The sequence below is a fragment of the Arthrobacter sp. 754 genome, from assembly GCF_040548695.1.
GTDB lineage: Bacteria > Actinomycetota > Actinomycetes > Actinomycetales > Micrococcaceae > Arthrobacter.
Genome location: NZ_JBEPSC010000001.1, coordinates 1,082,240 through 1,138,810, shown reverse-complemented (window position 1 = coordinate 1,138,810; position 56,571 = coordinate 1,082,240). Strand labels below are relative to the sequence as shown.

Genomic DNA, 56,571 nt, shown 5'->3' with positions numbered 1-56,571 from the left:
CGCGGGTCATGCCGAACGGGTCCACGGCAACGCCGTTGAACTCGGTCTCGAGCGAAACGGGACGGGTGACGCCCTTGATGGTGAGGTCGCCGGTCAGCTCGTAGCTGTTGCCCTTGGCTACGAGGCCGTTGGAGACGAAGGAGATTTCCGGGAACTTCTCGACGTCGAAGAAGTCTTCGCCGCGGACGTGGCCGTCACGGTTGACGTCGCCGGAGTCGAAGCTGGCGGTCTGGATGGTGGCGTTGATCTTGGAATCGGCCACGTTCTCGGCGAGGTCCAAGGTTGCTGCTGCATCCTTGAACTGGCCGCGGACCTTGCTGATGCCTGCGTGCCGGACGGTGAAGGCGATCTCACTGTGCGAGTTGTCGAGGGTCCAGGTGCCGGTGGTGACGTCTGCGGGAAGAGCCATGGTGTTTCTCCTTGATTTTGTCGGGTAGTACTTCCGGATAGGTTGATGCTTCATCAGTTGAAATATCAACTATCCGCTGCATCTACTATAAACATGCATTTGCATGTTTGTCACCCCCATCCGGAACATTTTTCAAAAACTTTCAGTTCTACTCGGTGTAGAAGATTTCGGATCGCACGCCATCTTTGAGAAACTGGTAAACATGCCCCAAGCCACTGTCCATCTGCTCCGCCACGGCGAAGTCCATAATCCCGACGGCGTTCTGTACGGCAGGCTGCCCGAATTCCACCTCTCCGAGCTGGGCCGGGAGATGGCGCAGACCCTCGCCGCGCACTTCAGCGAGCGTGCCGCCCGGGGTGCCCGGATCGTTTACCTTGCCGCGTCGCCGCTGGTCAGGGCACAGGAGACCGCCGCACCCACCGCCGAGGCGCTGCACCTTGAGGTCCACACCGATGAACGCATCATCGAGGCGGAGAACTACTTCCAGGGCATGAAGGTCACGAAGGCGGAACTCCGCAAGCCCAAGCACTGGCCGCACCTGGTGAACCCGCTCAGGCCGTCCTGGGGTGAGCCCTACAAGGCACAGGCAGCCCGTGTCCAGGCAGCTGTCCAGGATGCGCGGCTCCGTGCCATCGAGCTGGCTGAGGGTGACTTTGGAACCCACGGGCCCGAGGCCATCATGGTCAGCCATCAGCTGCCCATCTGGGCCACCCGGCTCAGTGCCGAGGGCCGCCCGCTGTGGCATGACCCGCGCAAGCGCGAGTGCACGCTGACCTCCATCACGTCCCTGGTGTTCGACGCCGACGGCTCCCTCCTGCGCGTTGAGTACAGTGAGCCCGCTGCCGCCCTTCTCCCCGGTGCCGCCACCACCCCCGGAGCCTGATCGTGACAACAGGACCCAACACGCCCCGCCAAACGGCCTCCCGCCGCAGCGTCCTCGCTGCAGGGGGAGCGGCGCTGACCGCCCTCACGTTGGGGCTGTCCGGCTGCGCGCAGGAGGATGCGCTGGCCCAGCAGGCCAAGGCCGGAGACAACAAAAACTATGTTGCCGGCGACGGCTCAGTGACGGAGTTTGCCGCGGCTGACCGCAAGGCCGCCATCGCAGTCAATGGCACCCTTTTCAACGGGACGGCCGTCACCCCCGCAGACTTCCAGGGCAAGGTCACGGTCCTGAACTTCTGGTTCGCCGCCTGTGCTCCGTGCCGCGTGGAGGCCCCCATCCTCGAAGAGCTGCACCAGGAATTCAAGGCCCAGGGCGTGCAGTTCTTCGGCGTCAACCTCCGCGACGAAAAAGCCACCGCCGAGGCCTTCGACAAGTCGTTCAACCTGACCTACCCCAGCTTCGATGACAAGGACGGCGGTGTGCTCCTGGCCGTCTCGGGCATCGTGCCGCCGGGTGCAGTCCCCACCACCCTGGTCCTGGACAAGCAGGGCCGCGTGGCCTCGCGTGTCCTGGGCGAAATCCAGAGGGGCACCCTCAAAGCCCTCATTACCGCCGCCGTGGCAGAGTAGCGGCGGCCCAAGACCGTGAACAGCCCCTTCGCCGAAGCCATCCTGAACGGCTCGCTGCTCCTCGCCATCCCCGTGGCGCTGCTGGCCGGACTGGTTTCCTTCCTGTCGCCCTGCGTGCTGCCCCTGGTTCCCGGGTACCTCGGCTACGTCACCGGCCTGTCCGGCGTGGACCTGCAGAAGCAGAAACGCGGCAGGATGCTGGCCGGAATCGGCCTGTTCGTGCTGGGGTTCTCGGCGATTTTTGTCCTGCTGGGCGGAGCGTTCGGCCAACTCGGCACCATGATCACCGGCTCCCAGAACGCCTGGATCACCCAGATCCTGGGCATCCTGGTGATCATCATGGGCGTGGTGTTCATGGGCGGCTTCGGCTGGCTGCAGCGTGACGCGAAGATCCACGCCAAACCGCCTGCCGGCCTCTGGGGTGCACCGCTGCTGGGCATCACCTTCGGCCTCGGCTGGGCGCCCTGCATCGGCCCCACCTACTCGGCCGTGCAGCTCCTGAGCCTCTCCGGCGGGTCCTCCGCCGCCAAGGGCGCTTTCCTTGCCTTTGTCTACAGCCTGGGCCTGGGCATTCCCTTCCTCCTGATTGCCCTGGCCGTGCGCCGGGGCATGGGGGTGATGTCCTTCTTCCGTAAACACCGCCTGGCCATCCAGAGGATCGGCGGGGGCATCCTGGTGGTGCTCGGCCTGCTGATGGCCAGCGGTGTGTGGGGCACCTGGGTCACCGGGCTGCAGTACTGGTTCCAAACCGATGTGAAGTTGCCGATCTGATGAGCGAGCGCGTGAAAGCAAACAAGAAGTCTCCGCCCCCCGTTGCCACCGCCAAGGCCGAGGCAGCCCTCCCCACGCTGGGGCCGGTTGAGATGCTTCGGTGGGCCTGGACGCAGCTGACCAGCATGCGCACAGCGCTCTTCCTGCTCCTGCTGCTGGCCGTCGCCGCGGTGCCGGGTTCGCTTTTCCCGCAGCGCCCGGCCAACCCGTCCATCGTGACCCAGTACATCCAGGACAACCAGGACTACGGGAAGCTGCTGGATACCCTGCAGCTCTACGACGTCTACTCCTCGGCCTGGTTCTCGGCCATCTACATCCTGCTCTTCATCTCGCTGATCGGCTGCGTGGTGCCGCGGGCCATCGCCCACTACAAAGCGATGCGTTCGCAGCCTCCGCGGACCCCCAAACGGCTCTCCCGCCTGCCCGAGTACGGCACACTGGTGGTTCCCGCCGGAGCCGGCCTGCCGGCGTCGGACGCCATCCGCAGCGCCGCCGGAGTGCTGAAGAAGCGCGGCTACCGCGTTGAGGTGAGGGACGACGACGGCGCGCGGCCGTCTTTGGGGGCAGAGCGCGGCTTCGCCAAGGAGGTGGGGAACCTGGTGTTCCACACCTCGCTGATCGGCGTGCTGGTCTCGGTGGCCGTCGGTGGGCTCTTCGGCTACAGCGGCCAGCGGATCCTGGTGGAGGGCGACACGTTCGTGAACACCCTGGTGGGCTATGACCAGTTCACCCCCGGCACCAACTTCCAGTCCAGCCAGCTCCAGCCGTACTCGATCCAGCTGGACAAGTTCGCCGTCACATTCGACAGGGAATCCAAGGGCAAGGTGGGCCAGCCCATCGACTTCACCGCCAACGTCACCACCAAGGAAACCCCCGACGCGCCCGCCAGGCAGGAAGTCCTCAAGGTCAACGACCCCGTGACCCTGGGCGGCACCAGCATCTATCTCACGGGCAACGGCTACGCCCCGGTGGTCACCATCCGCGACGGCGCCGGAAACGTTGCCATGCAGGGCCCCGTGGTGGCCAAGCTGCAGGGCGAGAACTACTACTCCTCCGTGGTGATCAAGGTCCCCGACGCCAAGCCGGAGCAGCTCGGCTTCGCCGGGTTCTTCCTGCCCACCGCCTTCATCACCGAGAAGGGCATCTCCTTCAGCGGCGATCCGGACCTGTTCAACCCGCAGCTGACCCTCAACTCCTACTTCGGCGACCTCGGCCTGGACAACGGTGCGCCGCAGAACGTCTTTGAGCTGGACGTCAAAGGCCTCACCCCGCTGAACGCCCGCAACCTGGCCGCCGGCGGCATCACCCTTGCCCCGGGCACCACGTACACGCTGCCGGACAATAAGGGAAGCATCAGTTTCGACGGCGTGAAGCGGTACGTGGGCGTGGACATCCACCACAACCCCGGCCAGCTCTACGCCCTGATCTTCGCGCTGCTGGCCGTTGCGGGCCTCATCGTTTCGCTGTACATCAACCGCCGCCGCGTCTGGGTACGGACCGGAACGCACGACGACGGCCGGACCATGGTGGAATACGGCCTCCTGGCCCGCGGCGAGGACCACAGGCTGGCCGCCGAAGCTGCCACCATACGCAAGCTTCTGACCGACGAATGGCAGTTGCCGGCGGATGCTGCCGGCGAATCCGCACCCACCCAGCAAACTCCCAGCCGCCAGGACGATAATGGCGCAGAGTCTGCCTCCACCCCCGCCGGCCCCGCCGGATCCACAAAGGACCAGTAATGCCTTTCGCCATCAACGAAACCATGGGCCAGTACAGCGAGCTTTTTATGCTGCTCGCCGCCGGTACCTACACCGTGGCCTTCATCGCCTTCGCCTGGGACCTCGCGAAAAGCAGCAGAGCCCTGCGCGCCGTTGACCTCAAGGCGGCGGCTGCGTCCGGCGCCAAGGTGCCGGCGATGGCCGGAGCTTCGGCGCCGGGCAATTCTGCCGGCGCTTCCGTGGACGCGGGCTCAGCAGCGGACAGGGCCGGATCATCGCACCTCGCCGGACCGGCGGGACGGGCCGAGCGGCCGTCGTCGTCCGTTTCCGGAAAGGGCGGCGGCGCCTCTTCCGGACCGGGACAGACCGCCAACGCCGACATGCGCTACGCAGCCGAACGCCGCGTACCCGCGCGGGTAGCGGTGGCACTGACCGTGCTCGGCGCGTTGATCCATGCCGCCGGCGTCATCACCAGGGCTCTGGGCTCAGGCCGGGTGCCGTGGGGCAACATGTACGAATTCCTGACCACAGGGGCCTTCGTCGCGGTGGCCGTGTTCCTGCTGGTGCTGATCCGCCGCGACCTCAGGTTCCTGGGCACCTTCGTGGTGGGGCTGGCCATCATCATGCTGGTGGCAGCCTCCGTGGCCTACTGGACGCCGGTAGGCCACCTGGTTCCGGCGCTGCAGAGCTACTGGCTGATCATCCACGTCTCCATCGCCGTGATGTCCTCAGCGCTCTTCACCCTCACGTTCGCCATGTCCGCCCTGCAGCTGGTCCAGTCCCACCGGCAGAAGACCATCGCGTCGGGCGGGGCGGACAAACTCGGCTTCATGCGTCTGGTTCCCTCGGCCCTGAGCCTGGAGAACCTGTCCTACCGGATCAACGCCATCGCGTTCATCGGCTGGACCTTCACATTGATGTTCGGCGCCATCTGGGCCGAGAAGGCCTGGGGACGCTTCTGGGGCTGGGACACGAAGGAAGTCTGGACCTTCGTGATCTGGGTGGTCTACGCGGGCTACCTGCACGCCCGCGCCACCCGGGGCTGGACCGGGACCCGGGCAGCCTGGCTCTCGATCGTCGGCTACCTTTGTGTCGTTTTTAACTTCACGATAGTCAACCAGTTCTTCAACGGGCTGCACTCCTATTCCGGCCTCTGAACTGGAGCTTCTCCTGACGGCCTAGAAGGCGCCGCGTAATAGCCCAATCGATGTATGAACAAGGGTGTCGCCGGGAAGACGGTGGTGCTACGGTGGTTGAAGTTGTCAGTGATGAAGCTTGCCGACAACTAGCAGCGTTCTTGCCGAGGTACCTATGAATTACGTTCTCGCCATAGATGTCGGGACCAGCTTCACAGCCGCCGCAATAGTACGAACCAACCAAAATGCACAGCCCGTTCCGGAAAGCCTGCCTTTAGGGCTCCGCGGAATGGCCGTGCCTTCCGTGGTGTACTACCCGGCTGAAGGTCCCATCCTTGTCGGAGAGCCGGCCGAGCGCCGGGGCCTGGACACCCCCGAACGGGTGGTTCGCGAGTTCAAACGCCGGATCGGGGACGAAGTCCCGATTTCGGTCGGTACCCTTTCACTTCCGGCCGAGGAAGTCTTCGCCACCATGGCACGCTGGGTGGTGGACCGCGCCCAGGAACGCGAGGGCGCACCGCCGTCGGACATTGTCCTTACCCACCCTGCCTCCTGGGGCGCCCACCGCACTGACCTCATCCTCAGCGCCCTCGCCGCAAAAGGCCTTGCCAACGTCACGTTGGTGAGCGAGCCCGAAGCGGCGGCGCTGCACTACGCCTCCCAGGTGCGGGTGGAGGATGGCAGCACCATCGCCGTCTACGATCTTGGCGGCGGAACTTTTGACACCGCCGTCCTGAGGAAGGCCGGCGCCGGCCACTTCGAGCTCCTGGGCCGTCCTGAGGGAATCGAAGGACTTGGCGGAGCAGACTTCGACGCAGCTGTCCTGCGGCATGTAATCGAGCACTCGGACCAGGCGCTGGCCGGCCTTGACACGTCGGCTCCCGCAACGCTGGCAGCCTTCGCGCGGCTGCGGCGGGAGTGTGTGGAGGCCAAAGAGGCGCTGTCCTCTGACAGTGAAGCCAGCATCGCGGTGCTGCTGCCGGGCCTCCAGCAGCAGGTCCGGCTGGTCCGTTCCGAGTTTGAGTCCATGATTGACGGGCCCATCCGGGAAACTGTTGATGCCCTGGAGAGTTCCCTGCAAGAGCTCGGACTCACCCCCGCAGACCTCTCAGCCGTCCTTCTCATTGGCGGATCGTCACGAATACCGCTGGTGGCCCAGCTGATTTCGGAACAGCTGGACCGGCCCATCGCCGTCGACGCAGACCCCAAATCTTCCATCTGCATGGGCGCAGCGGTGTCCATGCTGCGGCCCCACGCGGCCGCCGAACCGGTCAGCACCGCAACCGCTGGACCTGAGGCTGAGGTGCAGGCCGCCGACGCCGCCACCATTGGTGCGCACAGCCTTCCCAGCTGGTCACGGAAAACCCCAGCAGCTTCCCCTGCCGGCGGCGCGCACAGCAGCGGCCGGAAAGCCGGCACTGCCAGGGGCGCCCACGCCCCCCGCGCATCCGTTCGGCTCACTGCCGTGGCCGCGGCGGCAGCCCTCTTTACCGGACTCACGGCAACAGCAGCACAGAGCCCCGACGGATTCGGCAGCCTGTCCGCACTGCTTGTCCCCGGCGCGGAGGCCGATGCGGCGAAGCCGGACACCGGCACTATTCCTGGCGGCGGTTCTGCCCCGGGCGGGTCCGGGGGCGGCAGCGTCTCAGCCGGCGGCGGGGGCGCGCAGGTCCCGGAGGTGGGGATTGAAGCCAGTGCCAAGAAGGACGGCGGTGGCACGGACAGCGCGGTGGGACTCGATGTCGAGGCGTCACCCACCTCGAGGCCGTCAGCCTCCACAAACCCGCCGGCCGCCGGAGGGGCTGAGTCGGGCACAGACGCCACAGGCGGTGGTGCGGCGGCTTCCCTGCCTGGCGGAACGTCGGGCGGCGCAACGGGTGATACCACTCAGGGTTCCGGCGGGTCGGGAACGGGGGCGCTGCCGCCCGCGGATACTCCGGCTCCGCCTGAGACGCCGTCGCCGTTGCCGTCGGATACTCCGGTTCAGTCTGAGACGCCGACGCCGTCGGAGACACCGACTCCGACCGAGACGCCGGCGCCGACGGATACTCAGACTCCGACCGATACGCCGACGCCGGAGCCGACGGATACCCAGGCTCCGTCTGAGACGCCGACGCCGGTGCCAACGGATACTCCCGTTCCGACTGATACGCCGTCGCCCACTCCCTCGGAGACTGCGACGGCCACCGAGACGCCGTCTCCCTCGGAGACTCCGGTTCCGCTGACCGCCCCTGCGACCGAAACCCCCGCTCCAATCGTTCCCGAGAGTGGGGTCTGAGGCCATGTTCGACAATCATCAGCAGGAGTCCGAAGACCTCGTTCCTGACCACCGGCCTGAAGAAACCCGCGGCCGGAACGCCGTAGTCCGGGAACTCCTGCTTGCACTCTCTGTCGGCTTCACGATCCCGGGGCCGTTGCCGCGGGACCTGGAGCGCAAGATCACCGGCGGTGCCGTGGAAAGCCTCGATTCCCTGGTGGCAAGCGCGGAATCGACCGGGCTTCTGCAGCCGGACGGCACGGTGGTGGGCACCGTACAACAGGCCCTCCTGACATCCACGCCGACAGCCCGGATCCATGCGCTGCAGCGGGAACTCGTGGGATATTTCGCGGCAGATGACCGGCCGCTTGGTGACTTTGCCCGTGATCTGGCTCGGGGCGGCCTCGCGGACCACCGTGTTGCCGCCGAACTCGAAAAGGCCGGAGACAGGGCGCTGGAGCACCATCCCGGCCTGGCTGCCCAGCTCTATGGCGAAGCCCTGCTGGCAGGAGCGGATGAGATGGCCACGGCCGCCAGACGCGCCCAGGCCGCGTTCGCCACCGGAGACCTGGATTCCGCCGGTCGGATCATCGACGGGCTGCTTGTGTGCGCTGATCCGCCCGGTCTCCGCCTCGGAGTAGACGTTGCTGCCGCCGTCTGGGCCCAGCGGGGGATGATCTCCCGCGGTGCAGACGTGTACAACTGGCTCGGCCCGGAGCGGGTAGGACCTTCTGCTCCGTTGGCCGCGGTTGCCATGATCGGCTGCGGCAACCGGGCCGGAGCCGAGAGGATGTTTCCGGACAAAGCCGGGCCGGCATCGCCCACGCTCCTGGCCGTGGCGCTGGCGCAGATGGGCAAGGGCATTCTGGAATCATTGGCGGCGGACCCGCATCACGGTCTCCCTGTCATGATCCACGCGTCCGACATGTTCACAGCTGCAGGGGCTTCCCTGCCAATGCCGGAGACGCCTGGCGCCCTGGCAGGGCTGTTGGCCCTGCACAGCGGGGAGCCCCACCTCGCAGAGACCATCCTGCGCGCCGCCGTTACGGCAGGGCAGGGCGGGGATGCCGTCAAGCCCCGCCTGTTCCTGCTCCAGGCCTGGTCCGCCATGCAGCAGGACAATCCGGAAGAAGCACGGCTGGCCATCAACGAAGCCTCCAAGGCCAACCCCTGGCCTCTTGTTCCCCGTGACGAGTTCCTGTGCGCGGCCCTTGAAGTGGGCCTCGCCCGCAGAAGCGGCGAAGTCCACGACCTGGTCCTGGCCTGGGAACGCGCACGGGAAGCCATGCTGCACACGTCGGTGGACCTGTACAGCCTCCTCCCGTGGGGCGAGCTGATGATCACGGCGGCCCGGCTGCGGGAGACCAGAAGGGTCTCGCATTACCTGGACGAAGTATGGAAGCTGTTGCAGATGCTGGGGGAGCCGCCGCTGTGGGCCGTGCCCATGCACTGGGCTGCCGTCCAGGCCGCCCTGCTGAACGAGAGCCCGGCGGATCTGGCACCCCATGCTGCAGCACTGGCCCGCGCCGCGCATAACAGCCACCTTGCCTCGGTGCTGGCGTCTGCGGGCAAGGCCTGGGTGTCGGTGCTCGCCCAAAAGTTCCAGGCATCCGAGGTCGAAGCTGCTTCCCGCGCGCTGAATGCCGTCGGCATGCCCTGGGAAGGTGCGCGGCTGGCAGGGCACGCCGCGGCCCGCGCAGACGATCGACGAGACATGGTCCGCCTGCTGTCCTGCGCCAGGGATCTTCACCCGCAGGGGAACTCCGCCGGCCCGAAGTCCTCGGGACGCTCCGAGTTGCGGGCCGTTGCCGCGGCGGGCGATGGGATCGATGCCGCCCAACCGGATGGTTCAGTGCTCAGCGAGCGCGAAAAAGAAGTGGCCAGGCTGGTGCTGGAGGGAAAAACCTACCGGGAAATCGGGGAAGCAATCTATATTTCCCCCCGGACCGCAGAGCACCACATTGCCCGGATGCGCCGCCGCCTCGGCGCCGAAAACCGCTCGGACCTGCTGGTCCGGCTGCGTCTTGCACTGGGTCCTGAAAACCACAACGGAGCGAGCCCCTAGTGCCCCTAACGTTGGGGGCCGGCGAATCCCGGATACCGGGGCGGCCGGTAGGGTGCAGCGACCCGATGCCCGGCGGCCGACTGGGACCTTACGTTTGATTCAAGCCGGCAACGATGCTCGGCGATCGATAACTCAAAGAAGAATTGAGGACATCCAATGCCTACACTTGCCAATGACCTGGTCCAGTTCCTGATGAGCCTTTTCGGAAGCCAGCAAGCAGCCCAGGAGTTCCTGGACGATCCGGAGAAGGTCCTGCAGGAGCACGGACTGGGCCACGTGTGCTCGGCAGACGTTGATGCGGCTATGCCGGTTGTTCTGGACTACGCTCCGATCACCCTGAACCACTCGTCCTTCGACCGTGAATACAACACCGGCGGAAACACCTCGTGGACCGGCGGCGGCAGCGGCGGCACGGGCGGCACGGTCGGCCACACTCCTCCTCCGGCAGGCGGCGGGCATGGCGGCGGAAGCCATGGCGGCGATGACCACGCGCACGCTGTGCAGCAGCTCCACCACGTCGTCAACAACTACTCCTACACCACCACCACATCAACGGTGGATGACCGCGATACGATCACCGACCAGTCCGTCAACCAGAACATCTGGGCCGACGGCGACGTCCGGCAGTGGTTCGACAACGACTCCGTAGTTGCCTCCGGCGACCGCGCAGTTGCCGCCGGCGACGACGTCGACATGCGGAACTCGAACAACATCAGCGATTCCTACAACACGGACAACTCGACGGACAACTCCACCGACAACTCCATCTACGCCGGCCGCGACGCCAGCGTCGGAAACGTCGACACCGCCATCGACGACTCCTTCAACACCGACCTTGACGTGGACGTGGCCGACTCCTTCAACGACAACTCGGACAACTCGGATAACTCGGACAACTCGATCAACGATTCGTACAACGACAACTCCGATAACTCGGATAATTCCGACAATTCCGACAATTCCGACAACTCCGACAACTCGGATAACTCGGTCAACACCGAGGTTGAGATCGCCGACTCGTTCAACGACCAGAGCACCGATGTGGCTATCGAGGATTCGTTCCAGGACAACTCCGATAACTCGGACAACTCCGACAACTCGACCACTACAACCACCGAAACGACCACGGAAACCAACGTGGACGTGGCTGTTGAGGATTCGTTCCAGGACAACTCGGTTGAGAACGACGTAGCCGTGGCTGATTCCTTCAACCCGGTCGAGGTAGCGGTTGAGGATTCCTTCCAGGACAACTCGGACAACTCCACGAACGTTGATGTGGACGCCGAGCTCAACGCAGAACTCACCGCTGATGATGGTGGAGAGATCACCCTCTGACCGCTGGTCCCACGTAGCGGAAGTGCCCGGCAGGGAGCCGAAGAACCCCTGCCGGGCACTTCCCGCGGTAGCCCGCACGTCCCATACTGAGACTTGAAGCAAAGGACTGGCAGTGGTTGAAATGCAACGACCGGAGGCTCGGGCAACGACCGCGGGCTCCTCAGGACCGGCAAAGGCCTCGACGACTCCGACGGCGGCGCATTTGCTCAGGCTCGTGGAGCAGGCCATCGCGCTGGTCAGCGACGGTGAACGCGCCGACCTGCGAAGGCGACTGGACCAGACGCTCCGCAGGCTCCAGGACCCGAGCATCCGCGTCATTGTGGTGGGGGAGTTCAAGCAAGGCAAAAGCAAACTCATCAACGCCTTGGTGAACGCGCCTGTGTGCCCCGTCGACGACGACATCGCCACCTCGGTTCCCACGGTGGTCCGGCACGGTGATCCGGCGTCGGCGTCCATCCTGTTGCCGCGCGGGGACGCGGAACCCGGCGAAGAGGAGAAACTCGAACGCCAGCCCATCAACATCACCGAACTCGCCGCCTACGTCTCCGAACGCGGGAATCCCGGAAACGCCAAGAAACTGGTGGCCGCAGAAGTTTTCCTGCCCCGCAAACTGCTGGCCGGAGGCCTGACCCTCGTCGATTCGCCCGGCGTCGGCGGACTGGGATCCACCCACACACTGACCACCCTGACGGCGCTGCCGTCGGCCGATGCCATGCTCCTCGTTTCCGACGCCTCCCAGGAATACACCGAGCCGGAGATCAGGTTCCTGCGGCAGGCCATGCGCATCACCCCCAGCGTGGTGGGAGTCCTGTCCAAAACTGACCTGTACCCGGACTGGCGCAGGGTTGCCGAGCTGGACCGCGGCCACCTCGCACAGGTGTCCCTTGACATCCCGCTCTATCCGCTGTCCTCGGACCTGCGCCTGGAGGCCGCACGGCTGCAGGATGCGGAACTGAACTCGGAGTCGGGCTTCCCGGGGCTGATCGGCCACCTCCGGAATGAAATCGTGGGAAAGGCGGAACGGCTCCAACGGCGCTCCGTGAGCCAGGACCTGCTCTCCGTCACCGAAAACCTGCGGCTGTCGCTCCAATCAGAACTGGGCGCGCTAGAGAACCCTGCGGACACGCCCCGGATAATTGCGGACCTGGAAGAGGCGAAAGCGCAGGCCGACGAGTTGCGCAAACGGTCCGCACGCTGGCAGATCACCCTGAACGACGGCATCGGCGACCTGATCGCGGACATGGAGTACGATCTCCGTGACCGGCTGCGCCGCATCCAGCGCGAGGCCGAAGCCGCTATTGACCAGGGCGATCCCGGTCCCGCCTGGACCCAGTTTTCCAAGTGGCTCGAAGAGTGCGCCGCCGCCGCAATCTCGGACACCTTCGTGTGGACGAGCGAACGTGCGCAGTGGCTGGCTGCGCAGGTGGCAGAGCACTTCTCGGAGGATGAAGTCGCCCTGCCCGCGCTGCGCGTTTCCGACGCCGGTGACGCACTGGATCCGGTAGATGACATGCCCGGGCTGGATGACGGGCGCATCAACCCGATGCAGAAGGTGCTGATCGGGATGCGGGGATCATACGGGGGCGTGCTGATGTTTGGCCTCCTGACCGGCATTTTCGGGATGGCCCTGATCAACCCCCTGTCCGTTGGCGCCGGTCTGCTCCTGGGCCGCAAGGCGTACCGGGAGGACAAGGAAGCACGCCTGAAGCGCCGGCAGCTGGAGGCCAAGGCGCTGGTCCGCCGCCAGTTGGACGATGTCACCTTCCAGGTGGGCAAGCAGCTCAAGGACCGGCTCCGGCTGGTGCAGCGGTCCACCCGCGACCACTTCACCGAAATCGCGGACGAGCACCACCGTTCGTTGACGGACTCGGTGGCCGCAGCCCAGAAATCGGCCACCGTCTACAAGCTCGAAAAGGATGTCCGGGTCCGCGAGATCAAGGAAGAGCTCAAGAAGGTCGACGCCGTTCACCACGCAGCCGCGCTGGTGGCAGCCGAAGTGGCGCACGTTCCGACGTCGGGCGGTTCAACGCCCGATCGCCCGATCGCTCGGGGAACTGGCGGCGGCGGTTCGACGCCCGGAGGTTCGACGCCGGGCGGTTCGACGCCGGGCGGCATGCCGCCGGGCACGGCACGGGCGGTTGCGGCGGGCAGATGAGCACGTCCATCAGCGCTGGGGTGGCGGACCTGATCCAGGACGCCCTGGCCCTTTATGCGGACGACCCGGCGGCGGTGGCGTCTTTGCGGGGGTATGCCACCCGCTTGTCCGAGCCGTTGCGGATAGCTGTGGCCGGCATGGTCAAAGCGGGCAAGTCCACGCTCCTGAACGCCATCATCGGTGAGGAGATCGCGCCCACCGACACCGGCGAGTGCACCCGGATCGTGACCTGGTACCGCTACGGCCATACTTCGAAAATCACGCTGTTCCCCGTCAAAGGCGAACCGAGGATCCTGCCGTTCAAGCGCGTGGACGGCCGCTTGGTGTTCGTCCTGGGCGATTCCCGGGCCGAGGACGTGGAACGCCTGGTGGTCGAATGGCCGTCGCAGAGCCTGCAGCAGATCACCCTGATAGACACGCCGGGGATAGCCTCGCTGTCCGGGGACGTCTCTGCCCGGTCCACCGATTTCCTGACCCCGGCCGACGCACCTTCCGAAGCCGATGCCATCATCTACCTGATGCGCCACATGCACGCCTCGGACCTGCGGTTCCTGGAGTCGTTCCGGGACACGGAGGGGGGCCGGTCAGGCACGGTCAATGCCTTGGCCGTGCTGTCCAGGGCGGATGAGATCGGGGCCGGCCGCATCGATTCGTTGTTATCCGCCGGGGATATTGCCGAGCGCTATCGTCGGGACCACAGCCTGCGCAAGCTGGCATTGGGGGTGGTCCCGGTGGCTGGGCTGCTGGCGCAGAGCGCCCGCAGCATGCGCCAGGCGGACTTCGAGTCGTTGCGGCTCCTGTCAGGGATGGACCGGTCCGCCCGGGAAAGGCTTCTGCTTTCGGCGGACCGGTTCGTCAGGGCCACCGTCCCGGAAGGCCTGGACGCCAAAGCCCGGGCCTCGCTCCTGGAGCGGTACGGCCTGTTCGGGATCCGGCTGGGTGTGGTGCTTATCCGGAGCGGTTTTACCGAACCGACGCCGCTGGCACATGAGCTCGCCAGGCGCAGCGGGCTGGATCCACTGCTGCGCCTTGTGGACCGCCAGTTCCAGGCCCGGGCAGACGCCTTGAAGGCCCGCACGGCCCTGGTGGGCATGGAGACCCTGCTGCGGACTTCGCCGAGGGAAGGTGCTGGACAGCTCGCCGTCGGACTGGAACGCCTCCAGGCGAACGCCCATGAATTCCGTGAGCTTCGGCTGCTGGCCACCATTCGCACCACGGGGACCTCCCTCAGCAACGAGCTGGCCGAGGAAGCCGAAAGGCTGATCGGCGGTTGGGGAGCAGCGCCGGGCGTCAGGGTTGGGCTGGCTCCGGAGAGTCCGCCGGAGGAGATTCTGGCCGAGGCCCGACGCTACCTGACCAGGTGGCGGACCGTGGCCGAAAACCCCCTGACGGACCGTTCAGCCCTGGAGGTCTGCCGGGTGGTGACGCGCAGCTGCGAGGGCATCGTCGCAGAGTTTTCCTCCCTGCAACTGCAGCAGCAGTAGCCCGGCGGGGGTAAGTCGGGCGGCGTTACGTACGCCTGGGTTACGTCTGGGGGTCAGCCTATGGACGCGCCCGCCTGGACTTCATCCATCTGCCGGCCGAGGGCATAAAGAATGCCACCAGGCCAACGAAGCCCAGGAGCAACTCAGCACCCCAGAGCATCACCACATAGCTGCCGGCGTCGCCCTCGGGAACAAGGAAGGCAGCGGCCACGGCCATGACCGCCACGTGGCCGGCCAGGAGCGCGGCCAACAGCCAGCGCGTCCAGCCGTGGCGGGCAGAGACGGCCGCAAGCGCCGCCGCCTCGAGCAGGGTGGCCAACAGCAGGGCCGCCAGGCTGCCCCAGAAGACAATGGCCGATGAAGCAGTCACAGCCTCGGCGTCACCGCCCGGTGCCATCTGATCCACGACGGTCCGGAGCCGCTCAAGGTTTGAATCCCGGGCGAGGAAGGAGCCAACGAGCACGGCGAGCCCGGCAACAAAGCTCAGCAGCCAGAACGTCTGCGCAAAGCGGACGCTGCGGGGCGCAGGGGGAGTGACAAGGATCGGTGCGGGAGCGGCGTAAGAGAGGCCAGGCCGCGGGGGCGGCGGGAGTGGCGTGGTGCCGGCCCTGGCGGACGAATCCGGAAGCTGGCGTTCTCCGTCGCGTTGCTGGGCCATGGTCCTACTTTACGTCGCCGGTATCCCGGGTGTCTGCGTCCGGGCTGGACGTGCCGCCGGCGTCGCCGTTGTCGTTGCCACTGTTGCGGGTTCCGGGGCCGGCGGGCCCCGAACCTCCAGGGCCGCCGTCAGACTTTTCCTTCGCCGCCAGCTCGTCCTTGAGCTTCTTGAGGCGGGCAGCCTCAGCCTGCTTCCGGCGGCGCAATTCGAGGTTGCGGAGGAAATCGGGATCGTCATCCGGGGCGACGGGATGGCCTGCCGCCTGCCGGACCGGGCCGCTACCGCGGGGGCGGCCGATCAGGAGCCACAGGATGGCGCCGAGCACCGGCAGGACAATCATGACGATGATCCACGCAGGTTTGGAGATGCCGCGGGTCAGGCGGCCGTCAGTGCGGATCACGTCCACCAGGCCATACACAAAGATGACGAGAACTGCGACGGCGAGAACCACACGGAAGAGCATGCCATTAAGTCTATCGTCCGCAGGCAGCGCGTGTTCAGGCAGGGCGGCTAAACTTGGACGGTGGCTTTCCTGAAATACTCCCTGATCCGGCTGGCGCTGTTTGTGCCGCTCTTCGTGCTGTTCCTGTTCCTGCAGTTGGGGGCGCTGCTGTCAGTGATCTGCGCGGCGCTGATTGCCTTTGCGGTGAGCTACCTGTTCTTCCAGAAGCAGCGGGATGAGGCAGCGGCGGCCCTTCACACCCGGTTCTCCGGCAAGGCCAAGCCCCTGCGCAGCGCCGGCGAGGTTGCTGACGCGAACGCCGAAGACCGCCTGCTGGACGCAAACCCGGACCTCACCATCCGCACGTCCGGTCCCAAGGCCCCAGACGGCAGGACCCCGGAGGCCAAGGCTCCTGAGGCCACGGCCCCTGAAGCCAAGACCCCGGAGCGCCGGACCCCTGAAGCCAAGGCTCCTGAGGCCTAGAACCCGTGGCTGAGCACCAGCCCCGCTGAGAAGAGCAGGCTGTAGCCGAGGTTAATCAGCCCCGTCTGCTTCAGGACCGGGATCAGGCTCTTGCGCTTGCGGCCGTTGATCATCAGCCAGGCCGGCATCAGGCAGGCAGGGATGAGCAGCAGCACGATCAGCATCCACGGCCGGCCCGGAGCCAGGATCACCACCAGGAAAATGGCCACGGCGAGCATCAGCACGTAGCTTTCGCGGGCGTGCTTGTCGCCCAGCCGCACCGCCAGGGTCTTCTTGCCGGCCTGCGTGTCCGTGGGGATGTCGCGGACGTTGTTGGCCATCAGCAGGGCGCAGGCGATCAGGCCGGTGCCGATCGCGCCGATGATGGCCGGCAGGTTGATCTGCCCGGCCTGGGTGTAGGTGGTGCCGAGGGTTGCGACCAGGCCGAAGAAGACGAATACAAAAACGTCGCCCAGGCCCATGTAGCCGTACGGGTTCTTGCCGCCGGTGTAGCCCCAGGCGGCCATCACGCAGCCCAGACCGACCAGGATCAGCCACCAGCTCTGGGTGATCACCACCAGCGCCAGGCCGAACAGCATGGCCACACCGAACGCTCCGAACGCGGCATATTTGACGTGTTCCGGCGCGGCGGCGCCTGAACCCACCAGGCGCAGCGGACCCACCCTGTCCTCATCGGTGCCGCGGACGCCGTCGGAATAGTCGTTGGCGTAGTTCACGCCGATCTGCAGGAGCAGCGCCACCAGTGCGGCAAGCACGGCGTTGACGGGGCGGAAGGAATCCATCTCGTAGGCCGCGGCCGTACCAATCAGCACCGGGGCGATTGCCGCCGGCAACGTGCGGAGGCGGGCGCCTTGGATCCATTGTGCGGCTGTGGCCACGTCAGTACCTCATGTTGGGTCGTCGAAACGGTGAAACGGCGGGTACGCCGGCTGCGGGCTCGCCGCCGGTGCAGGTCTACTCTACTTTCCCCCGTGCAGCGCGTTGAGCCGCTCGATCATCGCCAGGCGGTCAGGCTTGCCGTTGGGGAGCATGAGCAGCTCCGGGGCGGTCGTCACGGTTTTCGGCGCCAGCAGGCCCAGGCTCTGATGCCATTGCCGTTCAAGCACGACGGCGTGATCCCCGGTTGCGGTCCCCGCACCGGCTTCCGCACCGCCTTCACTGCCTTCCGGACGGCCGTCCGCGCTGCCATCCACCGCCACATAGGCTGCAACGGCCTGGCCCCACTCCGCGGACGGTACGCCGGCCACAAAAGCCGCCCTGACGCCGTCGGACTTTTCCAGCTCTGCCTGTACGTGCGCGGCGGAGACCTTGACGCCGCCGGTGATGATGACGTCGTCGGCGCGGCCCAGCACGGTCAGGCGGCCGTCGTCGTCGAGCCTGCCGAGATCGTTGGTGCGGTACCAGCGGACGCCGTCTTCCTCGAAGAAGGTGTCCGTGCTCTCCGGCGAGTCAAGGTAGCCCGCGGCCACCGTGTCCCCGCCCAGCAGGATCCGGCCGTCAGCCGTCACCCGGACGGACACGCCTTCCAGCGGCACGCCGTCGTACACGCAGCCGCCGCAGGTTTCCGCGGAGCCGTAAGTGGTGATGACCCGGATGCCGGCCTCCCGTGCCGCAGCCAGCAGCTTGGCCGGGGCCGGCGCACCGCCCAGCAGGATGCCGTTGAACCGGCGAAGCACGGCCAGGGTGTCCGGCGACGGCGCGTGCAGGAGCCGCTGCAGCTGCGTTGGCACCAGGGACGTGAACCGGATTTTGTCGGTCAGTTCCAGGGCCGCGGCCGTAAACGCCTCCGGCGTAAAGCCATCGGAGAGGTCCATGACCCACGGCCGGGTGCCGGCGAACAGCGACCGCACCAGGACCTGGATGCCTGCCACGTACTGCACGGGGAGGGCCAGGAGCCACTGGCCTTCACCCTTCAGTGCAAAGGCAGTGGCCATGGACGATGCCGCCAGCGCCTCCACGGTGAGGATGGTGGCTTTCGGTGCTCCGGTGGAGCCGGATGTACGGACCACAGCCACCGCGTCATCGCAGCCGGGCGTCTCGGTGTGCCCAACCACCAGCCCGCCGTCGGGACCAATGGAAAGTTCGACGGCGGGTCCCTCGCCGCGCAGGGCGGCGGCCAGGGCCGTGAGCGCGGGGTCGATGTTGAGGGGGCCGCTGGTGCGGGGTCCGTTATTCATGTGCCGTCCTGCCTTGGAAGTACGCGGGGAAGTGAGCCGTGCCCGGAGGTGCTCCGGGTCTTAGAAGTAGTGCGGGAAACGCGACCAGTCCGGGTCCCGCTTCTCCAGGAAGGCTTCCTTGCCTTCCACGGCCTCGTCCGTCATGTAGGCCAGGCGGGTAGCTTCGCCGGCGAAGACCTGCTGGCCGGCCAGTCCGTCGTCGGCGAGGTTGAAGGCGAATTTGAGCATGCGGATGGCCTGCGGTGACTGCCGGGCGATGTCCGCGGCGTATTCCAGTGCGACGTCCTCCAGGCGCTCGTGGTCAACGGCTTCATTGACGGCACCCATCCGCACCATGTCCTCCGCGCTGTACTCGCGGGCCAGGAAGAAGATTTCGCGGGCGGCCTTCTGGCCGATCTGGCGGGCCAGCAGGGCGGAACCGTAGCCGGCGTCGAAGCTTCCTACGGTGGCGTCAGTCTGCTTGAACTTGCCGTGCTGGCGGGAGGCGATGGTGAGGTCGCAGACCACGTGCAGGGAATGGCCGCCGCCGGCTGCCCACCCGTTGACGACGGCGATGACCACCTTGGGCATGGTGCGCATGAGCCGCTGGACCTCCAGGATGTGGAGGCGTCCTGCGCGGGCGGGGTCGATGGTTTCCTGGGTCTCGCCGTCCGCATAGCGGTACCCGTCCCGGCCCCTGATGCGCTGGTCGCCGCCGGAGCAGAAGCTGTGGCCACCGTCCTTGGGGGAGGGCCCGTTGCCGGTGAGCAGGACGGTGGCCACGTCCGGTGTCATGCGGGCGTGGTCCATGGCGCGGTAGAGCTCGTCCACGGTGCCGGGGCGGAAGGCGTTGCGGACCTCGGGCCGGTTAAAGGCGATCCGGACCGTGGGGAGGTCCTTGGCGGTGCCGTCCGCGGAGCGTTCCACCTGGCGGTGGTAGGTCATGTCCTGAAAGTCATCGAAGCCGGACACGGTGCGCCAGCGGGTGGGGTCAAAGACATCGGACACCCGGGCGGGAAGTTGGTTGCTCACCGGACAAGTCTAGTAATCGGCTCAGCTGATGCAGAACTCGTTTCCCTCGGGGTCCGCCATGGTGTGCCACTCATGCGGACCCTCGTTGGCGGTCCAGAGGAAGGTGGCGCCCCGGGCTTCGAGTTCGCGGCGGACCTCGTCCTTGTCCCGATCCCCGATCCGGACATCCCAGTGGACGCGGTTTTTCACGGTCTTGTCCTCCGCCGCGGTCTGGAACAGCATGCGCCGGGTCGGGGCGCTGGCGTCCAGTTCCTCCGGGGGCCGGATGGCCGATCCTGTGCGCCACACGAGCTTCCCGTTGTGCACCAGGGTTTGGTCATCCGTGGCGAAACCCTGGTCGATCATGGACCGGATAAAGGCTTCGTCCTGCGGCTCCACCGCCCAGTCCAGGGTCTCGGCCCACCACTCGGCAAGCTCGTGCGGATGACGGCAATCGACAACTGTTTGCGTGATCAGTCCCATCGTTCCAAAGTACGGCGGCGGCAGGCCCGGCGATAGGGGAGGCCGCCCCCTCCTGCTGCTCCCGCTCCAATTACTGCGACGGCTAACTGCAACGCGGGGTCACTCCAGGCCCAATAACGTCCCGTTATTGGGCGAGGAGTGACCCCGCGTTGGTTGGGGGAGCGTTGCTTTGGGGAGGCTAGGGCTGGACCTGCTGGAGCTGTTCGAACACCTCAGGCGGGATGGCGTAGATGAAGACGACAGCCAGCAGGTTCTTGGCCGCGTGGACAAAGTAGGAGAACATCAGGTTCTTGCCAGTCCAGACGTAGACGAAGACCAAGGTGGCGCCCATCGCGAGGTACGGAAGCAGTGCCGGGAACGTGATGGCCTCCTGGCCGGCAATATGGATGCTCGCAAACAGCAGCACTGACAGGCCGCAGCACACCCAGATGTTGAGCCGCCGGCTGAGCTTGCCGATCAGCAGGTGCCGGAAGAGGTACTCCTCCACAAACGGGCCAATGACCACCAGCACCGGGACCATCAGCCACGCCGGGACCTGCTGCATCAGCGCCTGGAGGCCGGCCTGGTTCTGGGACGTCTCCACGCCGCCGGCGGCCGAAACCACCAAAGCGGTCAAAATCATCATCACCACCACTGCGGTGGGCACCATCAGCAGCGTGAACCAGGGGCGGGTGGCAAGGACGCGGAGATCGCGTGCCGCCACTTTCCGTGCCGCGAACAGGGCCAGGATTCCGATCGAGCCGTAGAAGATCAGGTTCACGCTGTAGGACGCCACTGCCGGACTCGGGGCCACCTGCAGCAGTAAGGGAACCAGCAGTTCCCCGGCCACCGCGAAGAAGCCGGCCACAGCAACATAGAGGCCGATGGTGGTGAAATCGAGCGGGGAAAACCGGTACAGCCCGGGCTGGGGTGCCGGCGGTTTCCGGTGTGTGGTGGCCATACATTCAGCCTAGCCGGGGGGCGACGGGGCACGGGGCGTGTGGGAGCGGCGTCACATTGCGGGCCCAGTTCGGGGTCCCGTAGAATATTCGGTATGCCTAAATTTATGTTTCGGTGCGCCAAAGTAGCCGCCCGAACGTCCGCACGCGGAACCGCGGGTCTTCGCGCTGCCGGTGCTGCCGCCGTCGTCGTTCTGTCCTTTGCCCTTGCTGCCTGCGGCGGCAATGCGTCCGGTAACGGCGACAGCGGCAAGAAGGTGGTCCTGACCACCTTCACGGTACTGGCCGACGTCGCCCGGAACGTTGCCGGGGACAAGCTCACCGTCGAGTCCATCACCAAGGCGGGCGCCGAAATCCACGGCTACGAACCCACCCCCGGAGACATCCGCAAGGCCTCCAAGGCGGACCTCATCCTGGACAACGGCTTGAACCTTGAAGCGTGGTTCGCCCAGTTCGTGGAGGGCCTGGACGTGCCGCACGCGGTGGTCAGCGACGGCGTGGAGGTCATGTCCATCAGCGAGGACTCATACCAGGGCAAACCGAACCCGCACGCGTGGATGTCGCCGGTGAACGTGCAGATCTACGTGGACAACATGGTGAAGGCCTTCGCCGAACTGGACCCGGAGAACGCCGAGGCCTTCAGAGCCAACGGCGATGCCTACAAGGCCAAGTTGCAGGCTGTGCAGGACGAGATGAAAGCCAGCCTCGCCGGGGTCCCGGAGAAGCAGCGTGCCCTGGTTACCTGTGAGGGCGCCTTCTCCTACCTGGCCCGCGACGCCGGGCTGCGCGAGGTCTACATCTGGGCGGTGAATGCCGAACAGCAGGCCACCCCGCAGCAGATCACCCGCGCCATCGAGTACGTCAAGGCCAACCAGGTCCCCGCCGTCTTCTGCGAATCCACGGTGTCCGATGCCCCCATGCAGCAGGTGGTTGGTGCCACGGGAACGAAGTTCGGCGGGACCCTCTACGTGGACTCGCTCTCTGAAGCGGACGGGCCCGTACCCACGTACCTGGACCTGATCAGGCACGACGCCGGCCTCATCACCAAATCGCTGACCGGCGCCACGACCGGCGCCACGACCGGCGCCGCCGCCGGTGCTTCCGCAGGGGCAAAGCCATGAACACCCCGGCCATCCTCGTGGAAAACGTCACCGTCCATTACGGGGAAGTCCTGGCGCTCGATTCCGCCTCGCTCACCCTGGACACGGCCCGGATCTGCGGCCTGATCGGCATGAACGGGTCCGGGAAATCCACACTGTTCAAAGTGATCATGGGGATGATCAAGCCCGACGCCGGCCGGGTACTGATCGGCGGGCAGTCACCGTCCCGGGCGCGCAAGGAGGGCGGGATCGGCTACGTGCCGCAGAGCGAGGATGTTGACTGGCAGTTCCCGCTGTCCGTCCACGACGTGGTGATGATGGGCCGCTACGGGCACCAGGGATTCACCCGCGGCGCCTCCAAAGCCGACAAGGCCGCCGTCGACCAGGCCCTGGACCGGGTGGAGCTGGGCGAATACGCCGGCCGCCAGATCGGCCAGCTGTCCGGCGGGCAGAAGAAGCGGGCCTTCGTGGCCCGCGGGATCGCCCAGGGTGCCACCATGATGCTGCTGGACGAGCCGTTCGCGGGCGTGGACAAGCGCTCGGAGGCCACCATCACCCGGCTGCTGCGTGAACTCGCCTCCGACGGCTGCACCATCCTGATCTCCACCCACGACCTCCACGCCCTCCCGCAACTGTGCGACGAAGCGGTCCTGCTGATGCGCCGGGTGCTGATGCACGGCGCACCGGAACTGGTGCTGCAGCCGGAAAACCTGGCCATGGCATTCGGCCTGGACGTGCTGAACCGCGGGCTGCCGGAAGAGGGCGGCCGCCGGCACCATTCCGGCCGGCCCCACCCAACGGTCCCCGCAGAGAACAGGGGCTGAGCCGTGGACGTCCTGGACATCCTGCTCGAACCGCTGAGCTACGACTTCATGGTCCGCGCCATCGTCACCACGGCGCTCGCCGCCGTCGTCTGTGCCGTCCTGAGCTGCTGGCTGGTGCTGATCGGCTGGTCCCTGATGGGGGACGCGGTCTCCCACGCCGTGCTGCCAGGCGTGGTGCTGGCCTACATCGTGGGCGCCCCTTTTGCGCTCGGAGCACTGGTCTTCGCCCTGATCGCCGTGACCCTGATCGGGGTGGTCCGCAACACCAGCCGGGTCAAGGAGGATGCCGCCATTGGCATTGTGTTCTCTACGCTCTTTGCCTTGGGCCTGGTGCTCATCTCCGTCACGCCCAGCCAGACCGACCTGAACCACATCATTTTCGGAAACCTCCTTGGCGTCAGTGACTCGGACCTGATCCAGGTGCTGGTGCTGGGCGCGATTGCGTTCGCCATCCTGATCATCAAACGCCGCGATCTGACGCTCTATGCCTTTGATCCCACCCATGCCCACGCGATCGGGCTGTCACCGAAAAGGCTGGGCGCGCTGCTGCTGGGGCTGCTGGCGCTGACCTCCGTGGTGGCCCTGCAGACGGTGGGCGTGGTGCTGGTGGTGGCCATGCTGATCATCCCCGGTGCCACGGCGTACCTGCTCTCAGACCGCTTCAACCGCATGCTGGTCATTGCCCCGGTGGTGTCGGCGGTGTGCTCGATTGCCGGGATCTACCTCAGCTACTACCTGGACACGGCTTCGGGCGCCATGGTGGTGCTCACCCAGGGTGTGGTGTTCGCTGCGGTCTATCTCTTCAGTCCCCGTCAGGGCCTGATCGGCACCCGGCTGGCGAAGGCCCGCCGTCGGAAAGCGGCCGTCCTCGCCGTGTAGGCCCTCAGTCCACAGCAACACGGGGTCACTCAATGCCCTTTCCGCGGGGAATAATGGGCCATGAGTGACCCCGCGTTGCTTGACGGGCCCATCCTGAATCGGCAGGCTGGACCGGGAAACCCGAGGACATACTTTGACTGAACACCTTCACCTGTCCGGCGTTTCCCACGGCTACGGGGACCGCCAACTGCTGGACAACATCGATCTGGTCATCAACGCCGGCGAACACGTGGCCATCGTGGGTGAAAACGGCGCCGGGAAATCCACGTTGCTCAGGATCCTGGCCGGGCTCGAGGCCCCGGAGGAGGGCACCGTGAGCAGCCACGGCCGGGTGGGCTACCTCGCCCAGACCCACGGCCTGCCGGAGTCTTTCACCGTGGGCGCCGCCATTGACGCGTCCCTGGCTTCACTGCGCGCCCTCGAAGCGGAGCTGGACCGGCTGGAAGCGGGGCTGGCCGATGCCGAGGACGACGAACTTGAGCTGTACGGCAGGCTGCAGACGGAGTACCAGCTGCGCGAAGGCTATGCGGCGGAGTCCCGGGTGGAAGCGGCGCTGGACCGGCTGGGCCTGGGCGGCCTGGACCGGGACCGGACCCTCGGCTCGCTCTCCGGCGGTGAGCAGGAACGTGTCGCGCTGGCCTGCGTCCTGGCTGATCCGGCGGACATCCTGCTCCTGGACGAACCCACCAACCACCTTGATGCCCGCGGCACCGCGTGGCTGGAGGACAGGCTGGCGGCCCACCGCGGCACCGTGGTGGTGGTCTCGCACGACCGCGTCCTGCTCCGGAAAGTGGCCACCACCATCATCGAGGTGGACGCCGAGCGCCGCGCCGTCACCCGGTACGGCAACGGCTACGACGGCTACCTGCGCGAGAAGGCAGCCGAGCGCGAGCGCTGGGTCCAGCAGTACCATTCCTGGATCGATGAGATGGCGGCCGAGAAACGCCAGGCGGAGACCGTGGCCGGGACCATGGGCTACGGCCGCCAGCGCGACAACGACAAAGTGGGATTCGACTTCAAGGCCGGCACCTGGCAGAAAGCCGCAAGCAGTAAGGTCCGCAACGCCCAGGAGCGCCTGCGCCGGCTCGAAGCCAGCCCGGTGGACCGCCCGCCCGTTCCGCTGCGGCTCGTGGCGGAGCTGGCGGTCGACGGCGGCGCGTCACCTTCAGCGGCAGCCGACGACGGCGGCCCTGTACTCGCCGTCCGCGGTGTCCATGTTCCCGGCAGGCTGCGTACCACTGACTTCAAGGCAAGCGCCGGCGAGAAGATCCTCATCACCGGCCCCAACGGTGCGGGCAAGTCCACGCTGCTCTCCGTGCTTGCGGGAACCCTGGAACCGGCAGGCGGCACCGTGGTGCGGCCTGCCCGGGTCGGCTACCTGCAGCAGGAACTCGAACTGCCGCAGCGGCCCAGCCTCCGCCTGCTGCCGGCTTTCGCGGCCGGTCTGGGCGGGAACATTGATGAACATGCCGAAGCCCTCCTCCGCCTCGGACTCTTCCGGACCAGCGAATTCCACGTCCCGGTGGGCAGCCTGTCCGCAGGCCAGCAACGCCGGCTTGCCCTGGCACGGCTGCTCCTGGGCGGCTATGGCACCCTCATCGTGGACGAACCGACCAACCACCTCGCTCCGGTCCTGGTGGAGCAGCTGGAGGAAGTGCTTGAGAGCTTCGCCGGGACCCTGGTCATGGTCAGCCACGACCGGGCCCTGCGTGAATGGTTTGCCCGGTGCGCGCGGAAGAGCGAAAAGTCGCGGACGGACGAAACCGGCCGCTGGCTCAGGTATTCGATGGACCAGGGCGTGCTCGCCCCGGCCTGAGCGCGGGGGTGGCCTGACCGACGATTTTCCACGCCGTGCTGGTCTGTACAACGGATACCCACTCACGGGAGACTGACGCCATGCGCAGCCTGACCTTCGCCATGAACGTGAGCCTGGACGGCTACATCGCCGCGCCCGGCGACGACATCGGCTGGAGCGTACCGAGCGACGAACTGTTCCAATGGTGGTCCGACCGGGTGGGGGCGACGGGCCTGTCGCTGTACGGGCGCAGACTGTGGGAGACGATGAGCTCCCACTGGCCGACCGCCGACCAGCAGCCTGGCGCCACACCGGCGCAGATCGAGTTCGCCCGCCGCTGGCGGTGCCACACTCGCCGCGGCGGCCATGCGGGCCGGGCTGATCGATGAGTACGCGATCGTCGCCCATCCGGTCCTGGTAGGCGGCGGCACGCCGTTCTTCACGGCCCTGGACCACTGGGTGAACCTGAGCCTGCTGGAGACCCGGACGTTCCCCGGCGGTGTGGTCCTGACCAGGTACGGGACCAGGCGCTGAGCACCCGGCGCCGCCCGGAAGCGGTGAGGTTTGCGTAAAGGAAAAGTTACGGGGTGACCGGCGGCCGGAAACATCGGGGGAGCAGGATAAGGCTGTGCCACTCTTTCCGCCGGCCGAAAGGATCCTGACGTGATCACCAAGAACCTTTTCCTGCAGGGCATCTACCCGTTCCAGGGCGTGGGCATCGAAAAGCCAGTCCCCATCCACAGCGAGCTGTCCCATTACGTCCCCGACGGCGTGATCAACCAGACGCTCTACTTCCGCGGCGGCAACTCCAGCAGCGAACTCGTCACCGTGGTGCTGATGCGCAACGGCGTCCCCATGCGCTACTTCCCGGTCGGGGCCAAGGGCGATGTCCATGTCCCGCTCCGGGTGGTGGAGGACATCGAGGGCGGCACGGTGATCGAGCTGTACCTGGTGGCGCCTGAAACGGCCTCCGGTTACCTGGTCATCGATCTCGGCATGGTGGAGCACTGATGACCAGCCTCGCGGAACGGCACCGCGCCCGGCCGCACCCAGTCAAACCTGGCGGCGATACCCGGCGCCGCCTGGTGGTGATCGGCAACGGCATGGCGGGCGCCCGGGCAGTTGAGGAAATCCTGGCCAGGGGCGGCACCGAACAGTTCAAGATCACCATGTTCGGCGATGAGCCGTACGGAAACTACAACCGCATCATGCTCAGCCATGTCCTGTCAGGGGAGGAAAGCGACGCCGATATCTTCCTCAATGCCCTGTCCTGGTACCAGGAGAACGGCATCGACCTGCACGCCGGTGTCCGGGCCGAGAGGATCGACAAGGCCACCAAACACGTCTTCTCCAACGACGGCCGGGTCACGCCCTACGACGTCCTGATCATTGCCACCGGCAGCAGCTCGCACATGCCGCCCTTGGACGGCCTCTACACCCCCGGCGGCTCCGTGAAGCACGGCATCTTCGGTTTCCGGACCATCGACGACACCCGCAAAATGGTGGCCCACGCCCAGCAGGAGCACCACCGCCGGGCTGTGGTGATCGGCGGAGGGCTCTTGGGCCTCGAGGCAGCCTACGGCCTGCGGAGCCATGGCATTGAGGTGGAGGTGGTCCACTCCGCCGGTCACCTGATGAGCGCACAGATGGGGCCCGACGGCGGTGCGGTGCTCCGCCGCAGCGTGGAGGCCCTGGGCATCGGCGTCCACACCGGCAGCCGGACCACGGGAATCCTGGGCACCGACAGGGTCACCGGCGTCAGTCTCCGGGACCGGCCCGACATCGAGTGCGACATGGTGGTGGTGGCCGCAGGCATCAGGCCCAACGTGGACCTCGCCGTGCTCAGCGGGCTGCCGGTGGAACGGGCCATTGTGGTGGATGACCAGCTGCGCGTCCAGGACGAGGACCACATCTATGCCGTGGGTGAGTGCGTCCAGCACCGCGGGCAGGTGTATGGCCTGGTGGCACCGCTCTGGGAACAGGCCATGGTGCTGGCCAACCACGTGACCGGTGCCGATACGACGTCGGCCTATCTGGGTTCCCGCACCGCCACCAAACTGAAGGTGGCAGGAGTCGAGGTGGCATCCATGGGCCTGCACGGCCCGGAGCGCGATACCGACGAGCACATCGTTTTCTCCGAGCCCAGCCGGGGCATCTTCAAGTCCATCGTGGTCCGGGACAACAAGATGGTGGGCGCCACCCTGCTCGGTGACAGCCGCAAGGTGGCCTTCCTGACCCAGGCCTACGACCGCGGCATGCCCCTGCCGGAGGAACGGATCGGGCTGATGTTCGATCTGGGAACACCGGGGGAGGACGTCGGCGTGGCTGAGCTCGACGACGAGGCCCAGGTCTGCAACTGCAACGGTGTCAGCAAGAAGGCGCTGGTCGGCGTCGTCAAGGGCGGCTGCAACACGGTGGCCGGCGCCATGGATGCCACCCGCGCCGGCAAAGGCTGCGGTTCCTGCAAGCTCCTCGTGAAGCAGGTGGTGGAGTGGGCGGCGGACGGAGCCGTGGAGGAAGACCCGGCCGCCAGCTACTACGTCCCTGGCATACCGCTGGACAAGGCGGCGCTGATGGCGGAGATCCGCAAGCGCGGGCTCAGGTCCGTCTCCTCGGTTTTCCAGGCCCTGGCCCCGGGGAGTACCGAAGACGCAAAATCGAAGATGGGGCTGGCCTCACTGCTGAAGATGATGCTGGCGGACCAGTACATCGACGAACGCGATGCCCGTTTCATCAACGACCGTGTCCACGCCAACATCCAGCGCGACGGCACCTTCTCCGTGGTCCCGCAGATGAAGGGCGGCGTCACGTCCGCCCAGCAGCTCCGGCGGATCGCCGACGTCGCGGAGAAGCACAAGGTCCCGCTGATCAAACTGACCGGTGGGCAGCGCATCGACCTCCTGGGCATCCCCAAGGAGGACCTCCCGCAGGTCTGGGCGGACCTGGACATGCCTTCCGGCTACGCCTACGGCAAGAGCTTCCGGACGGTGAAGACCTGTGTGGGCAAGGACTTCTGCCGCTACGGGACGGGGGATTCCACCAAGCTCGGCATCGAGATCGAATCCCGGTTCCAGGGCATCGAGGCGCCCGCCAAACTGAAGCTGGCGGTGTCCGGCTGCCCGCGGAACTGCGCGGAATCCCTGGTCAAGGACGTGGGCGTGGTGGCCGTGGAGGGCGGCCGCTGGGAGATCTATATAGGCGGAGCTGCGGGAGCCCACATCCGCAAGGGCGACCTGCTGGCCACGGTGGACGACCCGGAGGAGGTCAAGGTTTTGACCGGCCGCTTCATGCAGTACTACCGCGAACGCGCCAACTGGCTGGAGCGGACCTACGCGTTCGTTCCCCGGGTGGGCATCGAACATCTGCGCGCCGTGATCGTGGAGGATTCCGAGGGCATCGCCGGCGAGCTCGACGCCGCCATCCAGGCCTCGGTCGATGCCTACGTGGATCCCTGGAGCGAGCGGGACGATCCCCTCACCCCCGGCCAGTTCCGAACGTCCTTGCCGCTGACGGTCCTCCCGCAGGTGCCGGTCCGATGAGCACCAGCGAGGCAAGCACCAGCAAGGCAAGCACCAGCAAGGCAAGCGCCGGAACACATGTCCTTGGGCCCGTTGACCAGATTCCGCTGGGCGAGGGCCGGGCCTTCGCGGTGGACGGCGAACAGGTTGCGGTCTTCCGCCTCCGGGACGGCTCACTCCGGGCGCTCGCGGCTGTCTGTCCGCACAAAGGCGGGCCCATCGCGGACGGAACCATTGACAACGAGGTGGTGATCTGCCCGCTTCACCAGCACGCGTTTGAGCTGGCCACGGGCTGTTCCACCACCGGCACAGAACCGCTGCGCGCGTACCGGGTGGACACGGATGGGGACCGGAACCTGGTCCTGGAGACCGGCCAGGTGTAGCCCGCGTCACGTACCACCCGGCCCGTCTTGTAGGATGGATACGCCGCGTGAAGCTTCGACAACACGGAAGATTCCGATCGCAATCGGTGGCCTTAGGTCCTGAAAACCGAATTTTGTGATCGGAATCATTCATGTTACGGCTGCGGCCAATCCCCCTACCCACAAGGAATTGTTGTGCCTCAAAGTACCCCAACAGAACTTGAGAGCCGCACGGCGCAACCCGCCGTCGTCGACTCCACCCTCAGCGCCGAGGGCTACGCGAAGTCCCTGAGCGGCCGCCAGGTCACCATGATCGCCATGGGCGGCGCGATCGGCGTCGGCCTCTTCATGGGTGCCGGCGGACGCCTGGCCTCCACCGGCCCCGCGCTCATTTTCTCCTACGCCCTTGCCGGCATCATCGCCTACCTGCTGATGCGCGCGCTGGGCGAGCTGATCATGTACCGCCAGACGTCGGGTTCGTTCGTCAGCTACGCCGGCGAAATGTTCGGCAAAAAGGGCGCGTACCTCTCCGGCTGGATGTACTTCATCAACTGGGCCATGACCGGCATCGCCGAGCTCATCGCGATCGGACTGTACTTCCAGTTCTTCTTCCCCAACGTCCCTGTTGAACTGTCTGCCATCGCCGCGCTGCTGCTGCTCGTTGGCGTGAACCTCCTGAGCGTCAAGGCGTTCGGCGAATTCGAATTCTGGGCCTCCTGCCTCAAGGTCGGGGCCATCCTCATCTTCCTCGCCGTAGGCACCTTCATGGTCATCACCAACGCCCAGGTGGGCGACGGCAACGCCTCGGTCAACAACCTCTTCGCAGCCGACGGCGGCATGTTCCCCAAGGGCGCGCTGGTGATGATCCTGGTCCTGAACGCCGTGATCTTCGCCTACAACGGCATTGAGCTCGTGGGCATCACCGCCGGCGAAATGCAGGACCCCGCCAAGGAAGTCCCCAAGGCCATCCGTGCCGTTGTCTTCCGTATCTTCGTGTTCTACGTCGGTTCCGTGACCCTCCTGGCCATGCTGCTGCCCTCGGACCAGTACGTGGCCGGCACCTCGCCGTTCGTCACCGTGTTCGGCCAGATGGGCCTCGGCTGGATGGGCGACGTCATGAACATGATCGTCATCACCGCCGCACTGTCCTCCTGCAACTCGGGCCTGTACTCGATCGGCCGGATCTTCCGCACCATGGCCAACAACGGGCACGCTCCGGAGTGGCTGACCCGGATGTCCAAGAGCCACGTGCCGTACGCCGCCATCCTGGCCATCGGCGCCGTCTACCTCGTGGGCATCCTGCTCAACATCTGGCTCGGCGGATCCTACGCCTTCGACCTCGCGCTGAACTCCGCATCGATCGGCGTGATCTTCACCTGGGGCGCCATCTTCGCCAGCCAGATCGCGCTGCGCAAGAAGAAGGGCAAGGTCTCCTCCCTGCCCGCACCCGGCGGCACCTGGAGCAGCTGGGCCGGCCTGATCGCCCTGCTGGCCATCACGGTCCTGATCGGCTTCGACACCATGACCAGCAAGTCCGGCGAGGTCTTCCACCTTGGCCTCTGGACCCTGGCCACCATCCCGTTCTTTGCGCTGGTCCTTTGGCTGGGCTGGCAGAAGGTCCGGAACAACGAACCGAACAGCGAGCTCTTCTGCTAGGTTCCGCTCCAGCGGAACTGCACCAGGCAGTACCGCGCTGAGCAGTACGACGACGGCGGGTCACCCTTGGGGGCGGCCCGCCGTCGTCGTCGGTTGGGCGCTGTGGCCCGGGTCAGGAGTCTGCATCCTTGAGGTACCGGGCGAAGTGGTCCTCGATCCGTTGCCAGGCCTCGGGAGCGGATTCGGGGTCCGGGCCGATGCCCATGACGCGCAGGATCGGCCGCAGTATGGCCGGGCTGAGGTCTGCATCGTTGAGGAACGCGTGGCCGGCGGCGGGGAATTCCTTGACGCTGTGTTCAATGCCCAGGCTGGTCAGGGCGGTTTCGAGCTTTGCGGCGGCGCCCTTGAGGGTGGTGTCGCGGCCGCCATAATTGGCCACGACGGGGCAGGCCCCGCGGAGGGCTTCTTCCAGGTTCCCGGGCAGGCGGCCGTAGTTGACGGATGCGGCGTCGAAGCTGTCGCGCGCTGCCAGGAGAGCGAACCCGCCGCCCATGCAGAACCCGATTACCCCGGTTTTTCCGGTGGAAAGCGGCGAACGGGCGAGCCACGTCCGGGCCGTCGCGATGTCGGTGAACGCCCGGCCGCTGCCCCTGAGCATGCTCTGCATGGTGCTGACCAGGCATCGGCGCGCACCGCCGTCGCTATAGAGGTTCACGGCAAGGGTCAGGTAGCCCATGCGGGCCAGCCGGTCCGCGTGCCGGCGGATCTGGGCGTCCAGGCCGAACGCCTCGTGAATCATCACGACGCCGGGAAAGGGGCCCGGGCCAGATGGTGTTGCGAGGTACCCGCCGAGGTTCTGCGAGCCGCCGCCGGCAATGCTCTCGGCACTCAGGTCTACGTAGGTCATGGGGCAAGAGTAGCCGGGGACACAAAAAAGAACGGCGGCGAACCCCCCATGGGAATCCACCGCCGTCCAGTCGTGGGCGCTGCGGGATCAGTCCCGCTTGAAGGTGTCCTTGACGTCCTCGCCGACCTTCTTTGCGTCAGCCTTGACCTGGTCAGACTGACCCTCGGCGCGCAGCCGGTCGTTATCGGTGGCGTTGCCGGCAGCTTCCTTTGCCTTGCCGCCCAAATGCTCTGCTTCGTTACTGATCTTGTCTCCGAGGCCCATAGTCCGGCCGCCTTTCGTTTCGGGTTGATCAAACAATGCCTTTTCACCATAACACCAAAGCATGCTTACTACCTGGGCGCCGGGGACCACTGTTTGCCTGTTGAATTGTCCATCCCCCCGGCTAGGCTCGATGCATGGACCACAGCACAAGCCTGACGCAGCATATCCGCGCGACGCCTGAGAAGGTCTGGGCTGTTATCTCCGACATTCCGGGCTCAGCCGCCACCCTTTCCGGCGTGGAATCCGTCCAGATGCTTAGCGACGGACCCTATGGCGAAGGGACCCGCTGGAAGGAAACCCGGTCCATGATGGGCCGCTCGGAAACCGTGGAAATGTGGGTGGCGCAGGCCGATCCTCCGCGCACCACCACCGTCAAGGCCCACCAGGGCGGCGCCGACTACACCACGAAATTCAGCCTGGCCGGGCGTGACGGCGGGACCGACCTCGCGCTGATCTTCGGCGCCGAGGTGGCCAGGCCGACCCTGCTCAGCAAAATCAGCATGGCCCTCTTCGGGAAGCTCGGGATGAGCGTGACCCGTAAGGCACTGGCCAAGGATCTGGCCGAAATCGCGGCGAAAGCGGAATCGCTCTAGTGGCGGCGAAGGCCCCCGGCAGCAAAGCCGCCAAGGTGACGGCGCCCCGCCTCTCACCGGTCACCCTGGCTGATCTCCGTGAGGATTCCGCTCCGGACTTCCAGCGTAGTGAAAGGTACGACGGCGTCCGGTACAGCCGTGCGACGGCCGACGGCTTGGAGTTGAGCGGCGCCGATTTTGCCGAGTGCGAATTTCAGGGCGTTTCGTTCAATGACACCCAGCTCCGCGGCGCCACCTTCCGCGACTGCATCCTGTCCGAGCTGTACGCACCGGTATTCCGGGCCGCCCGCTCCACGTGGCGGGACGTCCAGCTGAACAATCCGAGGCTGGGTTCCGCCGAGCTGTATGAAAGCGGCTGGCAAACGGTCCGGGTCGACGGCGGGAAACTGGACTTTTTGAACCTGCGCGGATCCAAGCTGACGGACGTCCTCATCAGCGACTGCATCATTAATGAGCTGGACCTGGGGTCCGCTTCCGGCACGCGGGTGGCGCTGAAAAACTGCACCATCGGAACCTTGGACCTGACCGGCGCACGGCTAAAGGACTTCGACATCCGCGGCACGGATTTCCGGACCATCAGCGGCCTCGGCAGCCTGGCAGGCGTGGTGATCGACGACTATCAGCTGAGCCTGCTGGCCCCGCTCCTGGCCGGGCACCTCGGCGTCGTCGTTCTTTGATGACGGAAGCCGTTGGTGGCCCCGCGGCGGCAGTGTAGTCTTTACAGAACGAACGGTCGGTAAATAGGGTCGGTCTTCACCGTCCTCCCGTCCCAGCTCCCTGGCGTAAAGGATGTTCTCATGGTCGAGGCTTTTCTTGTTGGTGGTGTCCGCACTCCCGTGGGCAGGTATGGCGGTGCGCTCTCGGCGGTCCGTCCCGATGATCTGGCCGCGCTGGTCATCCGCGAGGCCGTTTCCAGGGCCGGACTTGACCCGGACAGCATCGACGAAGTCATTCTGGGCAACGCCAACGGCGCCGGGGAGGAGAACCGCAACGTCGCGCGGATGGCCACCCTCCTGGCCGGACTTCCCCTCCACATCCCCGGCATCACGGTCAACAGGCTGTGCGCGTCCGGACTCAGCGCCATCATCCAGGCCAGTCAGATGATCAAGGCCGGCGCGGCGGACATCGTTATTGCCGGCGGCGTCGAGTCCATGAGCCGGGCGCCCTGGGTCCAGGAAAAGCCAACCACCGCGTTCGCTAAGCCCGGCCAGATCTTCGACACCTCCATCGGCTGGCGTTTCGTCAATCCGCTGTTCCAGAAAGGCGAACTGGCCCGCGACGGCAAGATGACCTACTCCATGCCGGAAACGGCCGAGGAGGTTGCCCGGGTGGACGGCATCACCCGTGAGGACGCGGACGCGTTCGCCGTCCGTTCCCACGAACGGTCCCTCGCAGCCATCGCCGCCGGCCGGTTCGCCGACGAAATCGTGCCCGTGACGGTGAGGACCCGCAAGGCCGAGACCGTGGTGGACACCGATGAAGGCCCGCGCGCCGGGACCACCCTGGAAGTGCTGGCGGGGCTCCGTCCCGTGGTACCCGGCGGCTCCGTGGTGACCGCCGGCAACTCCTCCACCCTGAATGACGGCGCCTCGGCCATCATCGTCGCGTCCGAGGCTGCCATCGAACGGCTCGGCCTGACCGCACGCGCCCGCATCATCGACGGCGCCTCCGCGGGCTGCGAACCCGAAATCATGGGCATCGGCCCGGTCCCGGCCACCCAGAAGGTCCTCAAACGGAGCGGCCTGAGCGTCGGTGACCTTGGCGCCGTTGAACTTAATGAAGCGTTCGCCACGCAGTCGCTCGCCAGCATGCGCCGGCTCGGGCTCGACCCGGAGATTGTGAACAACGACGGCGGCGCCATCAGCCTCGGGCACCCACTCGGTTCCAGCGGCTCACGGCTCGCCATCACCCTGCTCGGCCGGATGGAACGCGAGGACGCCAAAATCGGCCTCGCCACCATGTGCATCGGCGTCGGCCAGGGAACCGCGATGCTGCTGGAGCGCGTCTGATGCCCGCCCAGGAAAGCGCCGCCGGGCACCTCGGCACCCTGGACTTCACCACCCTGCTGGTTGAGGAACGGGCTGACCGGGTGGTGGTCCTCCTCAACCGCCCGGAGGTCAGGAACGCCATCGACCAGCGCATGGTGGATGAACTCCACCAGGTCTGCGCCGCACTGGAGCAGGACCCGAAGGTCCTGATCATCGCCGGCACGGACGGTGTATTCGCCTCCGGAGCGGACATCGCCCAGCTCCGGGAACGGCGCCGGGACGACGCCCTGCAGGGCATCAACTCCACCATCTTCGTCCGGATCGCCAAGCTGCCCATGCCGGTGATTGCGGCCCTTGACGGATACTGCCTGGGCGGCGGCGCGGAACTTGCCTACGCCGCTGACTTCCGGATCGGCACGCCCGGTATCCGGATCGGCAATCCCGAGACCGGTCTGGGGATCCTTGCCGCGGCGGGGGCGAGCTGGCGGCTGAAGGAGCTGGTGGGTGAACCGGTGGCCAAGCAGATCCTGCTCGCGGGCAGGGTACTCACGGCCGACGAGGCGCTGGCCGTCAGCCTCATCACCGAAATCCACGAGGCTCCGCAGCTGATGGACGCCGCACATGACCTGGCGGACAGGATCGGCCGCCAGGACCCGCTGGCCGTCCGGATCACCAAGTCCGTTTTCCACGCCCCGGCCGAGGCGCACCCGATCATTGACCAGCTGGCGCAGGGAATCCTCTTCGAATCCCAGGCCAAGTTTGACCGCATGCAGACGTTTCTGGACAAGAACGCGGCCAGGAAAGCAGCCAAGAGCGCCCCCGAAGCAGAAAAGGCGAACCAAACATGAGCAACTCAAGACTGCCGGAGAACCTTCCCGCCACAGTAGGCGTCCTGGGCGGCGGCCGCATGGGAGCGGGGATAGCCCACGCCTTCCTGCTCAACGGCTCCAACGTCCTGGTGGTGGAACGCGACAACGAGTCGGCCGAGGCCGCCCGGGAACGGGTGGAGTCTTCCGCAGCCAAGAGCATCGAGATGGGCGCAACTGACGGCAACCTGGACGAGATGGTGTCGCGGCTTGCGGTCACCGTGGACTACGACGACTTCGCGGACCGGCAATTGGTAGTGGAGGCCGTTCCGGAGGACTGGGACCTGAAGGTGGCGTCCCTGCGCGGCATCGAGGAGCGGCTGCAGGCGGATGCGTATCTCGCTTCCAATACTTCCTCCCTCTCCGTCAACGGCCTGGCCCGCGAACTCAAGCGCCCGCAGAACTTTCTTGGCCTGCACTTCTTCAACCCGGTACCGGCCTCAACGCTGATTGAAGTGGTGCTGGGGGAGCGGACGTCCCCCGCGTTGGCCGCCGCCGCGAAAAGGTGGGTGGAGGCACTCGGCAAGACCGCCGTCGTCGTCAACGATGCCCCCGGCTTTGCCTCATCGAGGCTGGGCGTGGCGATCGCCTTGGAAGCCATGCGCATGGTGGAAGAAGGAGTGGCGTCCGCCGAAGACATCGACAATGCCATGGTGCTCGGCTACAAGCACCCCACCGGCCCGCTGAGGACTACCGACATTGTGGGGCTGGATGTGCGGCTGGGCATTGCCGAGTACCTGCAGTCAACGCTGGGGGAGCGTTTCGCCCCGCCGCAGATCCTCCGGGACAAGGTGGCCCGCGGTGAACTGGGCCGCAAGACGGGGAAGGGCTTTTTTGACTGGAAGGACCACGCCTAGTCGAAGAACCCCACGATGTAGCCGATGAAGAAGAGCAGGAACAGCAGGACACCCGCGCCGATCGCGCCGAGCCAGAAGACCTGCTGACCCTTCCCTGAACCGCGCTGCCTGGGCTCGTGGGTGTCTGCAACGGAACCTTCGCCCGGTGGGGTCTCGCCCGGCGGCACTCCGCCACCCGGTTCCAAACCTGTGATCTTGCCGTTCTGTGGGTCCGGATTGGAACCTGACACGTCAACTCCCTTTGCTCGCCCGTCCATGTGCTGCCCCCAGCGTATCCGGCAGTGCAGGTTGAGCCTAGGCTGGTGCAGTGACTTTTCTTGAGCCCCTCACCCTGACCGGCAAGCACGTCATTCTTGAGCCCCTGCGCCCGGACCACCACGACGGTCTGGTTGCGGCAGCCCGGGACGGCGGGCTCTGGAAGCTCTGGTACACCTCCGTTCCCGAGCCGGACGGGATGGCCGCGGAGATCGGCCGACGGCTGGCCATGCAGGAAGCGGGATCCATGGTGCCCTTCACCACGCGCCTCATCGACCCCGCCACGGGCGGCCCGGGCCGCATCATCGGCATGACCACCTACTGCAATATCGACGCTGCCACGCCCCGGGTGGAGATCGGCTACACGTGGAATGCGGCATCGGCGCATGGCACCGGAACCAACCCGGATTCCAAGCTGCTGCTCCTCGGCCATGCCTTCGAGACCCTGGGCTGTCCCGCGGTCGAGTTCCGGACGCACTGGCTCAACCACCAGTCGCGGGAGGCCATTGCCAGGCTGGGCGCCAAGCAGGACGGCGTGCTCCGCAGCCACTCGCGGACCAGGGACGGCGTGCTCCGGGACACCGTGGTGTTTTCCATCCTGGAGCACGAGTGGCCCATGGTCCGGAACGGGCTCGAACACAGGCTCGCCAAGCACCGGTAGGGGTGCTTGGCGAGCTGGGTGGCGTTAGTTGCCGCGGCGCCCCTGTTAGGGGCGGGCCAACTGCTTAAGATTCACTGACGCGACCAGGGCCGCAGCATATTGAGCATGTCCCTCTTGGTTCGGGTGGAAGTTTCGGGGTTCGAAGGGATCCACTTGGGAAAGGAAAAGCCACGGGCTGAGTGTGTTGACCTCGTGGCCTGCAAACCTTGCCGTGACGTCTACATACTGGACCTGCGCCCCGTACAAGGTATTTGCCTCTGCAGCGGCCGATGCAATGGTGGCGTTCAGTCCCGCGGTTCCCGAGTTAATCAGCTCCTGCCGGTCCGCCGGAAGCACTGGGAAGCCGGCTGTATTGAACAGCATGGCGTAGCCAAGAACCACTATTCTGGCACGGGGAGCTTGGCTGTGAACGGCAGTAAAGGCAGCGATGAGGTTTGCGCGAACCTGCGGCAGAGCCTGCTGAGACGCCAGAACGGCTCCGCTGCAAGCATCCGACGTGGCCGCAATGCAGTTGAACAGAACATTGCTCACGCCGGCATCGTTAGCGCCCGCTGTCATGCTGACCAGTTCGGTGTCCTTGGAGAGATTGCCCTGCGCGGTCAGCTGGGCTATCTGATCCTCGACGCTGGTGACCCCGTCCCATGTCGGCTGTGCAAGAAGCGCTCCGTGGCATGCCGCGTTTTTCACCAGTACAACAGGGGTGGCCAGGTCCACTTGGTCGACATAGCCATTGGCAGTCTGCGTGCAGGGCAGCGTCGGCACGAAAGGGCCAGTCGCCGTCGTGCCTACGGTGTCCGCCCCAGTCCCCGCCGAGTACGAATCCCCGATCGCGACGTAGTCGACGTCTCGCGGCGGTGGGGCTGTCTGGGCTGGAGCCGCGAGACTGACCGTCATAACAAGAGTGGCGAGGCCGGCCGCAAAGGCCGAGCGCCGCCGTCGTACTGCTGAAGCTGCCATCGAATTTCCCCTTTTTCTGATCGTTCGAGCAAAGTGACACAGGCACGTAGTGTCACCGTACGCCTTCAGCGACGGGGCGGTCACGGGCGCGGAGTACCTGTTTTTCCTCGCCCCTACTTGCCCGGGTACTTACCCGCCGGGCGTGCATGCTGCCGCGGCTGTGTGGTTGGCTGTCCGAATGGAGAATGCGGGGCAAACTGTGGGCTGGGACGGTGCCGTGAATGCGTGGCACGTTGCCGGCGGCGTCTTCCGGATGGGCCGCCGCGAATGGCTCACCGAAACCGGCTGGCAGAACGCGTACGACGACGGCGTCCGCACCGTGGTGGACCTCCGCAACCCCCATGAGGTGCAGCGCCGGGACACCGATCCGTCCGTCCCTGAATCGGCCTGGTCCGGCGTCAGGATTCTCTCCGCCCCCACCGAGGAACCCGGCGATCCGCGGCTCGCCGCCGTCTGCGGACCATACCTGAACGATCCCGCTCACTATCCGCACAATGTCCGGCTCTACCCGGAGAAGTTCGTGGACGTGTTCCGCGCTATTGCGTCGGCCCCGGCCGCGGTGGCCATCCATTGTGCGGCAGGCCGGGACCGGAGCGGGATGGTGGCGGCGATGCTGCAGGACCTTGCCGGCGACCCTGACGGTCTGATCGCCGATGGCTACATCAGGGCAGCCCGCGGCATCAACGAACGGTACCGGACCCACGGCCCACCCCACGCACGCGAACGCTATATGGAGGACGCCGAACTGGACCCGCTGCTGGAGCAGCGCGGCCGGACGGTGGTGGAGTTCGTCCGGGAGCTGGACACCCGCTCCTTCCTGCTGCGTAACGGGTTGGACGCTGCGGACCTGGCCGCCCTTCTAAAACTCCTGACGCGTCGGGTACGGTTGTGACTGGTGTGGCCAATGTGACACCGGTGAGGTGACTGGGTTGCTCTTCGCGGCACCGGTCAAGCCGGACAGACGTGAGTGGGACGAACCGAATGACGACCCGAATGAAATCAGTTCTTGCCGCAGGTACGGTCGCCGGAGTGGCTGTTGCGCTCGGGCTGGGAACCGTCCCGGCTGAGGCCTTTCCCGCTGCGGCTGTCCCGGCGTCGGCCGTCTCGACGTCGGCCGTTTCCGAAAGCCCGGCGGCGGGCGACGCGGGAGCCGGCGGGACCTCCGTGAGCGGCCCGGAGGTTTCAAGGGCCGGCCTTTCAGAAATGAGCCTTTCAGAAGCCGGCCTCAACGAGGCTGTCCTTCGCGATCTCGGCATGACGCCCGAGGAGTTCAAGGCCGCCGGTGAGCTGGGCAAGCGGGCGGCCGCAGCGGTGGCCGCACTCCGCGACGTTCCCGGATACCTCGGTCTCCGGCTCCAGGACGCGAAGATCATGGTGACCGGCTCCGGACCGGAACTGGCGGCGGCAGCAGCCGCACTCGCTGAAACCATCCCGGGCCTGGAAATCGAATCCGCGGCGCTGCCGGCCGCCCCGCCGGCAGAACCGCCCACCGCCCCCACGAAGAGCGCCGTACCCGCGGCGCCGGCCCAGGACACCGGCCGTTCAGAACTGGCGCTCACCACCGAGCAGCTCTTCCAGGACTACCTCCGCGAGGTGGGACCGGAGGGACTGCAGGCGGTGGTCACGTCGGGCGGGAAGTTCGTCATCCGGACTGGCGGGACCACCACTCCCCAGTCGGGGCCGGACACCTCCGGTGCGGCCCCTGCTTCCGGCGCGGCCCCTGCGCAAGCGGGCGCTAACGTCGCAACTACTGATTCGATGCAGCCCAGCGCCGGCAGGATCTCACCCTCCGAATTTGTCTCCAGGTACGCCAACGTGACGCTCGACGACGGCGCCCGCCTGGCGCCCGAGGCGGACCTTCCAGGCGGCTTGGGATACCGCGCGGACAACTGGGTCTGTTCCACGGGGTTCTCCGCCTTTGACCCTTCCGGCCTGCCCGCCGTGCTGACGGCTGGCCATTGCGCCAACGACGACGCAGCCAAGACCGCCACCCTGGAATTCCAGGGGACGCCGGCCGGAACGCTTGGCCAGTTTGGTTTCAGCCAGTTCGGGGGGCCTTCCAATTCGCCGGTCCTGCGCCCCGGAAACCTTGAAGACCCGGGAAACGTCGGGACGGACATCGCCGTAATCGGCGACCTTCGTCAAGACCTGGATCCGTTGCCGGCCGCCAGCACCTGGGGTGCCACCACGGCGCCGGACGTCAAAATCATCGGAACGTCCACCCCGGTCGTGGGTATGCCGGTCTGCCGCTCCGGCCGCTCCTCGGGCTGGTCGTGCGGGCATATCGCCGAGGTGGGGATCTTCGTTGCGGGAGGTGCCGGCTACGCTACCAATCCACTCGATCTTCGCGCGTTCAACGGCTTCCTCTCCTTCGACGTCCAGTCCAGCGGCGGCGATTCCGGCGGGCCATGGCTCAGCGGAAACTACGCGGTGGGTACACACACTGCCGGTGACACCCCGGATAGGAACGGCAACGTCGTACAGAACTTCGCCGTGGCCACCACGCTGGAGGACGCCCTGAAGGTTTTGCCCGGCTACCAGCTGGAACTCTTCCTCAACAAGCCGGAACTCACCGGGCCGGCAGACCTCACGTTCGCCGCGGGCACGAGCATCACCGGGAGGGTCCCAGCCGCCCCCGCCACCGCGGTTGCGGCCAATTCAAAAGTCCGCATCACTGTTGGCGGCCATCAACCATTGGAGGTCCCGGTGGACGCCGCCGGCCAATGGTCCTTCACGGCTCCACTGCCAGCCGGGCCCTTGACGTTCACCGCTGAAACGATCAACGGTTTCAGCCGCTCCGGCGCCGTCTCGCTGACCGCCGTCGTGGCGCCGTCGCCGCTCGCCGCCCCCGTCATCACGACGCCGGCCGGTCAGCCCCTGACGGAACTCAGGAGCCTTAACGGCACGGGAGCACCCGGGGCCAAGGTGACGCTGACGGGCGACGTGGCAGGATCAGGAACGGTCGGGCTCGACGGGCAGTGGTCGGTTCCCCTGACCGGTCCTGCGGTTTACGGCAGCGTCGGGGCGGCCGCCGTGCTGTCGTCCCCAGGGATGGCCGACAGCCCCGCCGCCTCGGCCACATTTACCGTGTTCCCGCCGGCCCCGGTCCTGGCCAGCATCACCGACGGGCAGCACTTCAGGCAGGATGATCTCCCGCGAACCATCACCGGGAGCGGGGCTGGCGGCGCTGCGGTGGCAGTAGCCATCGACGGAGTTCCCGTGGCCACTGCAGTAGTTCGAGGGGACGGCGGATGGAGCGTGCCGTTCCCGGGCGGGCTGGGCCTGGGAACCCACACAGTGTCAGTCACGCAGGCCGTTGAAGGTGTAGTTTCTGCGCCGGCCGTCGCTTCCTTCACCATCGACGTCCCTGTGCTTGCCGCGGTACCTCAAAGCCCGGCCCCGGCGGCCCCCGCGGCCCCGGCGGCCCCGGCGGCCCACGTGCCGTCCACTCCAGGGCCGGCCGCGGCTGCCGTTCCGACGGCGGACGGTGCCGTTGCCCCGGCGGGCGACACTGCCGCCGTCGTCCGTCCGCCGGCCGAAAACCCGGCCGAAAACCTGGCCGACACCGGTGCGTCCGGGCTGCTCCTTGCCGCCGCGCTGGCCGGCCTGGCGCTCGTTGCCGGCGGCGTGCTGTTGGCGCTGGTCCGGCGTCGGAAGCGGGCGCGCGCCTCCAGCCGCTGATCCAGACGACTAAGGCGCTACTTCCGGTCCATCAGCAGATTGGTGATGCGCAGCGTGCAGAGGCGCTGGCCGGTGTCGTTGGTGATCAGGACCTCGTGTGTGGTCAGCGTGCCGCCCAGGTAGATCGGCGTGGCCGTGATGGTGATCAGGCCTTCGCGGGCGGAGCGGTGGTGCGTGGCGGAAACGTCCACGCCGACGGCGGTTTTGCCCATGGTGCTGGCGTGGATGACGGCGGCCCAGGACCCTACGGCCTCGCCCACTGCCAGCGAGGCGCCGCCGTGCAGCAGCCCGAATGACTGCCGGTTGCCCTCCACGGGCATGGTGGCCACGACGCGTTCCACGGATTCCTCGACGATTTTCACGCCCATCTTCTCGTCGAGTTCGCCCAGCGTGATCTTCCACAGGTCCGTGGTGGAGGATGCGTTGGGTGATTCCGTGGTCATGATGTCTCCTCAAGGGGTGGAGGGCGGTTGCCCCTAAAAGCCTGACTTCCAGTGTGCAGCACAGCGCGGTCATGTACTGTAGACATGTTACCGAACGAACGGTCAGTAAAGCGCTGGCCGTGTGTGTTTGCCCCGCGTTGGAAGGACCCGTCAACGATGACCACCACTGCAACAGCCGAAGCCACACTCGAGACCGTCGAGACAGTTCCCAGTTTTGTGCAGGACTCCTGGTGGACTCCCGACGCCGGTGCGGCAGCCGACGCCGTCCCCGTGCGGGATGCGAGTACGGGCGAAATCCTCGCCAAGGTGAGCACCAGCGGACTGGACCTGGCCGCCGTCGTGGATTACGGCCGCACCGTTGGCCAGACTGAGCTCGGCAGACTGACCTTCCACCAGCGCGCGCTCAAGCTCAAGGAACTCGCGCAGTACCTGAACGCCCGGCGCGAGCACTTCTACACGTTCTCGGCACAGACCGGCGCCACCAAGATCGACTCGATGATCGACATCGACGGCGGCATCGGCGTCCTGTTCACCTTCGGCTCCAAGGGCCGGCGCGAACTGCCCAACTCCCAGGTGGTGGTGGACGGGCCCATGGAGGTGCTGTCCAAGGACGGCTCATTCGCCGGCGAACACATCTACACCCGCATCCCGGGCGTGGCGGTGCAGATCAACGCGTTCAACTTCCCGGTCTGGGGCATGCTGGAAAAGCTCGCACCAGCCTTCATCGCCGGGGTGCCCACCATCGTCAAGCCCGCCACCCCCACCGGGTACGTGGCCGCGGCCGTGGTGAAGGCCATCATCGAATCCAACATCCTGCCCAAGGGCTCGCTGCAGCTGATTTCCGGCTCCGTCCGCGGGCTCCTCGACGTCCTCGACTACCGCGACCTGGTGGCCTTCACCGGCTCCGCCTCCACCGCGCTTTCACTGAAATCGCACCCCAACGTGGTGCAGGGCGGCGTCCGGTTCACCTCCGAAACGGACTCCCTCAACGCCGCCATCCTCGGCCCCGACGCCGTGGAGGGCACACCGGAATTCGACGCCTTCATCAAATCCGTAGTCACCGAAATGACCGTCAAGGCCGGCCAGAAGTGCACCTCCATCCGGCGCGCCATCGTGCCCGAGGCGCTGGTATCCGCCGTGATTGCCGCCATTGGTAAGCGCGTGGAGGAGCGCGTGGTCCTGGGCGATCCCCGCGCCGAGGGCGTCACCATGGGTGCGCTCGCTTCGGTGGAGCAGCTCGCTGACGTCCGTGCCGCCGTGCAGTCAATGCTCGACGCCGGCGGTGAGCTGGCGTACGGAACCCTCGATTCGCCGTCGGTCACCTCCGCTGGCGGTGCCACCGGCGTGGCGGAAGCGGGCGCGTTCATGTCCCCGGTGGTGCTCAGCTGGGATGACCCCGAGGCCGACGCGATCCACTCGCTGGAGGCGTTCGGCCCGGTGGCCTCCGTGATCGGCTACAAGGACCTTTCCGACGCCGTCCGCCTCGCCGCCCGGGGCGGCGGCTCGCTCGTGGCGTCGGTCTGCACCAACGATCCGGCCGTGGCGCGTGAGCTCGTCACCGGCATCGCTGCCCACCACGGCCGTGTCCTGATGCTCAACCGCGAGGATGCCCGCAGCTCCACCGGCCACGGCTCCCCGGTCCCGCACCTGGTCCACGGCGGACCCGGGCGGGCAGGTGGCGGCGAGGAGCTCGGCGGCATCCGCTCGGTCATGCACCACATGCAGCGCACCGCGATCCAGGGTTCGCCCAACATGCTGACCGCCGTCACGGGCGTGTGGCACGCCGGGGCGGACCGGAACTTCACGGTGGAGACCGAGGGGACGCACCCGTTCCAGAAGCCGCTGGCCACCCTCCGCGTTGGCGATGCTGTCCGGTCGGAACTGCGCCAGGTCAGCCTCGAGGACATCACGGCCTTCGCGAACTCCACCGGCGACACCTTCTACGCCCACACCAACCAGGAAGCTGCGGCGGCCAACCCGTTCTTCCCCGGCATCGTGGCGCACGGCTACCTGCTGCTGGCGTGGGGTGCCGGGCTGTTCGTGGAGCCGGCGCCCGGCCCGGTCCTGGCGAACTCGGGCCTGGAGGGCCTTCGGTTCGTGACTCCGGTGGCTGCCGGCGACTCCATCCGGGTAACGCTGACAGCCAAGCGGATCACCCCGCGCGAAACCGACGAATACGGCGAGGTGGCCTGGGACGCGGTCCTGACCAACCAGAACGACGACATCGTGGCCACCTACGACGTCCTCACCCTCGTCGCAAAGTAACCCCCACCCCCGACGCTCTGGCAGTTCCTGCAGGTTTTCCCCAAACGCTCTGGCACCTTCCGCGGGTTTCCGGCGAACGCTCTCGCACCCGTGTTCTATCGCTGCCAGAGCATCGGGAGATTTGCCGCAGGAGGTGCCAGAGCGTTGGGGGATTTGCCGCAGGAGCTGCCAGAGCGTTTGGGGGTGCTCGGCGGATCTTTCCGGGCGGCCCAGGCGTAAGATTTGCTCCGTAGGAGGTGGCGAAATGAACCTAGCCCTGACAACTGCCACAACCATCCTGCCAGTCGATGATGCGGCGCGCGCCCACAGTTTCTACACTGAAAAACTGGGCCTCCCGCACCGTGGAATGACGGACGATGGAAGCGAATTACTCGGCACGGACGGCGGCCCCATGCTGCAGTTGATGCCGGTCTCGGACGGCAAGCACTCCGAGCACACCGCCCTGAGCTTCGAGGTGCGGGACATCGAGCGGATCGTCCAGGACATGGAGTCCAAGGGGGTCCGTTTCCAGGACTACGACCTGCCGAACCTGAAGACCGAAAACCACATCTGTACGACCGACTCCGAGAAATGCGCGTGGTTCATGGACACCGAACACAACATTTTGTGCGTCCATGAGACCCTTGGCGCGACCCAGGTTGAGTACCAGCTCTGAGCTAAAGAGTATGCACTCTGCGAAGCAGCAGGAGGGCTGCCCCAGCGAACGGGGGCGGCCCTCCTGCCTGCAAGCCGAGTGCCTGTGAGCTGACGCGAGGGGAATCATGACCCACCAGCAGCCAAGGCAAACGACCGAAGGGCGCGGGTTCCGTTGGGCTCCACGCACCCGAATGGGCAAGGTCGCGCTCGGACTGGACGTCGCGATGCTCGCGTTCCCGCTGTGGGTGCTGCCGTCGTGGTACCTCGTTACCTTCCTGATCGGGGCAGGGGGCATGTTCGAGTCGCCACGCGCCATTGCGGCCAACAGCGTCTTTCAGGGCATCCTGGTTGTCTGCGCCCTGTTGGTCAATTTGGTGGCATTGTTCGGTGCCAGGGACCACTCGTTTTTCCTTGTGGTGGCCCTTGGCCTGCTGACGGCCGTTTTGGTTTACATGGGCTGGTACACGGCAGAATTCGGGTTCCCGGGATCTGAATCCCGGTGAAGCCCTCAGGGCTTCTTAAGCCTTAGGACTCCGAGCCTTAGGATTCCGCGCCGCCGTGGAGGCCGTCGTCGCTGCTGTCATCCGACGGGCCGGTGCCGGTATCGGTCAGGTCCATGTTGCCGCGCGCTTCCTCCATGGTGGGGCCGCCGCGGGGCACGCTGTACGTGTCCGGGCGGATGCCGTGGGACTGTTCCTCGATCAGCGCCTGCTCCTCGCTGAAGCGGATGACATTCGCCTCGTCACCGGCGTCCCCGGGGCTGTCCTCCCTGAGCTTGGACGGATCGGGAATGATGAATCCGGGGTCTGCCTCTTTAGGGTTCGTCATGACATGCTCTCCTTTGGATTACTGGATTCTCGGCCGTTCAGTGAGTTCGGCTTTCAGATCCAGGTTCTGGTCTCCGCGCTTCACCTTAAACCCAACAGTATCCCCAGGGTTGCGGTTCCTGAGCTCAGCCAGCAGTTTCTCCGGGGCCCTGAGTTCCACTCCTTCCATGGTTTCGATGACGTCGCCGGGCCGGATCCCTGCACGGCCGGCCGGGCCGTCGCGGTCAACGGACAGAACCACGACGCCGGTGGTGGCGTTTATGCCCAGTTGCTCGGCGATCTGCCGTGTCAGTTCGCCGGGCGTGAGCCCAAGGTAGGCGTGCCTGACGGTGCCGTTCGCCAGCAACTCCTCGGCCACCTGTACGGCGGTGGCGGCGGGGATGGCGAACCCCAGCGCCACTGCACCGGACGACGGCGGGATGTAGGCCTCGCTGATGCCGACCACTTCGCCGCGCATGTTGATGACGGCGCCGCCCGAGTTTCCGGGACTGATGGGTGCATCGGTCTGGATCAGGTCCACCAGGGACAGGCTGTCCTGGGCCGAGCCGGGAATGGACCGGTGCAGGCCGGAGATGATGCCCGCCGTCGCCGTGTTTTCGAAGCCGAGCGGCGAGCCCAGGACCACGGCGCCCTCACCCACCTTGGGCAGCGTGCTCTGGTACGTGGGCTTGGGCAGCCCTGTGCGCTCAGCCTGTACCAGGGCGAGGTCAGTCACGGCATCCGTTGCCTTGACCGTGCCTGCCACCCGTTGGCCGTCTGCGAAGGCAACCTCAACTTTGGTGCTTCCCCGGACCACGTGCTCGTTGGTGAGGATCAGGCCGTCTGCCGAATACACCACACCGCTGCCCAGGCCGCCGTCGGTGAAGATGGTGACCACTGAGGGGGCGAGGTTTTCCACGATCTCCGTGACCGGGGCGGTGGTGCCTGGGCCGGCGTCCTGGGTGTTCCCGGCACCGTTTCCCGGACTGGGCGTGGGTGAGGCTGCGGAGGTGGCAGGCGGGGAAGATGTGGACGGCGTAGGCGCAGGTGCGGTCGTCCCGGTGCAGCCGGACAGTGCCAATACTGCGCACACGGCCAGGATTCCGGTCCGACGGCGTCGCTCGCGACGGCGTTGCTCGCGACGGTGTGACAAGCGGGCTGTTGGCTCCATTGACAACCTCCTGACGGACGCTGGCGCTTTCCTCAACCGTAGCCGCGGGCGCCCGGCCCCGCCACTCCCGCGGCAAACCTGCTAGGGCTTCGCGTGGAGCCCGTCGAACGCGATGGTGATGACGTCGTCGGCCAGTTTTTCGGGGGAGAGGGAACCGCCCGGTTTGTACCATTCCACGATTGAGTTGATGGTGCCGAACAGCAGGCGGGTTACCGTGCGGGGGTCGATGTCCTGGCGCAGCGAGCCGTCGTCGCGGGCCGCCGAAATCAGTCCGGCCACCTTGTGGTCGAAGGTGCGGCGGCGTTCCAGGGCGTCCCGTTCAATCTCCGTGTTGCCCCGCAGCCGCAGCAGCAGCGTGACAAACGGCAGCCGGTCCACCAGTACTGCCACCGTCTGCCGCAGCACAAATTCCAGCCGGGCATCCGCCGGGCCGGTCTGCGCCTCGGGCTGGTCAAGAATCGACTCGAGGCCGCCCAGTGCGTGGTCGAGGGCCAGCTTGAGGAGATCGCCCTTTGACGGCACATGGTGGTAGATCGCAGACTTCGAAATGCCAAGGTTCTCGGCCAGGATGCCCATCGAGGTGGCGTCATAGCCATGACGGTTGAAGACGTCGACGGCGATCAGCAGCACCGATTGCTGGTCGTAACCGGGACGGCCGCGCTTGCTGGGGGCTGCTGTAGTGGACATAGCCGCTATTTTCTCATGAACGTTCGGTAATTCGTGCAGCGGCACAAGGCTGTGTATCAGTTGGCTCCGGGGACCTTCGGCCCTGTGACGACATTTTCCGCAGGGACCACGCTGGTAGGGACCGGAATGCGGATCTGCGGACAGCGGAGGGCGGACAAGGATGAGGTCGGCAATGAAAACGACGCCACAGCCAATCTACGTCGCCGAGGGCGTGTACCAGCTGCCCACGGGCCCGCGCCGGATTGCTTCCCACGTCTATCTGGTGCGGTCCGGGCCCGGGTGGGTGCTTGTGGATGCCGGCTGGCCCGGCGCGGAGCAGCCGATCATGGCCGCGGCCGAGGGGCTGTTCGGCCGGGGAACGCGGCCTGCGGCGATCGTGCTGACCCACATCCACCCCGACCACTCCGGAGCGGCCCCAGCGCTGGCCCGCAGGTGGGGAGTGCCCGTCTATGTGCACCCTGCCGAAATGCCGCAGGCCCCCGGGAAGATGCTGGCCGAGTACGCAAACCCCCTGGACCGGCGGGTGTTGCGGCCCCTGCAGAAGCTCCTGCCGGCGGGGGCGATGCCGGTGTCGGACATGACCGACGTCGTGCGTCCCCTTGATCCGGCTGCGGGTGTGCCCGGGCTGCCCGGCTGGCGCTGCGTGCCCACGCCGGGGCACACCCCCGGACACATCGCACTCCTCCGGGAGGCCGACGGCGTCCTGCTCACCGGGGATGCGGTGCTGACGACGGACCTCAACTCGGTGAGCGGGCTGCTGGACACGCCGCCACGGGTCAGCAGCCCGCCGTGGATTGCCACCTGGGACCGGCCGGCTGCGGAGGCCTCGATCGCCCTGCTCGCCGAGCTGCAGCCACGGGTGCTGGCGAGCGGACACGGGCATGCGATGTTCGGTCCAACGGTGCCCCAGCAGCTCGCCGAGCTCTCCGCCCCGGATGCCGGGCAAGACGCCGCGCAAGAGGATGTGCAGCGGGCACATCCGGTCGAGTACACCCAGGTGGCGGCGACCCGCCAGGGCGGCCCGGAGGTGCTGGAGGTGGTGAGCCGCCGGCTGCGGGCACCACGCAGGGGCGAAGTCAGGATCCGGGTGGAGGCCTGCAGCGTGAGCGCTGTCGATGTGCAGGCACGCGAGGGCCTGTCGACGTATCCGCCGGAATTCCCGTTCGTGCCCGGCTACGCGGTCGTCGGCGTCGTGGACGCTGCGGGCCCGGGCGTCACTGCATACCCTGCGGGTGACCGGGTGGTGGCGATGATGGAGAAGGGCGGGTACGCGGAGTACGTCTTCGTGCGCACCCACCCCATGATGCGGGTTCCCGCCGATCTGGACGCCGGCGAGGTGGTGGCCGTGGCGCTGAACTACCTGGTGGCCCACCAGGCACTGTCCCGGGTCGCCAGGATCCGGCGCGGGCAGAAGATCCTCGTGACGGGGGCCGCGGGCGGGATCGGCACAGCCATCGTGCAGCTCGGGCAGCTGCTTGAACTGAAGATCTACGGGGTTGACAGCGCAGCCAAGCACCCTTGGCTCGCCGCCCACGGGGTGGTTCCCCTTGACGCGCAGGATGAGGACGTCGTCGACGCCGTGCGCCGCCTGGAACCGGACGGGGTGGATGCAGTGCTCGACGGCGTGGGGGGCGGGAAGTGGGTGGACCGCGGCCTGGCGGTGCTGCGTCGCGGCGGCGTGCTGGTGGAATACGCCAACCCCGGCAGCCCTGCCGCGACCCTCCGCCTGCTGCGACGGGCTGTCGGGCGCAGCCTGGTCCCGCGTGGAAAGAGGATCCGGCTCTACGGGACCACCTCCTGGCGGCTGGACCGCCGGCCGCTGATGGGCGCCTGGGCCACGCTCTACGGGCTGCTTGAGTCGCGGCGGATCAGCCCGGTCATCGCAGGCACATTCCCCATGGCGGAGGCCGGACGCGCCCACGCCCTGTTGGAGGGCGGGGGCGTCGTCGGCAACCTCGTCCTGCTCGCGCCCGGATTCAGGTCCGGGCCTGCGGAAGGGCCTGGGTTGCCCAGCCGGCGGCAGCAGGACTAGCTGGCGTTTTCTTCCAGGGTGAGGTCGCGGTCGCGGGTCTCCGGCGCCTTGATTGCCTGGAACAGCGAGATACCCACAACGATCATCATGTAGACGGCGATGGGCCAGTAGGAGTTGGTGGCCCAGGCCAGGAGGGCGGAGCAGATGATGGGGGCGATGCCGCCGCCGAAGATCGCCGAGAACTCCCGGGCGATCGCCACACCGGCGTAGCGGTACTTGGACCCGAACAGCTCGGCATACATGGCCGACTGCGCCGCGATGCCGCCCTCAACCGCGAAGGTGAAGCCCACGGCGTAGACGAGCGCGATCAGCCAGATGTTGCCGGTGCTGCTGAGCCAGAAGGCCGGGAAGGAGAACAGGAAGAGGAAGGCCAGGATGAACACGTTGACGGGTTTGCGGCCCCACTTGTCCGTGGCGCGTCCTGCAATCAGCGCCGCGGGGATGGCGAAGAGGCCGCCCATGGCCAGCATCTGCGGGATGAGGGCTTTGTCGATGTTGACCACGGAGATCAGGAACGTGCCCAGGAACGCCTGGTAGATGTAGGAGTGGGCGTGGGTGCCCATGTTGATAAGGAAGACCTGGCGCAGCGGGCGACGGCCCTTCTTGAGGACCTCCGAGACGGGGGAGGCAGCTTCAACGTGCTCCTTCTTCAGTTCGGCGAAGACCGGGGATTCCTTCATGTTGCGGCGGATCAGGTACGCGGCAATGGTCACGATGGCGCTGGAGAGGAACACCAGCCGCCAGCCCCATGATTCGAGGTCTTCGCGCGGCATCATCTGCACCAGGATCCAGGCGCCCGAACCGAACACGGAGCCCACTGCGGCGCCGGCCCAGACCAGCGAAGTCATGGCACCGCGCTTGCCCTTGGGCGCAAATTCGGCGAGCAGGACGACGGCGCTGGCCATCTCAGCGCCGGCGCCGAAGCCCTGGATGAACCGGAGGACAGTCAGCAGGATGGGGGCGAGGATGCCCACGGATTCATAGGTGGGGAGCAGTCCCATGGCAAACGTCGCCGTGCCCATCAGGGCCAGGGTTGCCACCAGCACGAACTTCCGGCCGATCTTGTCGCCGTAGCGGGAGAAGAACAGGCCGCCCATGGGCCGGGCAATGAAGCCGACGGCGTAGGCGCCGAAGCTGGCGATGAAACCCACGGCGGGGGAGACGTTGGGGAAGAACAGGGTGTTGAAGATGATGGCCGTGCCCACACCGTAGACAACCATGTCGTAGTTTTCCAGGACGGTGCCGATGAAGCCGGCCCAGCCGGCACGGCGCAGTTCGGTCTTGTTGACGGCCGCCGGGTGCAGCGCTCCGTGGGGTGGGGCTCCTGTAGGCAAGGGAGTGTGCGACATTGCGTTTTCCTGTTCTGATGGGGGCGCCCACGACTGCGTTGGCGCTGTCCCACCCTAAAGGAAAATGCAACTCGGTGCAACCGGTTGCCAACAAATTGGCAACAAGTTGCACTGAGCCGCTCTGGCTACCCCTTCGGCCGCAGGTCGTAGATGCGGCGCAGCTTGCCGTTGGACCGCTCGAGCGAGCCCGGATCCACTACGTCCACGCGGCACGAAGAACCCACGTGGATCTTGATCTGCTCCTGCAAGGTGCGCGCCGCCGTCGTACTCTGCTCAATGGTGACGGTCTCGCGGCGTTCAATCTTCACCGTCATCTGGTCCATCCGCTGGTTTTCCGGGCGGGTGAGTTCGAGCTGGAAGTGCGGGCTGAGTTCCGGGATGCGGAGCGCGATTTCCTCGATCTGCGACGGGAAGACGTTGACGCCGCGGAGGATGATCATGTCGTCGCTGCGGCCGGTGATGCGGCCCATCCGGCGGTGCGCGGGGCGGGCGGTGCCCGGCAGCAGCCGCGTGAGGTCCTTGGTGCGGTACCGGATGATCGGCAGCGCTTCCTTGGTCAGGGACGTGAACACGAGTTCGCCGTGTTCGCCGTCGCGGAGCACGTTTTCCTTGCCGACCTCAGGGTTGAATGCGTCGATGATTTCCGGGCGGAAGTGGTCCTCCCAGATGTGGCTGCCGTCCTGGGTCTCCACGGCCTCGCCGGCGACGCCCGGGCCCATCACTTCGGACAGGCCGTAGATGTCGCACGCCTTGATGTTCATGGTCACCTCGAGCTCATGCCGCATCTCCTCGGTCCACGGCTCGGCGCCCAGGACGGCGTACTTCAGGGAGGTCGACGTCGGATCGATGCCCATGTGCGCCATGGCGTCGGCGATGGTGAGCAGGTAGGTGGGGGTGGCCAGGATGACGTCAGGCTGGAAGTCCTGGATCAGCTGGATCTGGCGCTCCGTCTGTCCGCCGGAGATGGGGATCACGGTGCAGCCGAGGGCCTCGGCGCCGGCGTGGGCGCCCAGGCCGCCGGTGAACAGCCCGTAGCCGTAGGCGTTGTGGACCTTCATGCCGGGACGGACGCCGGAGGCGCGCAGGCAGCGGGCCACCAGCTTGGCCCAGTCGGCCAGGTCCTGCTTGGTGTATCCGACGACGGTCGGCCGGCCCGTGGTTCCGGAGCTGGCGTGGATGCGGGCCACTTCGTTCTGCGGCACGGCGAACATGCCGAACGGGTATTCCTCGCGGAGATCGTCCTTGGTGGTGAAGGGAAAGTTGCCGAGGTCGCTGAGTTCGCGGAGGTCGTTGGGGTGGATGCCGGCGTCGTCGAACTTGCGCTTGTACAGCGGCACGCGGTCGTAGGCGTAGGCCACGGTGTGCTGCAGCCGGGCAAGCTGGAGCGTCTCGAGTTCGTCGCGCGAGATGGTTTCCTCACGGTCCAAAACGGCGTCGGTTGCCTGGGCGGAGGCGGTCCCCTGCGTGGGGGATTCGGGGGCGTGGAGGGTCATGGTTGTCCTACTTCTTGGGGATGGTGCGGCTGCGCCCGCGGAACTCAGCGATGAGTTCACCCGGAAGCTGCGCATCGGCGTCGGCGGCGAAAATCTGGATGTCGTACAGGCCGCTGCGACCGGCGCTGGAGCGGCGGTCGGCGACGGCGGTGATCACCTGGCCGCGGTAGGCGGGCTTGAGGAAGTTGATGTCGACGCCGGATGCCACCGTGATGGAGTCGGCGTCCCCTGGTGCCGGGTTCACCGGGTTGCAGGCCAGGGCGAAGGCGGTATCGCCGAAGGCGAAGATCATTCCGCCGTGGGCCATGCCGAAACCGTTCAGCATTTCCTGCCTGAGGGTCATGCGGATGGTGGCGTGTCCGTCGCTGAGCGCGAGGACCTCGATGCCCATCCACTCGGAGGCGTAGTCGTTTTCCAGGATGGGGTGGGTGGCCCCGGACAGTGCAGATTCAGCCATGCGTCATTGCCTCCAGCTTTATTTACCGAATGTTCATTAGGTAATCCCATCGGCCGGGTGTGTGTCAAGGGCTGTCCGTGTTTCCGGGCCCCTTGGGCGGGTGGAAAGTGCAAGGATGGTTGAACCTGCACCAGCACACCAAAGGGCGGACCATGGCCAAAGGCATTTACGTCAGCGCAACCACTCCGGGCTCGGGCAAATCGCTCGTCGCCCTGGGCCTCGCCGACACCCTCCACCGGCACGCTGACCGGATCGGCTTCTTCAAACCCGTGGTCCACGACCCCGACGCCGCGCAGGACCCCATGGTGGCGCTGATGAAAAGCCGCTTCGCGCTCGACGACGACCGGTGCCGCGGCGGTCTGACCTTCGCCGAGGTGCGGGCCCTGCTGGCCGAGGGCAAGCGCGCCGACATCGATGCCAGGTGCGTGGAGATCTTTGCCGAAATTTCCCGGCACTGCGACGTGGTGATCGTGGAGGGGACCGACCTCACCGGCCAGGACGCCGCCGTCGAGTTCGATCTCAACGCCCGGCTGGCCAACAACCTGGCCTCACCTGTGGTTGCCGTGGTGGGCGCGAAGGGCCGGACGGTCGCGGAGACGGCTGCCGCCGTCGAGGTGGCCCGCAAGGAACTGGTGGCCGAAAAGTGCACTCTGCTGGCCATCATGGTGAACCGCGCCGACCCCGAACTCCTGGAAGCGATCGCCGCAGAGATCAAGCCGGGTGCCTCCAGGCGGCCGGTGTACGTGCTGCCCGAGCTGGAGGAGATCGCCCGGCCCACCACGGGAGAAGTTGCCGCGGCGCTGGGGGTGCGCCAGATCGCCGGACGCGCGGACATGGAACGTGATGTGCGGGACATCAAGGTGGCCGCCATGAACGTGGGCCACTTCCTGAACGTGCTCGATGAGGGCGCCCTGGTGATCGTCCCCGGTGACCGTGCCGATGTGATGGTGGCCTGCCTGGCGTCGTCCTTCTCACCCGAATTCCCGGTGCCCTCGGCGCTGATCCTGACCGGCGGCCTGGCCCCGGACGACAACATCTACCCGCTCCTGGCGCAGGCCCCTTTCCCCGTCTTTGCCACCACCGACGACACCTACACCACCGCCAAACGGGTCTCCGAGGTCCGCAGCGAGATCTGGTCCGGGCACCGCCGCAAGGTGGCGTCCGCGCTGGGCCTGTGGTCCAAGTGCGTGGACGAGGCCGAGCTGGTGGAACGCCTGCATCTGCCGCGCCCGGAACGGATGACCCCGCTGCGGTTCCTGCACGACCTCATTGAACGTGCCCGCTCCCAGCGCCGGCACGTGGTGCTGCCCGAAGGGACGGACCCGCGGATCCTGCGCGCCGCCGAAATCCTTCACCGCCGGGACGTCTGCGATCTCACCGTCCTGGGTCCGGAATCGGACGTCCGCGAGCTCGCTGCATCCCGAGGGATCGACCTGTCGGGGATCAACATCGTGGACCCGGCAACGTCCGATCTCCGGCAGAAGTTCGCCGAGAAGTATGCGGAATTGCGGGCGCATAAGGGCGTGGACCTGCCCAAAGCCCTGGAAATCATGCAGGACGTCAGCTATTTCGGCACCATGATGGTCCAGCTGGGTGTGGTGGACGGCATGGTCTCCGGCGCCGCGCACACCACCGCGCACACCATCCGCCCGGCCCTGGAGTTCGTGAAGACCCGCGAGGGCGTGAAGATCGTCTCCTCGGTGTTCCTGATGCTCATGCCGGACCGGGTGCTGGTCTACGGCGACTGCGCGGTGAATCCTGACCCCAACGTGGAGCAGCTCGCTGACATCGCGCTCGCGTCCGCAGAAACCGCCCGGCAGTTCGGGGTGGAGCCGCGGGTGGCCATGCTGTCCTATTCAACCGGCGGCTCGGGGGCGGGGGAGGCCGTGGACGAGGTCCGGCAGGCCACCGAACTGGTCCGCAGCCGCCGCCCCGATCTCGCCGTCGAAGGCCCCATCCAGTACGACGCCGCGGTTGACGCATCCATCGCGGAGTCCAAGATGCCGGGCTCGTCCGTGGCCGGGCAGGCGACCGTCTTCATCTTCCCCGACCTGAACACCGGCAACAACACGTACAAGGCGGTGCAGCAGAGCTCCGGTGCTGTCGCCGTCGGGCCTGTCCTGCAGGGGCTGCGGAAGCCGGTCAACGACCTCTCCCGCGGGTGCACCGTGGAGGACATCGTGAACACCGTGGCCATTACGGCCATCCAGGCGCAGTCGCCGGCGTCCTAGGAATTCCACACCAACGCGGGGTCACTCCCGGCCCAATAAATGACTCAAATTGGGCGTGGAGTGACCCCGCGTTGCTGTAGCAGGTCAGCTGTTTTCGGGCTTGGCGACGCTTTCCGGGTCTTCTTCGTTGGCGGGCTCATCCGAGAGGCCTTCCGGCGTGAGGTCCAGGTCCTGCGGGTTCTCCGGGGGCTCGGGCGCATCGCCCACCTCCGCGGCTTTGACGTTTCCGGTGTCGTCCAGCGCAGGGTTCGCGCCCTCCACGCCGGTGGGATCCGGCTTTTTGGTCTCCGTGTGGGAAAGTTCGGTGTCCTCGGGCTGAGTGGGGTCGTTCGTCATGAAGGGTCCCTTCTGCGTGGTCCAGCTGTGGTCCTGCCTGACTGCCGACTCTAGGCGCCCGGCACCCCGGTCCGCAAGGAACGTCCCGCCCGCGGCGGCAACAACGGAGGCAACTTATAGTGGGAAGCGGTTGAACTGCGGAAGCAAGGCTCAGGAGGCCCCCATGCTCGTGCTCGTCATCAATTCCGGCTCGTCCTCGCTCAAGTACCAGGTGCGCGACGTCGCGGCCGGCACGGTCCTGACCGAGGGGCTGATCGAGAAGATCGGCATGGGCAACGGCGGCGACGGCGATGGCGAGATTGAAGGCCCGCGGGACCATGCGGAGGCATTGGAGCAGGTGGACGCTGCCATCCATCAGGAACTCGGCGAGCTCGAACTGGCAGCAGTGGGGCACCGGGTGGTGCACGGCGGCGAGCGGTTCGCGGAGCCGGTCCTCATAGACAACGAGATCACCCGCGCCATCGAGCGGTTGAACCCTCTGGCCCCGCTGCACAACCCGGCAAACGTGCTGGGCATCCGCGCCATCAGCAAAAAATGGCCGGACATGCC

The 56,571-nt window shown here is 66.6% G+C and carries 52 protein-coding genes and 2 pseudogenes (2 of these 54 only partly in view); 34 read left to right on the top strand and 20 right to left on the bottom strand.

Features of this window, described 5'->3' with window-relative positions; all coding sequences use genetic code 11:
* A protein-coding gene (locus tag ABIA70_RS05410) for a YceI family protein (RefSeq protein ID WP_354146527.1) crosses the window boundary here: on the bottom strand, positions 1-409 show its 5' portion. 140 nt of this gene lie to the left of the window's left edge; only the first 409 of its 549 coding nucleotides appear in the window; the start codon lies at positions 407-409; the stop codon falls past the left edge of the window.
* A 202-nt stretch (positions 410-611) separates the two neighbouring features.
* On the opposite strand from ABIA70_RS05410, the gene ABIA70_RS05405 reads away from it, so the two are divergent.
* The 10 genes from ABIA70_RS05405 (at position 612) to ABIA70_RS05360 (ending at position 14,842) form a co-directional block, all read left to right on the top strand.
* Positions 612-1,292: a histidine phosphatase family protein gene (locus ABIA70_RS05405; RefSeq protein WP_354146526.1), complete on the top strand. Its 681-nt coding sequence runs from the start codon at positions 612-614 to the stop codon at positions 1,290-1,292.
* A gap of 2 nt (positions 1,293-1,294) precedes the next feature.
* The gene (locus ABIA70_RS05400; RefSeq protein WP_354146525.1) at positions 1,295-1,921 is read left to right on the top strand and encodes a TlpA family protein disulfide reductase; all 627 of its coding nucleotides are present in this window, start codon (positions 1,295-1,297) and stop codon (positions 1,919-1,921) included.
* Positions 1,922-1,936: 15 nt separating this feature from the next.
* The gene (locus ABIA70_RS05395) at positions 1,937-2,692 is read left to right on the top strand and encodes a cytochrome c biogenesis CcdA family protein (RefSeq protein WP_354146524.1); all 756 of its coding nucleotides are present in this window, start codon (positions 1,937-1,939) and stop codon (positions 2,690-2,692) included.
* Complete coding sequence (resB, locus tag ABIA70_RS05390; protein ID WP_354146523.1) at positions 2,692-4,431, top strand: cytochrome c biogenesis protein ResB; 1,740 nt, start codon at positions 2,692-2,694, stop codon at positions 4,429-4,431. The genes ABIA70_RS05395 and resB overlap by 1 nt, the downstream gene beginning before the upstream one ends.
* Positions 4,431-5,567, top strand: a complete 1,137-nt coding sequence (gene ccsB / locus ABIA70_RS05385; RefSeq protein ID WP_354146522.1) for a c-type cytochrome biogenesis protein CcsB — start codon at positions 4,431-4,433, stop codon at positions 5,565-5,567. Before resB ends, ccsB begins: the two co-directional genes overlap by 1 nt.
* A 154-nt stretch (positions 5,568-5,721) precedes the next feature.
* Positions 5,722-7,824, top strand: coding sequence for an Hsp70 family protein (locus ABIA70_RS05380; protein ID WP_354146521.1), 2,103 nt, complete (start codon positions 5,722-5,724; stop codon positions 7,822-7,824).
* Between the two features lie 4 nt (positions 7,825-7,828).
* Positions 7,829-9,868 (top strand): LuxR C-terminal-related transcriptional regulator, encoded by a 2,040-nt coding sequence (locus ABIA70_RS05375; protein WP_354146520.1) that lies wholly within the window; start codon positions 7,829-7,831, stop codon positions 9,866-9,868.
* A gap of 156 nt (positions 9,869-10,024) precedes the next feature.
* Complete coding sequence (locus ABIA70_RS05370; RefSeq protein ID WP_354146519.1) at positions 10,025-11,203, top strand: IniB N-terminal domain-containing protein; 1,179 nt, start codon at positions 10,025-10,027, stop codon at positions 11,201-11,203.
* 121 nt (positions 11,204-11,324) lie between these two features.
* Complete coding sequence (locus tag ABIA70_RS05365) at positions 11,325-13,358, top strand: dynamin family protein (RefSeq protein WP_354146599.1); 2,034 nt, start codon at positions 11,325-11,327, stop codon at positions 13,356-13,358.
* Positions 13,355-14,842, top strand: a complete 1,488-nt coding sequence (locus ABIA70_RS05360; protein WP_354146518.1) for a dynamin family protein — start codon at positions 13,355-13,357, stop codon at positions 14,840-14,842. The genes ABIA70_RS05365 and ABIA70_RS05360 overlap by 4 nt, the downstream gene beginning before the upstream one ends.
* A gap of 58 nt (positions 14,843-14,900) precedes the next feature.
* Here ABIA70_RS05360 and ABIA70_RS05355 read toward each other — a convergent pair whose 3' ends face one another.
* Positions 14,901-15,500: a hypothetical protein gene (locus ABIA70_RS05355; RefSeq protein ID WP_354146517.1), complete on the bottom strand. Its 600-nt coding sequence runs from the start codon at positions 15,498-15,500 to the stop codon at positions 14,901-14,903.
* Between the two features lie 4 nt (positions 15,501-15,504).
* Complete coding sequence (locus tag ABIA70_RS05350; RefSeq protein ID WP_354146516.1) at positions 15,505-15,963, bottom strand: PLD nuclease N-terminal domain-containing protein; 459 nt, start codon at positions 15,961-15,963, stop codon at positions 15,505-15,507.
* Between the two features lie 60 nt (positions 15,964-16,023).
* On the opposite strand from ABIA70_RS05350, the pseudogene ABIA70_RS05345 reads away from it, so the two are divergent.
* Positions 16,024-16,311 (top strand): annotated as a pseudogene (locus ABIA70_RS05345) (DUF4229 domain-containing protein); the annotation flags it as partial.
* A 110-nt stretch (positions 16,312-16,421) separates the two neighbouring features.
* Here the strand turns inward: ABIA70_RS05345 and ABIA70_RS05340 are convergent.
* The 5 genes from ABIA70_RS05340 to ABIA70_RS05320 all read right to left on the bottom strand — a co-directional run bounded on the left by ABIA70_RS05340 (position 16,422) and on the right by ABIA70_RS05320 (position 21,015).
* Positions 16,422-17,303: a 1,4-dihydroxy-2-naphthoate polyprenyltransferase gene (locus ABIA70_RS05340; protein WP_354146515.1), complete on the bottom strand. Its 882-nt coding sequence runs from the start codon at positions 17,301-17,303 to the stop codon at positions 16,422-16,424.
* Between the two features lie 81 nt (positions 17,304-17,384).
* Entirely contained in the window at positions 17,385-18,602 is a 1,218-nt protein-coding gene (locus ABIA70_RS05335) for an AMP-binding protein (protein WP_354146514.1), read from the bottom strand.
* Between the two features lie 60 nt (positions 18,603-18,662).
* On the bottom strand, positions 18,663-19,613 hold the full coding sequence (locus tag ABIA70_RS05330; protein WP_354146513.1) for a 1,4-dihydroxy-2-naphthoyl-CoA synthase: 951 nt from the start codon (positions 19,611-19,613) through the stop codon (positions 18,663-18,665).
* Positions 19,614-19,634: 21 nt separating this feature from the next.
* Entirely contained in the window at positions 19,635-20,075 is a 441-nt protein-coding gene (locus ABIA70_RS05325) for a VOC family protein (RefSeq protein WP_354146512.1), read from the bottom strand.
* Positions 20,076-20,253: 178 nt separating this feature from the next.
* A complete protein-coding gene (locus ABIA70_RS05320) occupies positions 20,254-21,015 on the bottom strand; it encodes a CPBP family intramembrane glutamic endopeptidase (protein ID WP_354146511.1) in 762 nt (253 codons plus the stop codon).
* A 93-nt stretch (positions 21,016-21,108) separates the two neighbouring features.
* Between ABIA70_RS05320 and ABIA70_RS05315 the strand changes: the two genes are divergently transcribed.
* From ABIA70_RS05315 to ABIA70_RS05275, 9 genes and pseudogenes are all read left to right on the top strand, one after another.
* Positions 21,109-22,134 (top strand): metal ABC transporter substrate-binding protein, encoded by a 1,026-nt coding sequence (locus ABIA70_RS05315; protein ID WP_354146510.1) that lies wholly within the window; start codon positions 21,109-21,111, stop codon positions 22,132-22,134.
* Positions 22,131-22,937, top strand: a complete 807-nt coding sequence (locus tag ABIA70_RS05310; protein ID WP_354146509.1) for a metal ABC transporter ATP-binding protein — start codon at positions 22,131-22,133, stop codon at positions 22,935-22,937. Before ABIA70_RS05315 ends, ABIA70_RS05310 begins: the two co-directional genes overlap by 4 nt.
* Before the next feature lie 12 nt (positions 22,938-22,949).
* Positions 22,950-23,816, top strand: coding sequence for a metal ABC transporter permease (locus ABIA70_RS05305; RefSeq protein ID WP_502917173.1), 867 nt, complete (start codon positions 22,950-22,952; stop codon positions 23,814-23,816).
* 133 nt (positions 23,817-23,949) lie between these two features.
* Positions 23,950-25,632 (top strand): ribosomal protection-like ABC-F family protein, encoded by a 1,683-nt coding sequence (abc-f, locus tag ABIA70_RS05300; protein WP_354146507.1) that lies wholly within the window; start codon positions 23,950-23,952, stop codon positions 25,630-25,632.
* Positions 25,633-25,712: 80 nt separating this feature from the next.
* Positions 25,713-26,145: pseudogene (locus tag ABIA70_RS05295) on the top strand (dihydrofolate reductase family protein).
* Positions 26,146-26,274: 129 nt separating this feature from the next.
* Positions 26,275-26,622 carry a molybdopterin oxidoreductase gene (locus tag ABIA70_RS05290; RefSeq protein ID WP_354146506.1) on the top strand — a complete coding sequence of 116 codons (348 nt, stop codon included), beginning with the start codon at positions 26,275-26,277 and terminating at the stop codon, positions 26,620-26,622.
* Positions 26,622-29,150, top strand: coding sequence for a nitrite reductase large subunit NirB (gene nirB, locus ABIA70_RS05285; RefSeq protein WP_354146505.1), 2,529 nt, complete (start codon positions 26,622-26,624; stop codon positions 29,148-29,150). Before ABIA70_RS05290 ends, nirB begins: the two co-directional genes overlap by 1 nt.
* The gene (locus ABIA70_RS05280; RefSeq protein WP_354146504.1) at positions 29,147-29,512 is read left to right on the top strand and encodes a Rieske (2Fe-2S) protein; all 366 of its coding nucleotides are present in this window, start codon (positions 29,147-29,149) and stop codon (positions 29,510-29,512) included. Before nirB ends, ABIA70_RS05280 begins: the two co-directional genes overlap by 4 nt.
* A 174-nt stretch (positions 29,513-29,686) precedes the next feature.
* On the top strand, positions 29,687-31,147 hold the full coding sequence (locus ABIA70_RS05275) for an amino acid permease (protein WP_354146503.1): 1,461 nt from the start codon (positions 29,687-29,689) through the stop codon (positions 31,145-31,147).
* A gap of 112 nt (positions 31,148-31,259) precedes the next feature.
* Here ABIA70_RS05275 and ABIA70_RS05270 read toward each other — a convergent pair whose 3' ends face one another.
* Together ABIA70_RS05270 and ABIA70_RS05265 are read right to left on the bottom strand one after the other, a co-directional pair.
* On the bottom strand, positions 31,260-31,994 hold the full coding sequence (locus ABIA70_RS05270; RefSeq protein WP_354146502.1) for a dienelactone hydrolase family protein: 735 nt from the start codon (positions 31,992-31,994) through the stop codon (positions 31,260-31,262).
* 87 nt (positions 31,995-32,081) lie between these two features.
* Positions 32,082-32,258 (bottom strand): CsbD family protein, encoded by a 177-nt coding sequence (locus ABIA70_RS05265; RefSeq protein ID WP_108597748.1) that lies wholly within the window; start codon positions 32,256-32,258, stop codon positions 32,082-32,084.
* Positions 32,259-32,392: 134 nt separating this feature from the next.
* On the opposite strand from ABIA70_RS05265, the gene ABIA70_RS05260 reads away from it, so the two are divergent.
* The 5 genes from ABIA70_RS05260 (at position 32,393) to ABIA70_RS05240 (ending at position 36,562) form a co-directional block, all read left to right on the top strand.
* Complete coding sequence (locus ABIA70_RS05260; protein WP_354146501.1) at positions 32,393-32,851, top strand: SRPBCC family protein; 459 nt, start codon at positions 32,393-32,395, stop codon at positions 32,849-32,851.
* Positions 32,851-33,528 carry a pentapeptide repeat-containing protein gene (locus ABIA70_RS05255; protein ID WP_354146500.1) on the top strand — a complete coding sequence of 226 codons (678 nt, stop codon included), beginning with the start codon at positions 32,851-32,853 and terminating at the stop codon, positions 33,526-33,528. The genes ABIA70_RS05260 and ABIA70_RS05255 overlap by 1 nt, the downstream gene beginning before the upstream one ends.
* 120 nt (positions 33,529-33,648) lie before the next feature.
* Positions 33,649-34,860, top strand: a complete 1,212-nt coding sequence (locus ABIA70_RS05250) for a thiolase family protein (RefSeq protein WP_354146499.1) — start codon at positions 33,649-33,651, stop codon at positions 34,858-34,860.
* On the top strand, positions 34,860-35,687 hold the full coding sequence (locus ABIA70_RS05245) for an enoyl-CoA hydratase/isomerase family protein (RefSeq protein WP_354146498.1): 828 nt from the start codon (positions 34,860-34,862) through the stop codon (positions 35,685-35,687). Before ABIA70_RS05250 ends, ABIA70_RS05245 begins: the two co-directional genes overlap by 1 nt.
* Positions 35,684-36,562, top strand: coding sequence for a 3-hydroxyacyl-CoA dehydrogenase family protein (locus ABIA70_RS05240; RefSeq protein WP_354146497.1), 879 nt, complete (start codon positions 35,684-35,686; stop codon positions 36,560-36,562). Before ABIA70_RS05245 ends, ABIA70_RS05240 begins: the two co-directional genes overlap by 4 nt.
* On the opposite strand, the gene ABIA70_RS05235 is transcribed toward ABIA70_RS05240, so the two are convergent.
* Positions 36,559-36,792 (bottom strand): DUF6480 family protein, encoded by a 234-nt coding sequence (locus tag ABIA70_RS05235; protein WP_354146496.1) that lies wholly within the window; start codon positions 36,790-36,792, stop codon positions 36,559-36,561. The two genes, ABIA70_RS05240 and ABIA70_RS05235, sit on opposite strands and share 4 nt — an antisense overlap.
* A gap of 77 nt (positions 36,793-36,869) precedes the next feature.
* Here ABIA70_RS05235 and ABIA70_RS05230 point away from each other — a divergent pair, with 77 nt between their 5' ends.
* The gene (locus ABIA70_RS05230; protein ID WP_354146495.1) at positions 36,870-37,478 is read left to right on the top strand and encodes a GNAT family N-acetyltransferase; all 609 of its coding nucleotides are present in this window, start codon (positions 36,870-36,872) and stop codon (positions 37,476-37,478) included.
* A 45-nt stretch (positions 37,479-37,523) separates the two neighbouring features.
* On the opposite strand, the gene ABIA70_RS05225 is transcribed toward ABIA70_RS05230, so the two are convergent.
* The gene (locus tag ABIA70_RS05225; RefSeq protein WP_354146494.1) at positions 37,524-38,435 is read right to left on the bottom strand and encodes an SGNH/GDSL hydrolase family protein; all 912 of its coding nucleotides are present in this window, start codon (positions 38,433-38,435) and stop codon (positions 37,524-37,526) included.
* 178 nt (positions 38,436-38,613) lie between these two features.
* Here ABIA70_RS05225 and ABIA70_RS05220 point away from each other — a divergent pair, with 178 nt between their 5' ends.
* Positions 38,614-39,327, top strand: coding sequence for a tyrosine-protein phosphatase (locus tag ABIA70_RS05220; protein ID WP_354146598.1), 714 nt, complete (start codon positions 38,614-38,616; stop codon positions 39,325-39,327).
* Positions 39,328-39,428: 101 nt separating this feature from the next.
* The gene (locus tag ABIA70_RS05215; RefSeq protein WP_354146493.1) at positions 39,429-42,116 is read left to right on the top strand and encodes a S1 family peptidase; all 2,688 of its coding nucleotides are present in this window, start codon (positions 39,429-39,431) and stop codon (positions 42,114-42,116) included.
* A 17-nt stretch (positions 42,117-42,133) separates the two neighbouring features.
* On the opposite strand, the gene ABIA70_RS05210 is transcribed toward ABIA70_RS05215, so the two are convergent.
* Complete coding sequence (locus tag ABIA70_RS05210) at positions 42,134-42,559, bottom strand: PaaI family thioesterase (RefSeq protein ID WP_354146492.1); 426 nt, start codon at positions 42,557-42,559, stop codon at positions 42,134-42,136.
* A 156-nt stretch (positions 42,560-42,715) separates the two neighbouring features.
* Between ABIA70_RS05210 and paaZ the strand changes: the two genes are divergently transcribed.
* The 3 genes from paaZ (at position 42,716) to ABIA70_RS05195 (ending at position 45,963) form a co-directional block, all read left to right on the top strand.
* The gene (gene paaZ / locus ABIA70_RS05205; RefSeq protein WP_354146491.1) at positions 42,716-44,824 is read left to right on the top strand and encodes a phenylacetic acid degradation bifunctional protein PaaZ; all 2,109 of its coding nucleotides are present in this window, start codon (positions 42,716-42,718) and stop codon (positions 44,822-44,824) included.
* Between the two features lie 244 nt (positions 44,825-45,068).
* The gene (locus tag ABIA70_RS05200; protein ID WP_354146490.1) at positions 45,069-45,479 is read left to right on the top strand and encodes a VOC family protein; all 411 of its coding nucleotides are present in this window, start codon (positions 45,069-45,071) and stop codon (positions 45,477-45,479) included.
* Between the two features lie 172 nt (positions 45,480-45,651).
* Positions 45,652-45,963, top strand: a complete 312-nt coding sequence (locus tag ABIA70_RS05195; protein ID WP_354146489.1) for a hypothetical protein — start codon at positions 45,652-45,654, stop codon at positions 45,961-45,963.
* Between the two features lie 37 nt (positions 45,964-46,000).
* Here ABIA70_RS05195 and ABIA70_RS05190 read toward each other — a convergent pair whose 3' ends face one another.
* The 3 genes from ABIA70_RS05190 to ABIA70_RS05180 form a co-directional block, all read right to left on the bottom strand.
* Entirely contained in the window at positions 46,001-46,288 is a 288-nt protein-coding gene (locus ABIA70_RS05190; RefSeq protein WP_354146488.1) for a hypothetical protein, read from the bottom strand.
* A gap of 18 nt (positions 46,289-46,306) precedes the next feature.
* Positions 46,307-47,437 carry a S1C family serine protease gene (locus ABIA70_RS05185; protein WP_354146487.1) on the bottom strand — a complete coding sequence of 377 codons (1,131 nt, stop codon included), beginning with the start codon at positions 47,435-47,437 and terminating at the stop codon, positions 46,307-46,309.
* An 81-nt stretch (positions 47,438-47,518) separates the two neighbouring features.
* Positions 47,519-48,124 carry a TetR/AcrR family transcriptional regulator gene (locus ABIA70_RS05180; RefSeq protein WP_354146486.1) on the bottom strand — a complete coding sequence of 202 codons (606 nt, stop codon included), beginning with the start codon at positions 48,122-48,124 and terminating at the stop codon, positions 47,519-47,521.
* Positions 48,125-48,296: 172 nt separating this feature from the next.
* On the opposite strand from ABIA70_RS05180, the gene ABIA70_RS05175 reads away from it, so the two are divergent.
* The gene (locus tag ABIA70_RS05175; protein ID WP_354146485.1) at positions 48,297-50,156 is read left to right on the top strand and encodes an MBL fold metallo-hydrolase; all 1,860 of its coding nucleotides are present in this window, start codon (positions 48,297-48,299) and stop codon (positions 50,154-50,156) included.
* Here the strand turns inward: ABIA70_RS05175 and ABIA70_RS05170 are convergent.
* The 3 genes from ABIA70_RS05170 to ABIA70_RS05160 all read right to left on the bottom strand — a co-directional run bounded on the left by ABIA70_RS05170 (position 50,153) and on the right by ABIA70_RS05160 (position 53,455).
* Positions 50,153-51,505, bottom strand: a complete 1,353-nt coding sequence (locus ABIA70_RS05170) for an MFS transporter (protein WP_354146484.1) — start codon at positions 51,503-51,505, stop codon at positions 50,153-50,155. The genes ABIA70_RS05175 and ABIA70_RS05170 overlap by 4 nt on opposite strands.
* Before the next feature lie 125 nt (positions 51,506-51,630).
* Entirely contained in the window at positions 51,631-52,998 is a 1,368-nt protein-coding gene (gene paaK / locus ABIA70_RS05165) for a phenylacetate--CoA ligase PaaK (protein WP_354146483.1), read from the bottom strand.
* Between the two features lie 7 nt (positions 52,999-53,005).
* Entirely contained in the window at positions 53,006-53,455 is a 450-nt protein-coding gene (locus ABIA70_RS05160) for a hotdog fold thioesterase (protein WP_354146482.1), read from the bottom strand.
* Between the two features lie 152 nt (positions 53,456-53,607).
* On the opposite strand from ABIA70_RS05160, the gene pta reads away from it, so the two are divergent.
* Entirely contained in the window at positions 53,608-55,686 is a 2,079-nt protein-coding gene (gene pta / locus ABIA70_RS05155; protein ID WP_354146597.1) for a phosphate acetyltransferase, read from the top strand.
* Positions 55,687-55,770: 84 nt separating this feature from the next.
* Here the strand turns inward: pta and ABIA70_RS05150 are convergent, their stop codons facing one another.
* Positions 55,771-56,022, bottom strand: a complete 252-nt coding sequence (locus tag ABIA70_RS05150) for a hypothetical protein (protein WP_354146481.1) — start codon at positions 56,020-56,022, stop codon at positions 55,771-55,773.
* 163 nt (positions 56,023-56,185) lie between these two features.
* Between ABIA70_RS05150 and ABIA70_RS05145 the strand changes: the two genes are divergently transcribed.
* Positions 56,186-56,571, top strand: partial view of an acetate kinase gene (locus tag ABIA70_RS05145; protein ID WP_354146480.1) — the 5' portion only. Its footprint extends 781 nt past the window's final position; 386 of the gene's 1,167 nt are visible here — the first part of the coding sequence; it begins with the start codon at positions 56,186-56,188; its stop codon lies off the right edge, out of view.

Excerpts from the sequence above, each read along its gene's own strand:
- ABIA70_RS05195 (WP_354146489.1), top strand. The coding sequence starts at position 45,652 with ATGGGCAAGGTCGCGCTCGGACTGGACGTCGCGATGCTCGCGTTCCCG.
- ABIA70_RS05245 (WP_354146498.1), top strand. The coding sequence starts at position 34,860 with ATGCCCGCCCAGGAAAGCGCCGCCGGGCACCTCGGCACCCTGGACTTC.
- ABIA70_RS05310 (WP_354146509.1), top strand. The coding sequence starts at position 22,131 with ATGAACACCCCGGCCATCCTCGTGGAAAACGTCACCGTCCATTACGGG.
- ABIA70_RS05200 (WP_354146490.1), top strand. The coding sequence starts at position 45,069 with ATGAACCTAGCCCTGACAACTGCCACAACCATCCTGCCAGTCGATGAT.
- ccsB (WP_354146522.1), top strand. The coding sequence starts at position 4,431 with ATGCCTTTCGCCATCAACGAAACCATGGGCCAGTACAGCGAGCTTTTT.
- ABIA70_RS05185 (WP_354146487.1), bottom strand. The coding sequence starts at position 47,437 with ATGGAGCCAACAGCCCGCTTGTCACACCGTCGCGAGCAACGCCGTCGC.
- ABIA70_RS05220 (WP_354146598.1), top strand. The coding sequence starts at position 38,614 with ATGGAGAATGCGGGGCAAACTGTGGGCTGGGACGGTGCCGTGAATGCG.
- ABIA70_RS05335 (WP_354146514.1), bottom strand. The coding sequence starts at position 18,602 with ATGAATAACGGACCCCGCACCAGCGGCCCCCTCAACATCGACCCCGCG.
- ABIA70_RS05270 (WP_354146502.1), bottom strand. The coding sequence starts at position 31,994 with ATGACCTACGTAGACCTGAGTGCCGAGAGCATTGCCGGCGGCGGCTCG.
- ABIA70_RS05175 (WP_354146485.1), top strand. The coding sequence starts at position 48,297 with ATGAAAACGACGCCACAGCCAATCTACGTCGCCGAGGGCGTGTACCAG.
- ABIA70_RS05210 (WP_354146492.1), bottom strand. The coding sequence starts at position 42,559 with ATGACCACGGAATCACCCAACGCATCCTCCACCACGGACCTGTGGAAG.
- ABIA70_RS05190 (WP_354146488.1), bottom strand. The coding sequence starts at position 46,288 with ATGACGAACCCTAAAGAGGCAGACCCCGGATTCATCATTCCCGATCCG.
- ABIA70_RS05315 (WP_354146510.1), top strand. The coding sequence starts at position 21,109 with ATGCCTAAATTTATGTTTCGGTGCGCCAAAGTAGCCGCCCGAACGTCC.
- ABIA70_RS05215 (WP_354146493.1), top strand. The coding sequence starts at position 39,429 with ATGAAATCAGTTCTTGCCGCAGGTACGGTCGCCGGAGTGGCTGTTGCG.
- ABIA70_RS05225 (WP_354146494.1), bottom strand. The coding sequence starts at position 38,435 with ATGGCAGCTTCAGCAGTACGACGGCGGCGCTCGGCCTTTGCGGCCGGC.
- ABIA70_RS05360 (WP_354146518.1), top strand. The coding sequence starts at position 13,355 with ATGAGCACGTCCATCAGCGCTGGGGTGGCGGACCTGATCCAGGACGCC.
- ABIA70_RS05405 (WP_354146526.1), top strand. The coding sequence starts at position 612 with ATGCCCCAAGCCACTGTCCATCTGCTCCGCCACGGCGAAGTCCATAAT.
- ABIA70_RS05150 (WP_354146481.1), bottom strand. The coding sequence starts at position 56,022 with ATGACGAACGACCCCACTCAGCCCGAGGACACCGAACTTTCCCACACG.
- pta (WP_354146597.1), top strand. The coding sequence starts at position 53,608 with ATGGCCAAAGGCATTTACGTCAGCGCAACCACTCCGGGCTCGGGCAAA.
- ABIA70_RS05180 (WP_354146486.1), bottom strand. The coding sequence starts at position 48,124 with ATGTCCACTACAGCAGCCCCCAGCAAGCGCGGCCGTCCCGGTTACGAC.
- paaK (WP_354146483.1), bottom strand. The coding sequence starts at position 52,998 with ATGACCCTCCACGCCCCCGAATCCCCCACGCAGGGGACCGCCTCCGCC.
- ABIA70_RS05375 (WP_354146520.1), top strand. The coding sequence starts at position 7,829 with ATGTTCGACAATCATCAGCAGGAGTCCGAAGACCTCGTTCCTGACCAC.
- ABIA70_RS05380 (WP_354146521.1), top strand. The coding sequence starts at position 5,722 with ATGAATTACGTTCTCGCCATAGATGTCGGGACCAGCTTCACAGCCGCC.
- ABIA70_RS05160 (WP_354146482.1), bottom strand. The coding sequence starts at position 53,455 with ATGGCTGAATCTGCACTGTCCGGGGCCACCCACCCCATCCTGGAAAAC.
- ABIA70_RS05280 (WP_354146504.1), top strand. The coding sequence starts at position 29,147 with ATGAGCACCAGCGAGGCAAGCACCAGCAAGGCAAGCACCAGCAAGGCA.
- resB (WP_354146523.1), top strand. The coding sequence starts at position 2,692 with ATGAGCGAGCGCGTGAAAGCAAACAAGAAGTCTCCGCCCCCCGTTGCC.
- ABIA70_RS05240 (WP_354146497.1), top strand. The coding sequence starts at position 35,684 with ATGAGCAACTCAAGACTGCCGGAGAACCTTCCCGCCACAGTAGGCGTC.
- nirB (WP_354146505.1), top strand. The coding sequence starts at position 26,622 with ATGACCAGCCTCGCGGAACGGCACCGCGCCCGGCCGCACCCAGTCAAA.
- ABIA70_RS05320 (WP_354146511.1), bottom strand. The coding sequence starts at position 21,015 with ATGGCCACCACACACCGGAAACCGCCGGCACCCCAGCCCGGGCTGTAC.
- ABIA70_RS05250 (WP_354146499.1), top strand. The coding sequence starts at position 33,649 with ATGGTCGAGGCTTTTCTTGTTGGTGGTGTCCGCACTCCCGTGGGCAGG.
- ABIA70_RS05355 (WP_354146517.1), bottom strand. The coding sequence starts at position 15,500 with ATGGCCCAGCAACGCGACGGAGAACGCCAGCTTCCGGATTCGTCCGCC.
- ABIA70_RS05350 (WP_354146516.1), bottom strand. The coding sequence starts at position 15,963 with ATGCTCTTCCGTGTGGTTCTCGCCGTCGCAGTTCTCGTCATCTTTGTG.
- ABIA70_RS05370 (WP_354146519.1), top strand. The coding sequence starts at position 10,025 with ATGCCTACACTTGCCAATGACCTGGTCCAGTTCCTGATGAGCCTTTTC.
- ABIA70_RS05365 (WP_354146599.1), top strand. The coding sequence starts at position 11,325 with ATGCAACGACCGGAGGCTCGGGCAACGACCGCGGGCTCCTCAGGACCG.
- ABIA70_RS05265 (WP_108597748.1), bottom strand. The coding sequence starts at position 32,258 with ATGGGCCTCGGAGACAAGATCAGTAACGAAGCAGAGCATTTGGGCGGC.
- paaZ (WP_354146491.1), top strand. The coding sequence starts at position 42,716 with ATGACCACCACTGCAACAGCCGAAGCCACACTCGAGACCGTCGAGACA.
- ABIA70_RS05325 (WP_354146512.1), bottom strand. The coding sequence starts at position 20,075 with ATGGGACTGATCACGCAAACAGTTGTCGATTGCCGTCATCCGCACGAG.
- ABIA70_RS05170 (WP_354146484.1), bottom strand. The coding sequence starts at position 51,505 with ATGTCGCACACTCCCTTGCCTACAGGAGCCCCACCCCACGGAGCGCTG.
- ABIA70_RS05260 (WP_354146501.1), top strand. The coding sequence starts at position 32,393 with ATGGACCACAGCACAAGCCTGACGCAGCATATCCGCGCGACGCCTGAG.